Origin of the sequence: Vibrio sp. 10N.222.47.A9, assembly GCF_963872585.1 — a bacterium.
GTDB lineage: Bacteria > Pseudomonadota > Gammaproteobacteria > Enterobacterales > Vibrionaceae > Vibrio > Vibrio splendidus.
The window spans coordinates 57,672-115,342 of the sequence record NZ_CAWNBB010000033.1; the positions used below are offsets into that span (position 1 = coordinate 57,672).

57 protein-coding genes, 1 pseudogene and 1 riboswitch (2 of these 59 cut by a window edge) are annotated in these 57,671 nt (G+C 43.5%); of the genes and pseudogenes, 26 read left to right on the top strand and 32 right to left on the bottom strand.

The features are described from left to right. A protein-coding gene (locus AACT19_RS09730) for a nucleotide sugar dehydrogenase (RefSeq protein WP_076646098.1) crosses the window boundary here: on the bottom strand, nt 1-350 show its 5' portion. It extends 814 nt beyond the left edge of the window; the window shows 350 of its 1,164 coding nt (coding positions 1-350); its start codon is at nt 348-350; its stop codon lies beyond the left edge, outside the window. A 152-nt stretch (nt 351-502) separates the two neighbouring features. On the opposite strand from AACT19_RS09730, the gene rfaD reads away from it, so the two are divergent. The 6 genes from rfaD to AACT19_RS09760 all read left to right on the top strand — a co-directional run bounded on the left by rfaD (nt 503) and on the right by AACT19_RS09760 (nt 7,171). Then, on the top strand, nt 503-1,444 hold the full coding sequence (rfaD, locus tag AACT19_RS09735) for an ADP-glyceromanno-heptose 6-epimerase (RefSeq protein WP_004733223.1): 942 nt from the start codon (nt 503-505) through the stop codon (nt 1,442-1,444). Nucleotides 1,445-1,617: 173 nt separating this feature from the next. Next, nucleotides 1,618-2,640: a lauroyl-Kdo(2)-lipid IV(A) myristoyltransferase gene (gene lpxM / locus AACT19_RS09740; RefSeq protein ID WP_004733221.1), complete on the top strand. Its 1,023-nt coding sequence runs from the start codon at nt 1,618-1,620 to the stop codon at nt 2,638-2,640. Then, nucleotides 2,637-3,872, top strand: coding sequence for an O-antigen ligase family protein (locus AACT19_RS09745; protein WP_004733220.1), 1,236 nt, complete (start codon nt 2,637-2,639; stop codon nt 3,870-3,872). Before lpxM ends, AACT19_RS09745 begins: the two co-directional genes overlap by 4 nt. Continuing rightward, nucleotides 3,869-4,924, top strand: a complete 1,056-nt coding sequence (waaF, locus tag AACT19_RS09750) for a lipopolysaccharide heptosyltransferase II (protein WP_083717877.1) — start codon at nt 3,869-3,871, stop codon at nt 4,922-4,924. The genes AACT19_RS09745 and waaF overlap by 4 nt, the downstream gene beginning before the upstream one ends. Then, on the top strand, nt 4,918-6,183 hold the full coding sequence (gene waaA, locus AACT19_RS09755) for a lipid IV(A) 3-deoxy-D-manno-octulosonic acid transferase (protein ID WP_076646100.1): 1,266 nt from the start codon (nt 4,918-4,920) through the stop codon (nt 6,181-6,183). Before waaF ends, waaA begins: the two co-directional genes overlap by 7 nt. Nucleotide 6,184: 1 nt before the next feature. Then, the gene (locus AACT19_RS09760; RefSeq protein WP_004733215.1) at nt 6,185-7,171 is read left to right on the top strand and encodes a glycosyltransferase family 52; all 987 of its coding nucleotides are present in this window, start codon (nt 6,185-6,187) and stop codon (nt 7,169-7,171) included. Here the strand turns inward: AACT19_RS09760 and AACT19_RS09765 are convergent. From AACT19_RS09765 to AACT19_RS09805, 9 genes are all read right to left on the bottom strand, one after another. Continuing rightward, entirely contained in the window at nt 7,164-7,856 is a 693-nt protein-coding gene (locus AACT19_RS09765) for an acylneuraminate cytidylyltransferase family protein (protein WP_004733212.1), read from the bottom strand. The two genes, AACT19_RS09760 and AACT19_RS09765, sit on opposite strands and share 8 nt — an antisense overlap. Before the next feature lie 2 nt (nt 7,857-7,858). Beyond that, the gene (locus AACT19_RS09770; RefSeq protein WP_004733210.1) at nt 7,859-8,917 is read right to left on the bottom strand and encodes a nucleotidyltransferase family protein; all 1,059 of its coding nucleotides are present in this window, start codon (nt 8,915-8,917) and stop codon (nt 7,859-7,861) included. Nucleotides 8,918-8,984: 67 nt separating this feature from the next. After that, nucleotides 8,985-9,971 carry a pyridoxal phosphate-dependent transferase gene (locus tag AACT19_RS09775; RefSeq protein WP_017093634.1) on the bottom strand — a complete coding sequence of 329 codons (987 nt, stop codon included), beginning with the start codon at nt 9,969-9,971 and terminating at the stop codon, nt 8,985-8,987. Continuing rightward, nucleotides 9,955-11,118 carry a UDP-N-acetylglucosamine 2-epimerase gene (neuC, locus tag AACT19_RS09780; protein ID WP_004733206.1) on the bottom strand — a complete coding sequence of 388 codons (1,164 nt, stop codon included), beginning with the start codon at nt 11,116-11,118 and terminating at the stop codon, nt 9,955-9,957. Before neuC ends, AACT19_RS09775 begins: the two co-directional genes overlap by 17 nt. Continuing rightward, nucleotides 11,118-12,119: an N-acetylneuraminate synthase gene (gene neuB / locus AACT19_RS09785; protein ID WP_004733204.1), complete on the bottom strand. Its 1,002-nt coding sequence runs from the start codon at nt 12,117-12,119 to the stop codon at nt 11,118-11,120. The genes neuC and neuB overlap by 1 nt, the downstream gene beginning before the upstream one ends. An 8-nt stretch (nt 12,120-12,127) precedes the next feature. Continuing rightward, nucleotides 12,128-13,120 (bottom strand): GNAT family N-acetyltransferase, encoded by a 993-nt coding sequence (locus AACT19_RS09790; protein WP_017093633.1) that lies wholly within the window; start codon nt 13,118-13,120, stop codon nt 12,128-12,130. Further along, complete coding sequence (locus AACT19_RS09795) at nt 13,120-14,271, bottom strand: LegC family aminotransferase (RefSeq protein WP_017093632.1); 1,152 nt, start codon at nt 14,269-14,271, stop codon at nt 13,120-13,122. Before AACT19_RS09795 ends, AACT19_RS09790 begins: the two co-directional genes overlap by 1 nt. A gap of 12 nt (nt 14,272-14,283) precedes the next feature. Continuing rightward, on the bottom strand, nt 14,284-15,474 hold the full coding sequence (locus AACT19_RS09800) for a UDP-N-acetylglucosamine 4,6-dehydratase (protein ID WP_017093631.1): 1,191 nt from the start codon (nt 15,472-15,474) through the stop codon (nt 14,284-14,286). Nucleotides 15,475-15,533: 59 nt separating this feature from the next. Beyond that, complete coding sequence (locus AACT19_RS09805; RefSeq protein ID WP_004733197.1) at nt 15,534-16,247, bottom strand: 3-deoxy-D-manno-octulosonic acid kinase; 714 nt, start codon at nt 16,245-16,247, stop codon at nt 15,534-15,536. Between the two features lie 92 nt (nt 16,248-16,339). Between AACT19_RS09805 and AACT19_RS09810 the strand changes: the two genes are divergently transcribed. The 5 genes from AACT19_RS09810 (at nt 16,340) to AACT19_RS09830 (ending at nt 20,452) form a co-directional block, all read left to right on the top strand. Further along, nucleotides 16,340-17,392: a glycosyltransferase family 9 protein gene (locus AACT19_RS09810; protein ID WP_004733195.1), complete on the top strand. Its 1,053-nt coding sequence runs from the start codon at nt 16,340-16,342 to the stop codon at nt 17,390-17,392. Nucleotides 17,393-17,484: 92 nt separating this feature from the next. Further along, the gene (locus AACT19_RS09815; RefSeq protein ID WP_004733194.1) at nt 17,485-18,261 is read left to right on the top strand and encodes a glycosyltransferase family 2 protein; all 777 of its coding nucleotides are present in this window, start codon (nt 17,485-17,487) and stop codon (nt 18,259-18,261) included. Further along, nucleotides 18,251-19,051: a glycosyltransferase family 2 protein gene (locus tag AACT19_RS09820; RefSeq protein WP_004733192.1), complete on the top strand. Its 801-nt coding sequence runs from the start codon at nt 18,251-18,253 to the stop codon at nt 19,049-19,051. The genes AACT19_RS09815 and AACT19_RS09820 overlap by 11 nt, the downstream gene beginning before the upstream one ends. Then, nucleotides 19,044-19,526, top strand: coding sequence for a pantetheine-phosphate adenylyltransferase (gene coaD, locus AACT19_RS09825; protein ID WP_004733190.1), 483 nt, complete (start codon nt 19,044-19,046; stop codon nt 19,524-19,526). The genes AACT19_RS09820 and coaD overlap by 8 nt, the downstream gene beginning before the upstream one ends. Beyond that, entirely contained in the window at nt 19,523-20,452 is a 930-nt protein-coding gene (locus tag AACT19_RS09830) for a glycosyl transferase family 90 (RefSeq protein ID WP_004733188.1), read from the top strand. The genes coaD and AACT19_RS09830 overlap by 4 nt, the downstream gene beginning before the upstream one ends. Before the next feature lie 24 nt (nt 20,453-20,476). On the opposite strand, the gene mutM is transcribed toward AACT19_RS09830, so the two are convergent. From mutM to radC, 5 genes are all read right to left on the bottom strand, one after another. After that, entirely contained in the window at nt 20,477-21,286 is an 810-nt protein-coding gene (gene mutM / locus AACT19_RS09835; RefSeq protein WP_004733186.1) for a bifunctional DNA-formamidopyrimidine glycosylase/DNA-(apurinic or apyrimidinic site) lyase, read from the bottom strand. 2 nt (nt 21,287-21,288) lie between these two features. Further along, nucleotides 21,289-21,837: a hypothetical protein gene (locus AACT19_RS09840; RefSeq protein ID WP_076646101.1), complete on the bottom strand. Its 549-nt coding sequence runs from the start codon at nt 21,835-21,837 to the stop codon at nt 21,289-21,291. Between the two features lie 327 nt (nt 21,838-22,164). After that, nucleotides 22,165-22,332, bottom strand: a complete 168-nt coding sequence (rpmG, locus tag AACT19_RS09845; protein WP_002535344.1) for a 50S ribosomal protein L33 — start codon at nt 22,330-22,332, stop codon at nt 22,165-22,167. Nucleotides 22,333-22,345: 13 nt separating this feature from the next. Continuing rightward, on the bottom strand, nt 22,346-22,582 hold the full coding sequence (rpmB, locus tag AACT19_RS09850) for a 50S ribosomal protein L28 (protein ID WP_004728407.1): 237 nt from the start codon (nt 22,580-22,582) through the stop codon (nt 22,346-22,348). Nucleotides 22,583-22,874: 292 nt separating this feature from the next. Continuing rightward, nucleotides 22,875-23,549 (bottom strand): RadC family protein, encoded by a 675-nt coding sequence (gene radC, locus AACT19_RS09855; protein WP_026012282.1) that lies wholly within the window; start codon nt 23,547-23,549, stop codon nt 22,875-22,877. 223 nt (nt 23,550-23,772) lie between these two features. Between radC and coaBC the strand changes: the two genes are divergently transcribed. The 3 genes from coaBC to lpxL all read left to right on the top strand — a co-directional run bounded on the left by coaBC (nt 23,773) and on the right by lpxL (nt 26,764). Next, a complete protein-coding gene (gene coaBC / locus AACT19_RS09860) occupies nt 23,773-25,014 on the top strand; it encodes a bifunctional phosphopantothenoylcysteine decarboxylase/phosphopantothenate--cysteine ligase CoaBC (RefSeq protein WP_076646102.1) in 1,242 nt (413 codons plus the stop codon). Between the two features lie 139 nt (nt 25,015-25,153). After that, entirely contained in the window at nt 25,154-25,744 is a 591-nt protein-coding gene (slmA, locus tag AACT19_RS09865) for a nucleoid occlusion factor SlmA (protein WP_016768952.1), read from the top strand. 39 nt (nt 25,745-25,783) lie between these two features. Beyond that, nucleotides 25,784-26,764 carry an LpxL/LpxP family Kdo(2)-lipid IV(A) lauroyl/palmitoleoyl acyltransferase gene (gene lpxL, locus AACT19_RS09870; RefSeq protein ID WP_029222631.1) on the top strand — a complete coding sequence of 327 codons (981 nt, stop codon included), beginning with the start codon at nt 25,784-25,786 and terminating at the stop codon, nt 26,762-26,764. Between the two features lie 129 nt (nt 26,765-26,893). Here the strand turns inward: lpxL and pyrE are convergent, their stop codons facing one another. Together pyrE and rph are read right to left on the bottom strand one after the other, a co-directional pair. Beyond that, entirely contained in the window at nt 26,894-27,535 is a 642-nt protein-coding gene (gene pyrE, locus AACT19_RS09875; protein ID WP_004735727.1) for an orotate phosphoribosyltransferase, read from the bottom strand. Between the two features lie 214 nt (nt 27,536-27,749). Beyond that, nucleotides 27,750-28,466 carry a ribonuclease PH gene (rph, locus tag AACT19_RS09880; protein WP_004735726.1) on the bottom strand — a complete coding sequence of 239 codons (717 nt, stop codon included), beginning with the start codon at nt 28,464-28,466 and terminating at the stop codon, nt 27,750-27,752. A 283-nt stretch (nt 28,467-28,749) separates the two neighbouring features. On the opposite strand from rph, the gene AACT19_RS09885 reads away from it, so the two are divergent. Further along, nucleotides 28,750-29,616, top strand: coding sequence for a YicC/YloC family endoribonuclease (locus tag AACT19_RS09885; protein WP_004735725.1), 867 nt, complete (start codon nt 28,750-28,752; stop codon nt 29,614-29,616). 331 nt (nt 29,617-29,947) lie between these two features. Here AACT19_RS09885 and cspE read toward each other — a convergent pair whose 3' ends face one another. The 5 genes from cspE to AACT19_RS09910 all read right to left on the bottom strand — a co-directional run bounded on the left by cspE (nt 29,948) and on the right by AACT19_RS09910 (nt 33,616). Next, the gene (gene cspE / locus AACT19_RS09890) at nt 29,948-30,160 is read right to left on the bottom strand and encodes a transcription antiterminator/RNA stability regulator CspE (protein ID WP_004735656.1); all 213 of its coding nucleotides are present in this window, start codon (nt 30,158-30,160) and stop codon (nt 29,948-29,950) included. 470 nt (nt 30,161-30,630) lie between these two features. After that, nucleotides 30,631-31,263, bottom strand: a complete 633-nt coding sequence (locus tag AACT19_RS09895) for an alternative oxidase (RefSeq protein ID WP_076646103.1) — start codon at nt 31,261-31,263, stop codon at nt 30,631-30,633. 212 nt (nt 31,264-31,475) lie between these two features. Next, nucleotides 31,476-31,901, bottom strand: a complete 426-nt coding sequence (locus AACT19_RS09900; protein WP_076646104.1) for a phosphate-starvation-inducible protein PsiE — start codon at nt 31,899-31,901, stop codon at nt 31,476-31,478. Nucleotides 31,902-32,306: 405 nt separating this feature from the next. Continuing rightward, nucleotides 32,307-32,801 carry a hypothetical protein gene (locus AACT19_RS09905; protein WP_076646105.1) on the bottom strand — a complete coding sequence of 165 codons (495 nt, stop codon included), beginning with the start codon at nt 32,799-32,801 and terminating at the stop codon, nt 32,307-32,309. Further along, nucleotides 32,792-33,616, bottom strand: coding sequence for a winged helix-turn-helix domain-containing protein (locus AACT19_RS09910; protein WP_076646106.1), 825 nt, complete (start codon nt 33,614-33,616; stop codon nt 32,792-32,794). The genes AACT19_RS09905 and AACT19_RS09910 overlap by 10 nt, the downstream gene beginning before the upstream one ends. 309 nt (nt 33,617-33,925) lie before the next feature. Between AACT19_RS09910 and AACT19_RS09915 the strand changes: the two are divergent. After that, a pseudogene (locus AACT19_RS09915) lies at nt 33,926-34,410 on the top strand (outer membrane beta-barrel protein). Between the two features lie 225 nt (nt 34,411-34,635). Here the strand turns inward: AACT19_RS09915 and AACT19_RS09920 are convergent. Continuing rightward, the gene (locus AACT19_RS09920) at nt 34,636-36,006 is read right to left on the bottom strand and encodes an NCS2 family permease (protein ID WP_076646107.1); all 1,371 of its coding nucleotides are present in this window, start codon (nt 36,004-36,006) and stop codon (nt 34,636-34,638) included. A gap of 58 nt (nt 36,007-36,064) precedes the next feature. Further along, nucleotides 36,065-36,164, bottom strand: a riboswitch (purine riboswitch). A gap of 346 nt (nt 36,165-36,510) precedes the next feature. Here AACT19_RS09920 and gmk point away from each other — a divergent pair. The 4 genes from gmk to recG all read left to right on the top strand — a co-directional run bounded on the left by gmk (nt 36,511) and on the right by recG (nt 42,323). Continuing rightward, nucleotides 36,511-37,134: a guanylate kinase gene (gmk, locus tag AACT19_RS09925; protein ID WP_004735650.1), complete on the top strand. Its 624-nt coding sequence runs from the start codon at nt 36,511-36,513 to the stop codon at nt 37,132-37,134. A gap of 292 nt (nt 37,135-37,426) precedes the next feature. Beyond that, nucleotides 37,427-37,699: a DNA-directed RNA polymerase subunit omega gene (gene rpoZ, locus AACT19_RS09930; RefSeq protein ID WP_004735648.1), complete on the top strand. Its 273-nt coding sequence runs from the start codon at nt 37,427-37,429 to the stop codon at nt 37,697-37,699. A 45-nt stretch (nt 37,700-37,744) separates the two neighbouring features. After that, complete coding sequence (gene spoT / locus AACT19_RS09935; protein WP_004735646.1) at nt 37,745-39,871, top strand: bifunctional GTP diphosphokinase/guanosine-3',5'-bis pyrophosphate 3'-pyrophosphohydrolase; 2,127 nt, start codon at nt 37,745-37,747, stop codon at nt 39,869-39,871. 373 nt (nt 39,872-40,244) lie between these two features. Then, complete coding sequence (recG, locus tag AACT19_RS09940; RefSeq protein WP_076646108.1) at nt 40,245-42,323, top strand: ATP-dependent DNA helicase RecG; 2,079 nt, start codon at nt 40,245-40,247, stop codon at nt 42,321-42,323. 257 nt (nt 42,324-42,580) lie between these two features. Here the strand turns inward: recG and envZ are convergent, their stop codons facing one another. Beyond that, the gene (gene envZ, locus AACT19_RS09945; RefSeq protein WP_017080818.1) at nt 42,581-43,876 is read right to left on the bottom strand and encodes a two-component system sensor histidine kinase EnvZ; all 1,296 of its coding nucleotides are present in this window, start codon (nt 43,874-43,876) and stop codon (nt 42,581-42,583) included. A 157-nt stretch (nt 43,877-44,033) separates the two neighbouring features. Next, the gene (gene ompR / locus AACT19_RS09950) at nt 44,034-44,753 is read right to left on the bottom strand and encodes an osmolarity response regulator transcription factor OmpR (protein ID WP_004735642.1); all 720 of its coding nucleotides are present in this window, start codon (nt 44,751-44,753) and stop codon (nt 44,034-44,036) included. 178 nt (nt 44,754-44,931) lie between these two features. Here ompR and greB point away from each other — a divergent pair, with 178 nt between their 5' ends. After that, entirely contained in the window at nt 44,932-45,414 is a 483-nt protein-coding gene (greB, locus tag AACT19_RS09955; RefSeq protein ID WP_017079316.1) for a transcription elongation factor GreB, read from the top strand. Between the two features lie 702 nt (nt 45,415-46,116). Then, nucleotides 46,117-48,447 (top strand): Tex family protein, encoded by a 2,331-nt coding sequence (locus AACT19_RS09960; RefSeq protein ID WP_076646109.1) that lies wholly within the window; start codon nt 46,117-46,119, stop codon nt 48,445-48,447. Between the two features lie 154 nt (nt 48,448-48,601). On the opposite strand, the gene AACT19_RS09965 is transcribed toward AACT19_RS09960, so the two are convergent. Both AACT19_RS09965 and bioH read right to left on the bottom strand, forming a co-directional pair. Further along, a complete protein-coding gene (locus AACT19_RS09965; protein WP_004735616.1) occupies nt 48,602-49,075 on the bottom strand; it encodes a hypothetical protein in 474 nt (157 codons plus the stop codon). 347 nt (nt 49,076-49,422) lie between these two features. Further along, entirely contained in the window at nt 49,423-50,205 is a 783-nt protein-coding gene (gene bioH / locus AACT19_RS09970; RefSeq protein ID WP_076646110.1) for a pimeloyl-ACP methyl ester esterase BioH, read from the bottom strand. A 93-nt stretch (nt 50,206-50,298) separates the two neighbouring features. On the opposite strand from bioH, the gene AACT19_RS09975 reads away from it, so the two are divergent. From AACT19_RS09975 to cysQ, 4 genes are all read left to right on the top strand, one after another. Continuing rightward, a complete protein-coding gene (locus AACT19_RS09975) occupies nt 50,299-51,012 on the top strand; it encodes a ComF family protein (RefSeq protein ID WP_004735613.1) in 714 nt (237 codons plus the stop codon). A 109-nt stretch (nt 51,013-51,121) separates the two neighbouring features. Continuing rightward, nucleotides 51,122-51,706 carry a Fe-S biogenesis protein NfuA gene (nfuA, locus tag AACT19_RS09980; RefSeq protein WP_004735612.1) on the top strand — a complete coding sequence of 195 codons (585 nt, stop codon included), beginning with the start codon at nt 51,122-51,124 and terminating at the stop codon, nt 51,704-51,706. Nucleotides 51,707-52,019: 313 nt separating this feature from the next. Next, the gene (gene nudE / locus AACT19_RS09985; RefSeq protein ID WP_017094150.1) at nt 52,020-52,571 is read left to right on the top strand and encodes an ADP compounds hydrolase NudE; all 552 of its coding nucleotides are present in this window, start codon (nt 52,020-52,022) and stop codon (nt 52,569-52,571) included. Nucleotides 52,572-52,607: 36 nt separating this feature from the next. Next, nucleotides 52,608-53,435: a 3'(2'),5'-bisphosphate nucleotidase CysQ gene (cysQ, locus tag AACT19_RS09990; RefSeq protein ID WP_004735610.1), complete on the top strand. Its 828-nt coding sequence runs from the start codon at nt 52,608-52,610 to the stop codon at nt 53,433-53,435. 150 nt (nt 53,436-53,585) lie between these two features. On the opposite strand, the gene AACT19_RS09995 is transcribed toward cysQ, so the two are convergent. The 5 genes in view from AACT19_RS09995 to gspJ are tightly spaced (at most 20 nt apart) and all read right to left on the bottom strand, a layout consistent with a single transcriptional unit that may run on beyond the window. After that, nucleotides 53,586-54,365 (bottom strand): type II secretion system protein N, encoded by a 780-nt coding sequence (locus AACT19_RS09995; protein ID WP_076646111.1) that lies wholly within the window; start codon nt 54,363-54,365, stop codon nt 53,586-53,588. 1 nt (nt 54,366) lies between these two features. Beyond that, on the bottom strand, nt 54,367-54,855 hold the full coding sequence (locus AACT19_RS10000; protein WP_076646112.1) for a type II secretion system protein M: 489 nt from the start codon (nt 54,853-54,855) through the stop codon (nt 54,367-54,369). A gap of 20 nt (nt 54,856-54,875) precedes the next feature. Continuing rightward, nucleotides 54,876-56,123 (bottom strand): type II secretion system protein GspL, encoded by a 1,248-nt coding sequence (gspL, locus tag AACT19_RS10005; RefSeq protein WP_076646113.1) that lies wholly within the window; start codon nt 56,121-56,123, stop codon nt 54,876-54,878. Next, entirely contained in the window at nt 56,092-57,141 is a 1,050-nt protein-coding gene (gspK, locus tag AACT19_RS10010) for a type II secretion system minor pseudopilin GspK (protein WP_076646114.1), read from the bottom strand. The genes gspL and gspK overlap by 32 nt, the downstream gene beginning before the upstream one ends. Continuing rightward, nucleotides 57,125-57,671: the 3' portion of a type II secretion system minor pseudopilin GspJ gene (gene gspJ / locus AACT19_RS10015; RefSeq protein ID WP_076646115.1), read on the bottom strand. 221 nt of this gene lie beyond the right edge of the window; only the last 547 of its 768 coding nucleotides appear in the window; the start codon falls outside the window, past its right edge; it ends in the stop codon at nt 57,125-57,127. The genes gspK and gspJ overlap by 17 nt, the downstream gene beginning before the upstream one ends.

Sequence of the window (57,671 nt, forward strand, 5' to 3'; positions counted from 1 at the left end):
GTTGATTTTATGACCATCACAGCACCTGGGTTTATGCTCATAACATCTTTAATAACAGACTCAACAGAGGATGTATTAAAATAGTTACTTTTGGGGTCATAATCGGTAGGCGTTGCTATGATAACAAATTCAGCATTTTTATATGCTGCCTTGTCTGTTGTTGCTCTAAAGTTCAGCTGTTTATTCGATAAAAAATGTTCGATTTCGCCATCAACAATCGGTGATTGCTTCTTATTAAGCATAGTCACTTTTTCTTCAATGATATCGACAGCTACCACTTCGTGGTTTTGTGCTAATAACATCGCATTTGATAAGCCGACATATCCTGTCCCAGCTACTGCAATTTTCATACTAATACCTATAGCTTTGAGTTATTTACTCAATTTAATTCATAATTTAGCTGGTCATATCATACTCTGGTTGGAGAATTATTCCACTAGCCCGCCTTATCCATTCCTTGCTATACTCACCAAAGTTTTATATTCAAAAGAGTAGGGAAAATATGATTATCGTAACTGGTGGTGCTGGCATGATCGGCAGCAATATTGTGAAAGCACTCAATGACGCAGGCCACAACGATATTCTAGTTGTCGACAACCTCAAGAACGGTAAAAAGTTCAAGAACCTTGTAGACCTAGACATCACTGACTACATGGATCGCGACGACTTCCTAACTCAAGTTATGGCTGGCGATGATTTCGGCCCTATTGAAGCTATTTTCCATGAAGGTGCTTGTTCGGCAACGACCGAGTGGGATGGTAAATACATGATGCTCAACAACTATGAGTACTCAAAAGAGTTACTGCATTACTGTGTTGAGCGTGAAATCCCCTTCCTATATGCCTCTTCAGCTGCAACTTACGGTGAGACAGAGACTTTCATCGAAGAAAAAGAGTATGAAGGCGCATTAAATGTCTACGGTTACTCTAAACAACAATTTGATAACTACGTTCGTCGCCTAGCCGCGGATGCTGTTGCGCATAATGAGACGTTACCTCAAATTACTGGTTTCCGTTACTTCAATGTTTACGGTCCCCGCGAAGATCACAAAGGCAGCATGGCCTCTGTTGCTTTCCACCTAAACAACCAAATGAACGCCGGTGAGAATCCTAAACTGTTCGCAGGTAGCGAAACATTCCAGCGTGATTTTGTGTATGTCGGTGATGTGGCAGCAGTAAACCTGTGGTTTTTAGAAAATGGTGTTTCTGGCATATTTAACTTAGGCACCGGCAATGCTGAGTCTTTTGACGAAGTTGCCAAAGCGGTAATTAAACACCACGGTAAAGGTGAAATCGAAACGATTCCTTTCCCTGAACATTTAAAAGGCGCTTACCAAGAGTTTACTCAAGCTGACCTTACGAAACTTCGAGCAGCAGGCTGTGACATTGCATTTAAAACGGTAGCGCAAGGCGTTGCCCAATACATGCAAATTATAAACAAGTAGCATCACGTGTAAACTTAGGGGGTAAAATACTCCCCCTACACCTCTTAGCTTCTAAATCCAGCGACAAAAAAGTAAATTTGTGCTGTGCGCAAATACTCTATATACCCTCGAATACAATAAAAAAGTAAAGTGATATAGAAAAGCTAAGTAACTTTTAAGGTTAATGATTTTAAATGACAGAGCAACGCGATGACTTTGATCCAAAAGCTTACAACCCTAGTTTTGGGCGGGCTTTCCTCGCACCTAAGTTATGGGGAACATGGTTAGCTGTAATATTAGCACTCCCAGTAGCCTTACTTCCATTGTGTTTTCATCAATGGTTAGCGCGCATTATTGCTTTAAAGCTATCTAAATCGAAAAAAGGTCCAGCTCACAGAGCCCGGGTAAATTTTGAGCTATGCTTTCCGAAGCTCAGTTTTCAAGAGCGCGAGCAATTAATTTATAAAACACTATACACAGCTAGCGTCTTTGTACTGCGCTTTAGCTTACTTACCTTAAAATCAAAATCCTGGTTACAAGAACAATGTGAATTCTCTGGAAAAGAAAACCTGACTAAACATACCGACAACGGTGAAAACGTCATATTATTAGTCCCGCACTCATGGGCAATTGATATTCCTGCAATAATGCTTGCTTCTATGGGACTCCCAGTTTCAGCGATGGCAAAAAAACAAAAGAACCCAGTGTTTGATTGGCTTATGCATCGTCAAAGAATTCAGTATGGCGGCCGTGTGTATGAACGTTCTGGAGGAATAAAACCATTTATCAAATCAATTAAAGATGGATACTTGGGGTATTACTTACCAGATCAAGACCATGGTGCAGAACTCAGTGAGTTCGTCAGCTTTTTTGATACAACCAAAGCTACCCTACCAGGGCTAAGTAAATTGGCTAAGTTATCTAGAGCTAAGATAGTTCCGCTTTTCGCATCAATCGACCCTGAAACAGGAAAGTACGCCTTAGAGGTACTGCCCGCCCTTGAATTTCAGAGTGAAGATCAGGCAGATGCTCGAGCTATGAACCAAGCTATTGAAACGTTTGTTGAGCCAAAGCCAGAACAATACATGTGGATTCTACAGCTTCTCTATACACAGAAAAATGAAACAAACTTCTACAATTTATTTAAGTCCCGTTACAATCTTGATTGGAAGATTATTACAGACAATCACACGAATAAAGAAAATAAGAAAAAATGACCATACTCACTAATAATCGTTACCTTGTCAGTTCAATTGTTTCTGGCTTCTTTTTTTCATTTTTACTATTAACTGGGGATAGCTATAAGTTTTCAACTCTCCCATTGGTGTTAGTTGCTTTATTTACTCTGCCATGGACATTTAAAAATAGTAACGGCATCTATATTAAGTATACAACTGGTGCAATGTTAGGTTATTTTTTAGTTACCCTATTGTCATTAACAATTAATGGTGGTGATTTAGGTCAACTAGATATGCCTAGCAGAGTTATTTTTGCAGTGGTTGTTATGCTATATATTGCCAATAGCCCTCCATCGATCAAATTTATATTTTATTCTATTTGTCTGGGTGCCAGTATCGCAGGCACACTGGCCATATATCATTATGTAACAACAGGAGAGCGAGCCTTTTACGAAAATGGCTATATGGTGATTCAAGCTGGAGGCATAGCTTCATCACTTGCTTTATTATCAATAGTAGCTCTAATTTATGCGAAACAAACCAAAGAATTGTTGTTAATCACGATATCTAGCGTCAGTATAATTCTAGGTTTATCAGCCACTTTACTTGCAGGTTCGAGAGGAGCCTGGATACTACCACCTTTTATTATTATTTATCTATTTTATATTTATAAAGATAGCTTTTCTTTTCGTTCTAAAGTTATTGCGATACTATCGATAACTGCGACTATTATTTTCATATCCCCAACAATCAAACCCAGAATTGATGCGATGCTTTCAGATATTCATAGATATCAAAATAGTTATTCAAAAACATCTTCCGGGGCTCGTTTAGAAATGTGGAAGTCAGCTACATATTCTGCCTTAGATAAGCCGATATTCGGCCAAGGCTTTGATGGTGTCAAACGAGCAAAGAAGGCACAAATCGAAAAAGGGTTGGTTGACAAACAAGTGTTGAAATCAAAACGTGCACACAATCAATTTTTTGAAGAGCTTCAAACAAAAGGGCTCATAGGATTGTTTACTATGTTTGCCTTCTTCGGAGTTCCACTCTATCTATTATGGAAAAAAATTAGCACATCACGATCTAGAAATAATCAGTATTTTTTTGCGGTAGCGGGAATTGTTCATATAACCTCCGTAATTGGTTTTAGCTTAACTCAACACTATCTCGCTCACCATTCAGGCATCCTTTTTTATTCGATAGGTACCGCTATATTCTTTGGTGCGGCATATTCAAAACATAACGAGCAAGAAACGATAGCATCATGAAAATCCTCATAATAGGACCGTCTTGGGTCGGTGACATGGTGATGTCACAATCTCTATACACAACGCTAAAACAACAATATCCAGGCGCGATTATAGATGTTATCGCTCCAAACTGGTGTAAACCGATTTTGGACCGCATGCCAGAAATCAACCATGCAATCGATATGCCTATTGGCCATGGGGAGTTCAATTTTTTGGGTCGTCGTGCTTTAGGTAAAACACTACGAGCAACTCAATACGACCAAGCTTTCATTTGTCCCAATTCAGCAAAGTCGGCTCTCATCCCTTGGTTTGCTAATATCCCAAAACGAACGGGATGGAAGGGGGAAATGCGCTATGGACTATTGAACGACCTTCGACCAAATAAAAAGTCGTTTCAATATATGGTCGAACGCTATGTCGCGTTAGCACACCCTAAAGAAAGTATGCTTGATTCTAGCTCACTTGGTGGACTCGAAAATTTACCTCGACCAGCTTTAACCATTAACAAGAAAGAGCAACTCGAAACAGCTAGAAAGTTCAACCTAGCTTTAGATGGCGGTATCATCGGCCTTTGTCCTGGGGCGGAATTTGGCCCCGCAAAAAAATGGCCAGAGGCGCACTACGCAGAAGTTGCAACGGCAATGAGTAAAGTGAACAAACAAGTCTGGCTATTTGGTTCGCAAAAAGATCTCGAAACCTGTAATAGTATTAAGAATCTAGTTCCAGAAGGGCTACGCCAAAACATTCATGTATTGGCAGGTCAAACAAGCCTTATTGAAGCTGTAGACTTGCTTGGAGCATGTCAAACTGTAGTCGCGAATGATTCTGGCTTAATGCATGTTGCTGCCGCGGTTGGTTGTAAAGTCGTAGCAGTTTATGGGTCCACATCACCCAAATACACGCCACCTTTAGCAAAGAAAGTTGAAATCGTACATACCGATATTGCCTGTCGACCTTGTTTTAAGCGTGAGTGTCAATTTAACCATCTCAAGTGCTTGAGTGAGCTATCACCAGCACAAGTACTCTCAAGTATTCAAAGACTTGAAGCGATTACGGTTAGTTCATGTTAATTCGCACGCTTTACACTCTATTTCTCACTTTAGTTTCCCCTGTACTATTATTTGGGCTCTATAGAAGCAAGCCAAACAAGCCAAAATTTGGAAATCGTTGGAAAGAACATTTTGGGATAATCCAGAAACTAAAATCAAATGATCGCCCGATCTGGATTCACGCAGTATCAGTAGGTGAGTGCATCGCCGCTACCCCATTAATTAAAGCATTGAAAAATGAAAATCCGACACAACCTATTTTAGTTACAACAACAACAAGTACCGGCGCGGAACAAATTTCAAAGCTTGGTTCTTTGGTCGAACATCGCTACATGCCGATAGATTTTAGGTTTGCAGTTAAGTCTTTTCTAAAAATAATTCAGCCCCGCAAGATGCTAATAATAGAGACCGAACTCTGGCCAAATACTCTCAATGAAGTACACCAATTTGGTGTACCGATAATTATCGTAAATGCTAGGCTTTCTAAAAAATCGTACAATAATTACGCTAAACTTCAGCCAATCTTCAACCTCATTACGCCATGTTTAACTCAAGTATTATGTCAAAATAAAATAGATGCCGATTATTTCCATTCTTTAGGCATCCCCCACGCTAAATTGAAAATCACTGGTTCAATTAAATTCGATATTGAGATATCAACCACAGCTAAAAAATTGGCCAAAGATCTACGACAAAACATTGGGGGTGCTCGCCCCATTTGGATAGCTGCGAGCACTCATAAAGGTGAGGATATTCACATACTGAATGCTCACAAGCAGGTTTTAAAAGAAATACCTAATGCTTTACTTATATTGGTTCCAAGACACCCAGAAAGGTTTAATGATGTTTTTGAGCTGTGTGCACAACAAAACTTTGAGTCAGTTAGACGAACATCAAAGAGACAGGTGAGTAAAACCACTCAGGTATATCTAGGTGACACAGTGGGTGAGATGCTAACGTTTATAGGAGCTAGCGATACTTGCTTCATGGGTGGGAGCTTATTAGGAACGGAGGTCGGGGGGCACAACGTCCTCGAGCCAGCAGCTTTAGGTGTCCCAATTATCACAGGGCCAAGCTACTATAATTTTTCATTTATTGTCGAGAGCCTAATCAACATAGGGGCTATCCAAATATCAACGTCCATAAATTTGGGAAGCACTGTCTCAGACTTACTTTTAGAACATAATCAGCGCGATGAGCAATCAAATAAGCTCCTTGATTTTGTTAAAAAAAATAGCGGCTCTCTAAAGAAAACACTTACCTTAGTTAACGAGTATTAGAATGAATCTTTTTTTAGTTACATCACCATTACAGTATATCTGTGCTGTTGAAGCTCGAGAACACTTACGCTGCAAAAATAACATTCTAGTTCTCATGAATCAAAATGGCACTCACGGGCTAACTCAACAACGAAAAATCGTAAACCTGAAAGATTGGGATTATGTCATTGAAATCGAGCGAGGAAACAGAAGCTTTGTATTTCCTAAAGTAATTAGAGAAGTTAAAAAGCTCCTTAATACGAAAAGGCTGTCTCACTTTTTTTATGCTGAGTATAACGCTTGGTGGACGAAGCTACTTATTCGGAACCTTCCCATCGACAAAGAAATCTATTTTGATGACGGTACATTAACACTTCTTGAGTATCAAAAGTTCATCCTTACAGAGAATGAATTCTATCGACCTCGCCTAATTCAAGATTTTGTCGTTCGTTGTAATGGCAGTAAGCCAATAGGTCGGTTAGCTCAATCTGAAAACCTAGAAATATTTACTATGTTTGATTTAAAACCCAGTAAGTTCACCGTACATAAAAACTCTCTGAAAAGCCTAAAAGGCAAATATGGACATCCCACACTGTATGATGAAAATGCTCCAATAGGTTTTATTGGTCAAGGAGCGATTGGTGACAAAAACCACAAATCCATCGACGAGTATTTGTCAGAAATATTAAAAATTTCACATAATGCACAAAGGGATATCCTTTACTTCCCCCATAGAACAGAAAAAAAACCAGTTCGTGATGCATTAATAAAATCAGGCAAAGTAAAGTATCACTGTAGTGAGTACCCGTTAGAAATAGAGTTAATCGACAAAAAAATCAAACTATCATCACTTATCGGAACATTCTCAACCGTGATGTTTTCATGTCGACTGCTCTACCCTGAAATGCCAATATACTCAATATCGAGTAGCAATCTTGATAAATCCTTTGAACGAGAATTAAAGCAACAGATGCTAAGTAACAACATAAAGGAATTTATTGCTAAGTAGCTCTTTCCATAAAAAACTGAGCCAAGTCAAAATCGATTTCAGTATCAATATCAAATGAGACATCATTATCCATCACGTAAGCATAGGTCTCTGATGTATAACGTATTTCATTATATTCACGGAGCTTTTTTACATCAAAGATGTAAATAGCGCCATTGAGTCGATAATATTGACTTATATCCTGAGATCTTGATAGAGCCTCAGGCCTAATGAAGTCGCCCATAGAGTTATCTTTAGGCAAAGTATTAGACCAAAGAGGGGGGTGTTCACAAGGCGTAACAGATACAACCGAAAATGCTTTCTGTTTGATGAATAGATCTAGAGCTTCATCAATATGTTCTGCTGTTCGCAGAGGAGATGTAGGTTGAAGTAAAACAACAATATCAACATCAGGAGCAAATTTTTCTAGACTATATAATAAAACATCTTCTGTTTTTGCTGTATCTGAAGCTAATTCAGCAGGCCTCAACTCAGGCAATTCAACATCCAATTGACAAGCAACGTCTGCTATCTCTTTATCATCAGTACTGACAAATACACGATCTATATATTGACTCTTTTTTCCTGCCTCTATACTCCAGTTGATTAGTGGCTTACCGGATAAGGGAAGTACATTCTTTCTAGGTAAACGTTTACTCCCACCTCTAGCAGGAATAAATGCCATGATCTTCTTATTACTTAACATCTCTATATCCCTAATGCATGAATATCGGCTTGAGCTCGATTAAAGTCATCCATACGGCCTATATCTAGCCAGTACTCATGAATAGGGAACATTAGCACTTTCTCTCTCTCTTTCATGTGCTGCTCCAACAAAGTCGGCATATCAATATTATAATTTTGGGGAACTGAATTTATAACTCTTGGGGATACTACGTAAATACCAGCATTAACAAAAAATCGTTGAACAGGCTTTTCAACCATACTCGTAATTTTATTCCCTTCTCCATTGATGACACCATAAGGGATTTGATAGTCATACTCTCTAACGCACATGGTTGCATCAGCATCATTTTCTAAATGAAAATCGAGTAAACGTTTAAAGTCCACTTTGGTCAACACGTCTCCATTAATCATGATGATTGGCAACTCTTTAGGAAGATCGTCTGGTAGTAACCCCAAAGCTCCTCCGGTACCTAAGGGTTGCTCCTCATGAACGTATTGAATGGAGACGCCATATTCTTCGCCATTACCAAAGTGATCTTGAATTTGTTCTGGCATGTAGTGTGTTGAAATGTAGAAGTTCACAAAGCCAGCTTTGATGAAACTTCGTATCACAGTTTCAAGAATAGGCTTATCGCCAATTTTAAGCATCGGCTTAGGGCAATTATCCGTCAAAGGACGTAAACGAGTTCCAAAACCACCGGCCATAATAAAGACAGGGTTTTTCACTAAAGGGTGACTTAATATATCCTGCAGCGTCTCTAACCCAACGACAACCCCACTCTCACTCACTAACGGAATTGACAAAATACCTTTTAGTTCCATCAATTCAATAAGCTGTTCTCTTGAGGTTCCAAGAGTTGCAGTTATTGGGGATGTATTCATAACCGTCGATATTTCATCGTTTAATGAAAGTTTATTCAATAAACCTCTACGAATATCTCCATCAGTCACAACTCCGATGAGGCAACCTTTATCATTGATGACCAGAACAACACGTAATGCTTCTTTATCAAGAATATCCAGCGCATCTAGAATTGTTGATGATGGTACTAGCTGCACATTTTTCCACTCATGACTCATAGGCAATCACCATTCCACTTTACACATTTATTTATTTTTATCGGTTCGATTTCTAATTTGTCTTGATTCATTTATCTAATTTCTTTATCAAATCACATATCCGCTTGATGTCTTCCGCCGTATAGCGACTATCTAACGGTAATGACAGAATAGTGTCACACAGTAAACTCGGCGCTTGCCTGATTTTGGGCCAATGAACAGCTAAAAAGATAGAATGCCCCATTAATGCCTTTCGAACTCTATCGCGATTCATTAATAATAACGGCAAGAAAGATGGGAAGTTTGCATTAATGTCTATGAACTGCTCTGAATCGAGCGTTGCTTTAGCAACTCCCAAGTTCTCAACTCGGGCTTTCTGCTCATTTCGGTAATTAAGGGAAAACTGACAAGCTAAGAATACACTTCTGTCTTCTGGCTCATACACTCCAGAACATTCATCAAGTAAGCTCTCTGCATTGGAAAAGAGTGGTAGGTAATCACTCTCTTTCCCTACTGAAGCATTAAGGTATTGAGATTTAGCAGATTTCGCTTTGTACTTAAGAGTAGAAAAGTTAGGTAGTCGTTCTTTGCGTAGTTCTTTTAACGGTGTACTCGACACTAACTGGCTAAAGTCAGCTACAGCTGTAATTTTTCTTAAACTATTGAAGTAACACCATGGTACTTCAGCAGGAATTTTAGGCGCTTCAATACCAAATACGTCATCGATAATGAGTGGTGTATCTGTGTTTTTAATTAGCTTGTCGAAGGAGTGACTCTCGTGGCCAAAATATTTCACGAGATATATGGCACTGATGCTTCCTAGTTCATTGGGCAGCTCAAATTCAAAGTCTTCTCGAACTTGATAAAATTGAACTTCAATATCAAATTCAAGTAAGACATCAACAACTATCTGACACACGAAGTCCGGAACAAGAACCTTCTTTCGTTGAAGAGACATAGAGCGAATTGCCCACCTTAGTGATGAACGTCCACTATTGGTTACACCATAGAAAAGACCTTCATTCTCAAGTTCTTGCTCTCCGCCGACCATTTTAGTCTCAGTACTTAACATCATAAAATTGCTTTGTTTTTAAACTGCTTAGTTCAACGGTTTTAAGAGTTTGCACAACTTTCTCAGAGCTGTTACCACGCCCGTAAGGATTCACGATATGCTTTAAAGATGCCATAAATTCCGGAGCATAAACCTCAGCTAATGCCGAAGTGAGATCAGCCTTGTTTACACTCACATCGATTGTGCTATTCGCCCTCACACGCCCTTTTTGACGGTTACCAATATTAATAGTTGCGAGTTTGAACGACGGCGCCTCCACAATACCACTTGAAGAGTTTCCTACTACAGCATCCATATACTGCAACGCTGACAAATAACGAAGTTGTCCTAGAGAGGTAAATGCAATCGCTTTCTCAGTGTTTTCAGCGACATACTTATCTATCATCTTATTTATCAATCGACCACCTACGTCAGCATTCGCCTTAGTGAAGATGACTAACGTATGCTCCAAAGTGTCTAATGCACTAAGGATCTCTCGAAAATCTCTTTCGACTTCTGCGATATCTTGTGTAGTTTCAGGGTGATAAGTGAAAAGTAAATTCCGCTCTTTTAATTTACAAGATATGGAGTTTTCAAACTCATCTTTCGACATCAACTGCATACGAAGTAAGTTATCAAGGCCGACTTCTCCGACGGTGAATACACGCTCTGGTTGCTCACCCATCTGAATAACTCGAGTGGAATACTCATCCATCGCAGTAAAATGTAGCTGGGATAACTTAGTTATAGCATGACGAATTAACTCATCGATCGCACCTTCGGTAAGCTCTCCACCACTCAAGTGCGCAACGGGAATGCGGGCAATATTTGCCGCAGAAACGATAGGGATCAGTTCATAACGATCCCCTAATACGACAACAATATCGGGCTTTAACTCATCAAACACCTCTGAAAAGCTGATTTGCGCAAGGCCCATGCTCTTACTAACTCCAACCGGAGTATCCGAGGAAAGAAGGATTTCTACTGTCTTATTCACGACAAATCCATCATCAAGAATTTGCTGATTCGTTAAACCAAACTCTGGAGATAAATGACTACCTGTTGATATAACTTGAAGCTCAAGCGCTGAATCGCTTTGAATGTCTTCAAGTAAGCACTTTAACAATCCGTATTCAGCTCGTGTCGCTGTGACTACACATATTTTGCGCATCAGATTAGCTCTCCAACTTGATAGTCTCTCTTCGCGATTGAATCAACGACTTCATCCCATCGAGTTGGAGAAATACCGTTACCAGGGCGCTTGATTTCAAGCATATCTGCTGAGATAACTTGTCCGGCCGAAATCGCCTTACCTGCAATAATGCTCTTTCTTACAATATCGCGGTTCGCTTTTTCCGTTTTGGTTGGTATTTTCCAACCAGAACCCATCGCTTTTTCTATGTTGCGAATAGCGGTTACCATATCTGACAGTTCATTAGGTTCTAGACTTGCCTTGTGGTCAGGGCCTTCCATTTGGTTGTCTAGAGTAAAATGTTTTTCGATAACTTTAGCCCCAATAGCCACTGCGGCAATTGGAATTTCAATACCTAACGTATGATCTGAGTACCCAACGGCAATACCCGGGAAGGCTTTTTGTATCGTTAACATCGCTGTTAAGTTTACGTCTCCTGGCGATGTCGGATAGTCTGTCGTCGCGTGCAGAACTGTAATCTCTTCAAGTGACAAGCCCGCGTCAACAAGCGTAGCTATAGCATGTTCAACTTCGAATAAGTAGCCCATCCCAGTAGAGATAATAACGGGCTTTTTAAAACCAGCAATATGACGTAGGAAAGGTGTATTCGTTAACTCCCCTGAGCCTATTTTGAAGACGTCTTGTAGATCATCAAGGAACGTTGCGCTCTGTTCTTCATCAGGTGTCGACATAAAAGTGATCGCTTTCGCGTCACAGTATGCTTTTAAGTCGGCAAAATCATCGTAGGTCAATTCAAGACGTTTGAGCATTTCAAACTGAGTTTCTTCTCGCTGAGTGTTCTCCACTTGATACTCAGCCATTTGAGCATCTTCAGTGACGAGTAACTCCGTTTTCCAAGTTTGGAACTTTACAGCATCAACCCCAGCCTCTACCGCCGCGTCAATCAATTTCTTAGCTAGACCAATGTCACCATTATGGTTAACACCTGCTTCTGCGATAATAAAAGTCTTGTTTGTCATAGTTACCTCTAAGCTCGGTATAACTGGAATAGTTTCGGAGTAGTAGAATCTTTACTTTGGTCAATCCATATTCGATTCAACATCTGGCGTTTTTCGGGCAAAAAATCCAGCCCTGCAATATAAAATGGCATCGTTAAAGGAGAGAATTTCGACTTAAACTTGAATAAACTGTCGTCAGGAGAAGAGGTTCGACCTCCACCTAGCATCATGTAGCGACAACCTTGGGTTTTAGCATGCTCAAAAGCGGCATCAAGTAGCAAATAATTGCCATTTTCCTTAGCGATATCCTGATTATTAGCAGACAAGTGATAGTGCGCGAGTTCTTTACCGCACATGAAAAAGCCCACTGAAGCATATGTACTTTCTTTCTTTGTGGCGAGTAAAGACACACCATCTAAAGCATTCAAATCATTGAAGTAGCTTTCTTGGAAGTAAAAAAAGTCACTGGCTGAGTTTTTCTTCATTGTTTCATAGTACATCTCCATAAAATCAGAGAGTTGTACTGATGTTGTATCGACAGATAAGTTTTTCTCAGCTCTCTTAACGATGTTTCTTGTTGTTTTTGAGTATGATTTTCGGCGCTCTTCTGTGTTCTTTTCTAGATCAACAATAACGACTTGGCGCTCAGGGAAATGCATGTCAAATAACGACGGCATTTCACCGACAGTATTAAAAGGGTGAAAACGGATGAACTCGCACACAATGTTCTGAGCTTTGCAATGCTCTCTGTAGGCACTAAATGCACGCTGCAAAAATAACGTATCTGAAGAGTTAGAAATTGGACCTCCGTAACCGTAAGGTGTTTCTAAATCATACAACTCTTCAGTGATATCTTGCCCAGCAACACTTCGGATTGGACGTTTTAAAGCACTAAACCGAACATAAGAGCTATCCTCATCATACTGAAATTCAAAATGTTCACCATCGCCTTCATATAGCGCAGAGTATTCTCGCTGGTAGTATATGTCTGACGGCAAATCTGTAATGGTAATATTCGTCATCATTCAGCTCTAAGAATTGGAGTACTAGGTAAATTAACCAAATGCGCTTCAATAAACTCAGATTGAGTTAGATCGCCACACATGGCATTTTCAAACATGGGTAAACGATGCATTAACTTCCAGATTGGGCGAGTCATGACACCAGCAGCATTCGTCTCCTGCAGTATATGTTCACGAAGTTCAACATCAGGACAAATAATGGCATTCAACCAATAGTTGGATTTAGCGTACTTGGGTTCGACAACAAACTTAATGTCAGTCCCTTCAAACAGACTTATGTATTGATTAGCAAGACTGCGTTTTTGAATAAGGTATTGCTCAATCACTTCCATCTGTGCACAACCAAGCGCTGCATTCAGATTTGGCATGCGGTAGTTAAAACCTGGCTCATCATGGAAAAATTCATAAGGATGAGGCACTTTCGCTGTCGTAGTGACATGCTTGGTTCGTGCTCCTAGTTCTTGAGTTTTACATAGAACCATACCGCCACCACCAGTGGTAATGATTTTGTTGCCATTGAAGCTGACTGCACTCACATCACCAATAGTACCGGTGTGCTTACCTTTATAGAAAGAACCTAGGCTTTCTGCTGCATCTTCTACTAAAACAAGATTCCATTTCAGGCAAACTGCAACCAGCTCATCAAGCTCTACAGGGTGGCCAAAGGTATGCATAGGGACAACCGCTTTAATTCGTTTGCCTGTATTCTTGTGAATACACCCCGTCTTGGTTACTTCAGCATGCTCACTTAAGAATGCATCTACAGCTTTAGGGCATAGGCCTAAGCTCACAGGAGAAACATCCACAAAAATAGGCTCTGCACCCATATGATAAAGAGCGTTGCAAGTTGCAACGAAAGTCAGAGCTTGTGTAATAACAAGGTCTCCTCGTTGAACATCAGCCATGTACAAGGCCGCATGTAGTGCTGCAGTACCATTGACTGTCGCTACCGCTTTAGCCGCACCTGTATACGCTTCAATCTTTCGCTCAAAGTCATCAACAAATTTACCAACGCTAGAAACAAAAGTACTTTCAATCGTTTCCATAACATAGGCTTTTTCGTTGCCATTAAACGTTGGTGCGTGCAACGGAATGAATTCATTAGTTCTATAAGTATCTCTAACAAATTCAACAATAGATGTCGCTTTCATTACTTACTCCGCTTACATCTTACTATCGAGGTATTTACCCGTTTCTTTGTGCCCGAAATCAGGGATCATGGTAAAGAATAGTTTTACAATTTGACCCTTAGTCCAAGCTCTCTCGCCTTTCATCGCTAAAATGCTGTCTTCGAATAGGGTTAGTAATTCTTGGTCATAAAGTGGATCGTTTTTAATGATTCCAAGATTTGCAAATCGAGACATGTCCAACTCTTCTTTATCCGTGAAAAACTCTTCAAAGTCTTTCTCACCCGTTGTATCGCTAGCTGTGAACAAACATGGCCACTTTCCTTGTTCAGGAAGTGTATGAGCCAATTGTCGAGCTTCTTCTTCTGTTTCACACAAGTGAGGCTCATAGCCGAGTTGCTCTAAATATTTCACGGCAATATCAGCAAACGAAATAAGATGAAGTGCTTCACTCAACTTAGGAAAGAAAATGTCACGGTTTTCACCAAAGATACAAGACATTAGACATAGCTCACCTGACTCTTGAGGTGTCACGAAGTAACGCTTGATATCGTTTGGAGCCACGATAGGTTGGCGTTTTTGAATACGCTGATTGAAACCATGCAACAATGAACCATCTGAGAACGCAACATTGGCAAAGCGCGCTGTTGAGATAGCCATTTGTTCACTCTTACGCATTAGGAACATCTCCATGATACGCTTTGATGCGCCCATCATATTGACTGGGTTTGCCGCTTTATCAGTAGAAACGCAGAAGTACTTTTTAGCACCCGCATCAATAGACTGTTGAATGGTTTTATCTGTATTAAATACGTTTACATCGATCATTCGCATCAATGTATAGGGATCTTTCTCGCTTCTAACATGCTTAAGTGCTGATAGGTTCAACACATAATCAAACTTGCCATCAGCTTTGATAAACGCGTCATACTCTAGAGAACCAATATCTAACGCAAATGTTTGAAAATCACCATCGATGTAACCAAATGAGCTACGAATATCACGAACCAGTTCAACCATGTTGTTTTCGCTAATATCAACGACATGCAACTTCTTCGGGTTACGTTTGAAGATTTCTTTGGTTACAGCTTGGCCAATTGAGCCTGCACCGCCAAGCACTAGGAAGCGAGATTCCGAAACAATGCGCGATAACTCAGATTCATTACTAGAAATATCTTGAGGGAAAAGGGACTCGGTACGACCGATAAGGGGGAGAATGGCATTCATATTAATATCTATACTCTAATAATTTATAATCTAAGTCATGCGCACAGGCAAAAGCGTAACTAATCATCTACATTGACCTTGTCGTTAGTAATCTGACTAAACTCGGTACTGGTCCAAAAAATGTCATTTTTCAAACGCTCTTTTTCAAAAGATCTTTTTAATCTTGACCAGTTACCTTGCTTCCAAGTATCGCCTTGTTGTTGATAGCACTTATCAAAATCTATAATCCATACCTTGTCAGCACCGTCAATCAGAATATTATGGATATTCAAGTCAGTATGATTTACTTGTGCGGCATGCATTTTACGAATCTCGTTACCGATTTTCTGATACATAGTTTTAGTTAATGGTTTCTCTTTAAGGATAGCAACAAGATCTCGAGCATCTGCCACTTTTTCACTTAACAAATCCGCTCTATAAGTAAATCCGCTTTTTACAACACGTGCAGCAATTGGCCGTGGTACGTGGACATTAGACTCCCGAAGGTAATTAAGAAGCGTCAACTCTTGGAAACTTCTAGTGTTTTCTTCCCCATTAAACCAATAACTATCTTCAATTAGTTTACTAAACAATCCACCGCGTCGGTAGTGGCGTAATGCAGCTTGTGCCGAATCTAATTGAACAAACCAAGTTGTTCCTCGCCCGAATGCACTGCCGACAATGCAACTTTTCTCTCGCCAATAGTCAGCATCAAACGCAAACTGCACTTGCTTTTCATCAATCACTGTTTGATCAAACCAAATTATCTGATTGTCGAGTCTAAGTGTTTGCATACAAGGATACCTGTCTTAATAGATCGTTTTATTTTACATTCCTAGGTCTCAACTGCATAATTCTTATTAATCATATCGATAGAGTTTGCTATATGTCTTTGTTCAAGTCCGCTCCAAAATCCCTTTGTGTCTTGCGCCTTTCTGCTATTGGCGATGTATGTAACACCATTGCCGCGATTCAGTCGATTCAGCGATACTGGCCCGAAACAAAGATAACTTGGATAACAGGCAAACTTGAATCTCAACTCCTTCAATCTATAGACAACGTAGAAGTCATAGTATTCGATAAAAAAGCGGGAATAAAAGGCTATATTCAGCTCTGGAAATCTTTGAAGGGTCGACAGTTTGATGCTCTCTTGCACATGCAATACGCCCTAAGAGCTAGCGTTGCGACTCTAGGCATCAACGCCAAATATAAGTTGGGGTTTGATGCTTTACGTAGCCAAGACTTTCAGACTTTGTTCACCAATATAAAGGTTCCCTCCCCGACCACAATGCACGTTCTCGATGGTTTAATGGCTTTTACTCACACTTTAGGTGTGCCAAAAGCACGACCAACTTGGGCGTTAAGCTATAGCAAAGCAGACAAATTATGGGCACAAGAACAACTCTCCAGCTCAAACAAAAAACTAGTTATTGTTCCTGCTGCGAGCAAAGGTTATAAGAATTGGACAGTGCAAGGTTACGTTGATGTCATTATCCATGCACGGCAATCAGGGTGGCATGTCACGTTAGCAGGAAGCCCTGCTAAAATTGAAGTCGAATTAGCTCAAGATATTCAAAAAAAATTAGGCGCACCTTGTCTAAACCTCGTTGGCAAAAGCAGCATACTTGAAATGTTAGCTCTCATTGACAACGCTACAATGGTAATAGCACCAGATACTGGACCGACTCATATGGCTAATGCTATGAGCACCCCAGTTATTGGTTTATATGCACACCATAACCCTGATAGAACTGGCCCATACAACTATCAACAGTATGTTGTTTCAGCGTATGAAGAAGCAATCCAAGCTGAGCACAATAAACCGTCAGATCAATTGGATTGGCGAACTCGTGTAAAAGATCCTCTTGCAATGCAGAGGATACCCAGTAAAAAAGTCATTGATATGTTTGAATCAGTGGCTAAAGATCTTCGTTTGTAATTGAAGCAAGCGAACCATAATTCCCATGGCTAAATATGGTGTGGTCCATATTTCTGTATAATTCGATATTTAACTAAATTTAGGTAATTACAGTGGCGAAACCAACCCTTGCAGTTGCACTTATTGTAAAAAATGAAACCAAGCACCTTCGAGATTGCTTAGAGACGGTTCACGGCTGGGTTGATGAAATTATCATTCTGGACTCAGGAAGCACGGACGATACTAAAGGTATAGCTCTTGAATATACTGACAAGTTCTTTGTAAATAAAGACTGGAAAGGGTTTGGTCGACAGCGTCAATTAGCTCAACAACACGTGTCCTCTGACTTTGTACTTTGGTTAGATGCAGATGAACGGGTCACTCCAGAGCTAAAAAAAGAAATCATAGATGTTATAGAAAAAGCCCTACCAAAGACTGCCTACAAAATAAATCGACTAAGCGATGCATTTGGTAAAGTAATTCACCATTCCGGTTGGTCACCTGACTGGGTAGTTAGGCTCTATAATATAAAGGATGGCAGATACAATAGTGCACTCGTGCACGAGAAAGTGATTATTGATAACGACATTACAGTTCAAAAACTCAATGGTCGATTACTCCACTTCACTTATGACAACCTGCATCACTATATCAATAAAACGACTGGTTACTTGAAAGCTTGGACAGACGAACGTGAAGGAAAGAAAAAAGCAGGCCTATCTACAGCTTTAATCCATGCGTTAGGTTGTTTCGTAAAAATGTATATCATTAAGCGAGGCTTTCTCGACGGGAAACATGGGTTTATTCTTGCTTGGTTAGCAACTCATTCAACTTTTATCAAATACATCGATTTGTATCTACGATCAGAGCAGAAAAAAAATGAAATGTAGTTTAATTATAACGACTTACAACTGGAAGGAAGCATTAAGTGCCGTTCTTGATAGTGTCACCATACAAAGCACACTACCAGATGAAGTCATAATTGCCGATGATGGTTCAAAAAAAGACACCGCAGAGTTAGTTAAACAATATCAAGGTTCTTTCCCGGTACCTCTTATTCATTCGTGGCACGAAGATAATGGCTTCCGTTTGTCCATGAGTCGAAATAGAGCAATAGCAAAAGCTTGCGGCGATTATATAATCATGATCGACGGCGATATTCTTCTTTCCCCAACATTTATTGAGTCACATGTTCGAGCGGCTAAAAAGCAACAATTTGTCCAAGGCGGTAGAGCTCTACTCGGTGAAGAAATCAGCGAAAGACTGATGCGAACAAAATCAATGCCGACACTATTTTCCGAAGATATTCGTAATCGTAAAAACTGCATATCAAACCCTTTTCTTGCGAGAATATTTTCCTATATCCGAAACAGTGATAAAGCAACTCGCGGATGTAACATGGCTTTCTGGAAATCAGATGTCATTGATGTAAATGGTTTTAATCAAGATTTTGTTGGTTGGGGAAGAGAAGACAGTGAATTTGTACACCGCATGCTCAATAAGGGTACTAATAGACTATATTTGAAATTTGCTGGGGTTGGTTATCACCTTTACCACCCAGAAAATTCGCGAGGTTCTCTGCCCGAAAACGATGCTATTCTTGATAATACAGTCAATCAAAAACTTACTTTCTGTCAAAATGGAATCAACCAATTTATAAGTGAGAAAGGCTGTGACTAAAAAGGTTATCTACCCTGGAACATTCGACCCTATCACTAACGGTCACTTAGACATCATTGAGCGTGCTGCAAAAATGTTCGATGAAGTGCTAATTGGTGTGGCTGCTAGTCCTTCAAAAAAAACTATGTTCAGTTTACCTGAGCGAGTAGAGTTAATAGAACAGGCAACTTCGCATATAAACAATACTTCTGTTGCCGGCTTTAGCGGTTTATTGGTGGACTTTGCTAAAGAGCAAGATGCAAATATCTTGATTAGAGGCTTAAGAACAACAGTAGACTTTGAATATGAATTTGGTTTAACCAGTATGTATAGAAAGCTATTGCCCGGCATTGAAAGTGTATTTTTAACACCATCTGAAGAATATGCCTTTCTATCATCAACTATAGTTCGAGAAGTCGCCATTCATGGTGGAGACATCAGTGGCTTTGTCCCGAATACAGTCAACACAGCTATAATCGACAAGGTTACGAAATGAGCCTGACAAAGTTTAAGTACTATGTAACTCATGGGCTGATATCAATCCTCCCTCCAGCGGTTTTTCGTTATAGAGCTAAAAAATTGCTCACCGATATTGAACAGAAAAGGCGTGAGGAAGTAATGAGTCGCGTTGACTATTACAACAAACTTACTCAACCCTTTGAACTAAATAACGAAGTACAAACTGTAAAAAACTTCAAGAAAACGGGGGGAAATACTTACTACTTCGATTTATTAAAAGTAATTAAAGGTTTTGACCCTGAAAATCGATTTTCGGTTTTAAACGGTGATATTAGGCACATACCCGAACAGCCAAGCTTTTTAAAAAGCCGGCCAATTACAGGTGAAAATCAGAACTGTGTTGTTTTGAAATTGAATGCAATTCGTCACTTCCAATTTGTTGATGACAAATTAAGCTTTAGAGATAAAAAGGATATGGTGGCATGGAGAGGCGTCGGATTTCAGCCTCACAGACAAGTAGTGATCAAACAATTTTACAATCACCCAATGTGTAATTTAGGCCAAACTCGCCCCCATGAAGGCCAACCTTGGGAAAAAGGTTTTATGTCTATTGAAGAACAACTTCAATACAAGTTTCTTTTGGCGATAGAAGGAAACGATGTAGCTACTAACCTAAAATGGTCGATGTCGTCAAACTCGCTAGTATTAATGTCTAAGCCAAAATATGAAACTTGGTTCATGGAAGGTCAACTCCTTGCTGGGCATCACTACGTAGAACTAAAAAACGACTATTCAGATCTTCCTGACAAAGTTGGGTACTTCATTGACCATCCAGAAGAAGCAGAGGCCATAATCCGAAACGCAAACAAATGGGTCGAACAATTTAAAGATACAAAGCAAGAGCGACTCATATCCTTACTTGTTGCTCAGAAGTACTTTGAAAAATCAGGACAATCGCTCTAAAAAATTGCAGGGCCACCAAAATTCTTAGCTCTGGCACTCTTCACAAAAGAACGTGTTCCGCTGCCCTATTTTTAACTCTTGGATTAGAGCTTCACAGTTAGGGCACTTTTCACCGGCTTTCCCATAAACTTGCAGTTCTTGAGCGAAATACCCCGGCTTGCCATCTGCTTGTGCGAAGTCTTTTAGCGTGGTGCCACCTTGTTTAATCGCGGTGGCGAGCACTTGTTTGATTTCTTCAGTTAACAAGGTCCACTCGGCTTGAGTTATCTTATTAGCAGGGCGAAGTGGATGAATTCGTGAAGAAAATAGTGCTTCATTGGCATAGATGTTTCCCACGCCCACCACCACTTTATTGTCCATGATGAACTGTTTAACGGCCACTTTACGTTTTGCGGCTTTTTCAGAGATGTAGTCAGCATTGAAATCGTCAGTTAGTGGCTCAGGACCAGAACCCAGTAATACAGTATGTATCTCATCAGGCGCCGACCACAGCCAAGCGCCAAAGCGGCGCGGATCGTTGTAGCGCAATACTTTGCCATTGGTGAGCTTAAGATCCACGTGATCGTGTTTTGCTGGCGGAAAATCGGCATCTAACACGCGCAGTGAGCCAGACATACCGAGGTGAACTATAGCTGTGCCCATATCGGTTTCAATCAATAGGTACTTTGCGCGACGCGAGATTGAACGAATCACCTGCCCTTCTAATCGCTTAAGTTCTTGAGGGATATCCCAGCGCAGCTTAGGCGTGCGAAAAGTCAGGGATTTAATCTTCTCACCGACTAAATGAGGCGAGATCCCCATACGGCTTACTTCAACTTCGGGTAATTCAGGCATAGTTAGTCGTCCGATTTAGGTGGTTTGTCTGATATAGATAGCTTGTCTGACTTAAATGACTGGTCTGATTTAAAGGACTGGTCTGAGCCAAAACTTGGAAACAAGTAGCTCTCTTCAATAGACACCGCCAACCACTGATCATTCCAGTTTTTTAGCAGCCAGAACTGAGGCAGTTGATAATAGGTAATGCGTTGTGGTTCTTCTTGATCTTGATACCACACCTCGATGGTGTGCGGGGTATTCAGTTGTGGTGAGAGGTCGGTATAGGTTTGAGAATCGACTTCGGTGCCCACAAGCTCTTTCCATCGCTGCGACAACTCTTGCGCATTGGTAGTTTGAGGAAGTGCTGTATCTTTAAATTGATAAACCCAATGATCGTCTTCTAGCACAACTGACCAATTAGCAAAGTGCAAAGCTTGAAGCTCAGCTGCTGGATTTAAAAGAGAAGGATAAGGACTGCTGACCGTAACTTCAGGTTCGGGCTCGATCAAATAAGCTTTGATCAATGTTGGAAGGTTTAACACCCCAATAAAAGCAATCACACTGAACATGAGTATGTTGTTCCATCGGCGTCCACGATATCTCATCTGATTCTGCTCATCTAACCTATTGAGTGTTCAGTATATCGTGAAAAAGGCGATACTTTCTATGTTGCGCTATTTTCTATCACATAAGCCCATCGGCAAGTGTAACGTCTGTGCGGTAGGTGCCAAATTGAGCCAATGAAACTTACGTCTATCAAAAACACTTAGTCTTCTCGAAAAACCTTAGACCTCTCAAACAATGGGGCTTCCCAAATTTTGGGCATAAAAAAACCCAGCTATAAGCTGGGTTTTTAATTTATTCTTCTATAAAAGAAGAGACAAAGGGGCTATCAATTACTTGATTTTAGCTTCTTTGTACATAACGTGCTGGCGAACTACTGGATCAAACTTTTTGATCTCAAATTTGCCTGGCATGTTACGCTTGTTCTTGTCAGTTGTGTAGAAGTGACCAGTTCCAGCAGAAGATACTAGACGGATTTTCTCACGAATGCCTTTAGCCATTGCTTAATTCCTCTTAAACGTTTTCGCCACGTGCACGGATATCAACAAGAACAGCATCGATGCCTTTCTTATCAATAATACGCATGCCTTTAGCAGTTAGACGTAGTTTAACAAAACGTTTTTCGCTCTCTACCCAGAAACGGTGAGTTTGTAGGTTCGGCAGAAAACGACGCTTGGTAGCATTGCGTGCGTGTGAACGGTTATTACCCGTTACTGGACGCTTACCAGTTACTTGACATACTCGGGACATGAATGTCTCTCCAAATCGTTTCAGCTCGATATCAACCTTGGTGGCCGAACCTCTCTATCAATTCTGAAAATAGAGGTAAAAACCATAATGGAAAATCCATTCAAGGCTATCAAAGGTCGCGTATTATACTAACTTGACATGCATTGCTCAAGACCCGAACAGATCCTTTTTAAGGATTTCGTGATCTTTTTTTGAACAGGGCAGCTATTTGAGTAATCAGAGCTGATTTAAGGTTCTAAAATGTGGGCGGAATGATAGCAGATTTAACGCAACTAACAACCTAAAATGTGATTCAAATCCATCCGCGTTCTGCAAAAGAGATAACTTCGCCATCTCCAACCACAAAATGGTCGAGAATTCGGATGTCCACCAGCGCCAATGCGTCGGTTAATCTGCGTGTAATTCGCCTATCTGCTTGGCTTGGCTCCGCAACACCAGAAGGATGGTTGTGCGCTAGGATTAATGCTGCTGCATTATGATGAAGTGCCCGTTTCACTACTTCTCTAGGGTAAACTGATGCGGCATCGATGGTTCCTTCAAACATCACTTCATCCTTTATTACCCTGTTTTGATTATCTAGGAACAAGATATAGAAGGCTTCTCGCTGGCGATCGCGCAATATACTCGAAAGATACAACTTGGTATGGCTTGGGCTAGTGAGTGCATCGCCTCGAGATAAAGTTTCGGCCAAATAACGTTGCGTCATCTCTAAAACGGCCTGCAACTGGACATATTTCGCCTGCCCCATCCCTTTATGAGCACAAAACTCAGTCTCGGTTGCAGAAAAAAGTTGGCGCAACGAACCAAAATCTTTGATCAACTTGTCAGATAGCTCTAAAACGTTCATTCCTTGCGTGCCCGTTCGAAGAAATATCGCTAACAACTCCGCATCACTTAAAGAATCTGGCCCTCTACTCAGTAACTTTTCTCTTGGCATCGACTCAACAGGCATCTTACTTATAGGCATATAAAGGCTATTTAGGGTCATGAATACAACCCGTCAGCTTAATGAGCTTGCAACCAGAGATCCTTTGATAAAGAAAAAAGGAAACGAGTCGCTAGCAAAACCGTGTAATTGATAAGTTTGATAACACCAATTTGATGAGCATCAAGTCTGTTCGAATTCTGCTTCTAGGCACTAATCCTTTGTTCTGATATCGTAAGTCCCAGAGAAATTAAGGAACAGAATCATGCAAACATTGGTTAATCAACTGGATAACGCTGACCAACAAGGCCTAGCTGGAAAAAAAATCCTCCTTGGCATTAGTGGTGGTATTGCTGCGTATAAATGTGCCGAACTGACTCGACGCTTAATTGAACGTGGGGCGCAAGTACAAGTCGTGATGACGAATGCAGCCAAGGAGTTCATCACTCCTCTCACCATGCAAGCCGTCTCTGGAAGGCCAGTATCTGATAGTTTGCTTGATCCTGCTGCTGAGGCTTCCATGGGGCACATCGAGCTCGCGAAATGGGCTGACCTCGTGTTATTAGCGCCAGCAACCGCAGATCTTATTGCTCGCATGACGGCAGGTATGGGCAACGACCTGCTGACCACGCTGCTTTTAGCAACCGATGCGCCAGTTGCGGTATCTCCGGCAATGAACCAGCAGATGTACAGCCACCCAGCAACTCAAGAGAACATCGCGACGCTAAAACGTCGTGGCTGTGAAATCTGGGGCCCTGCCGCAGGCGAACAAGCGTGTGGTGATGTCGGCATGGGTCGCATGCTAGAACCAATGCAGCTCGTGCACCGTTGCGAAGACTTCTTCCAACCTAAACCGCTTGCTGGCCGTTCGGTGTTAATTACGGCGGGTCCAACTCGTGAAGCCATCGACCCGGTGCGTTACATTACCAACCATAGCTCAGGCAAGATGGGCTATGCACTGGCTGAAGCGGCCGCTAAACAAGGTGCAACAGTGACTCTAATCAGTGGCCCTGTTTCACTTGCGACGCCAAACAAGGTCAATCGCATTGATGTCGACAGCGCACAACAGATGTTTGATGCCGTTACTGCCAACGCAGATCAACACGATATTTTCATCAGCTGCGCCGCGGTGGCCGATTACCGCCCTGAGACCATTGCAGACCAAAAGCTTAAAAAGGTCGATGGTAAAGACGACATGACCATTCAAATGGTTAAGAACCCAGACATCGTCGCTTCTGTCGCCTCAATGTCCGAAGGGCGTCCATTTACTGTTGGCTTCGCTGCAGAAACTCAAGATGTTGAGAAGTACGCGCGCGGTAAACTGGAAAGAAAGAACCTCGATATGATTTGTGCTAATGATGTCTCTGTCGAAGGGCAAGGCTTCAATAGCAGCAGTAATGAATTGCACCTTTATTGGAAAGACGGTGATAAATCTCTGCCACTGGATAGCAAAGACACACTTGGTTTCCAGATCCTCGATCAGATCCAACAGCTTATTGGTGCATAAACGCACAAATTTGCTCTGACAATCTGCTGACACCTCTCGATTCTGTTGACCTAGGGCTCACAAAACTAGGAAACAGAATTGAATGGTGTTTATAATCCTGCTTCACTCAATCCTCATCTTTAGGAAAGGAAGTAAATAGATGGCTGGTACTCGAAAATCAAACCGTCGTGAAGAAATCCTACAAGCTCTCGCACAAATGTTGGAATCGACCGAAGGTGCTTCTCGTATCACAACGGTAAAGTTGGCCAAGCAAGTCGGCGTATCTGAAGCTGCGCTCTACCGCCACTTCCCAAGCAAAGCTCGCATGTTTGAAGGCCTAATAGAGTTCATTGAAGAAGCGTTGATGTCTCGAATCAACCGTATTCTCGATGAAGAAAAAGACACTCTTGAGCGTATCCGCCTCGTGATGCAACTTATCTTAGTCTTTTCTGAGCGCAACCCTGGTTTGACTCGTATTTTGTCGGGCCATGCCCTAATGTTTGAGAATGAGCGCCTGCGTGAACGCATCAATCAGCTTTTTGAGCGTATTGAGACTCAACTTCGCCAGATCTTGCGTGAAAGGAAACTTCGTGAAGGGAAATCGTTCCCTGTTGATGAGAAGATCTTAGCGGCTCAACTGCTCGGTCAGGTTGAAGGCAGCTTGAATCGATTTGTACGTTCTGACTTCAAATATCAACCGACAGAAAACTTTGATGCTTATTGGGCACTGCTGAGCGCTCAGATTAAGTAGCAATCAAATTAAGTAGCAATCAAATCTTAAGTGATGGTTATGACGACGAAAACTTCTCCGACAAACAGTACGGCACAACACGTTATTACTAAGCCACCTTTTACTCTGGCACTACTCCACCCTAAATACTGGGGAGTGTGGTTCGGTTTTGGGCTATTGGCGCTTATCGTTAATGTTCTCCCTTACCGTATATTATTACTGCTAGGTCGTTCATTGGGCTCTCTTGGGGCTCGCTATGGTAAAAAGCGCGTAGCGGTCGCAACACGTAACTTGGAACTCGCCTTCCCAGATAAGCCTGCTGATGAAGTCGCGGCTATGGTCAGTGAAAACTTTAAAAATACCGGCATGGCACTGATCGAAACCGGTATTACCTGGTTTTGGCCGACGTGGCGTTTCAAAAGAATCCTAGTGGATAAAGACACCCAAACACTGCGCACTCACAAAGCCAACGGTAAAGGTGTTTTGTTGTGCTGTGTACATGCCTTGAATCTAGAGATCACTGCGCGAGCAATGGCCGTTCTTGGTATTTCTGGTTTAGGTGTTTATCGCCCGCATAACAACCCAGCTTACGAGTTCATTCAATACCGTGGTCGTACTCAGAACGGCAACCGTCTTATCCACCGTAAAGATGTGAAGCGTATGATTCGAATCCTGCGTCAAGGTGAGATCCTTTTCTATCTACCTGATCATGACTACGGCCGTAACAAGTCTGTGTTTGTGCCTTTCTTCGCTGTAGAAGATGCATGTACCACAACAGGCACCAGTATTCTGGCTTACACCAGCCGATGCGCACTTGTTCCGGGTTCTGGTTTTAGAAATACCGATGGCAAATATGAGATCATGGCCGATGAATCGATCGAAGATAACTATCCTCAAAAAGATGAGAAAGCCGCGGCCGCTTATCTAAACCGTTATCTTGAGAAAATTATCTTACGAGCGCCAGAGCAATGGATGTGGCTGCACAAGCGCTTCAAAACCATGGAAGACCCAGAAATTGAGCGCGGCATTCGTTATAAATAGATAAGAAAGCTGCTCATCTCAATAGAAAAGTAAAAGGCCCGAAAGAGTTATCTCTCTCGGGCCTTTTTACTTTTTCGATTCTTAACCTAGAGCGCTAAACCATCAGATTCAACTTCTTCAGTTTACGAATTAGATACCATATTGAGCGCGGTACGCTTTTACAGATTCAAGATGTGCTGCGTCGGTACCTTTCTCTTCAAGGAAAGTCACCAAATCAGTCAGGCTAACGATTGAGATAATTGCACAACCGAAGTCACGCTCTACTTCTTGAATCGCAGACAATTCGCCTTTGCCTTTCTCTTGACGGTCGATAGCAACAAGCACACCCGCTAAGTCAGCACCGTTTGCTTGGATGATTTCCATCGACTCACGGATCGCTGTACCAGCAGTGATCACGTCATCCACTAACATGATACGACCTTCAAGTTCGCTACCCACTAGGTTGCCACCTTCACCGTGGTTCTTCGCTTCTTTACGGTTGAAACAGTAAGGCGTGTCCACATCGTGGTGATCAGCGAGTGCAACCGCTGTTGTCGTTGCAATTGGGATACCTTTGTACGCAGGGCCAAATAGTACGTCGAACTCAATGCCTGAGTCTGCCAATGCTGCTGCGTAGAAGCGACCTAAACGTGCTAGGTCACGACCTGTATTAAACAATCCAGCATTGAAGAAGTAAGGGCTCTTACGGCCAGACTTTAAAGTAAACTCACCAAACTTAAGTACTTCTTTCTCTAGTGCAAATTCAATAAATTCACGTTGATATGCTTTCATGTTTTTCCTCTACGTTTATTCAATAAAACTTAATTAACTTAAACTCTTCTTAGTATCTTCTAAGTAGTCGTATTTTCCGCTAGGCAACAAGCTTACGAAACCCGTGAGCTTACGAGTAGTAAGTGATTCGGGTGGTAAGCGCAGTTAACAACGCGGAGGGCGCGAATACGAAGAAGATAAAAAAATAGCCCCCAATGTGGGAGCTATCTAGAAACTAGTCGGCCAACGCAGCTTTCTGCGCTTCGACGATATCGGTAATGCCCTTATTAGCCAGGGCTAAAAGCTGCATCAGCTCTTCGTGGCTGAACGGTTCGCCTTCTGCGGTGCCTTGAATCTCAATCATCTTACCGTCTTCCGTCATTACAACGTTCATGTCGGTATCAGCTGCTGAGTCTTCAACGTACTCAAGGTCACACAGTGCTTGTGCACCAACGATGCCCACTGAAACTGCCGCTACGTGGCCTTTCATTGGGTTCTTTTTCAGTTTGCCGCTTGCTAGTAGGCTGTTGATAGCATCAGCCATTGCAACGCTTGCACCTGAGATAGAAGCAGTACGTGTACCGCCGTCTGCTTGGATAACATCACAATCGACAGTGATCATGATTTCACCCATTACTTTCAGGTCAACAACAGCACGTAGGCTACGCGCGATCAGACGTTGGATTTCCATCGTACGACCACCTTGCTTACCGCTCGCCGCTTCACGACGGTTACGAGTGTGCGTTGCACGTGGCAGCATGCCGTATTCAGCGGTTACCCAACCCTTTCCTTGGCCTTTTAACCAACGCGGTACGTTTTCTTCTACCGTCGCATTACATAGAACTTTAGTGTTGCCGAACTCAACTAATACAGAACCTTCAGCATAAGCTGTGTAGTTACGAGTAATTTTAATTGGACGAATTTGATCTACAGCGCGGTCATTTGGACGCATTGGTATCTACCTTATTAACAGTCTGAAGTGATTTACTATCGAAAGAGTGCATCACCTAAGAAAGGGGTGAGACAGTTTTGATTGGGGCAAGATTATATAGCAGTTTATCTTTCAAATCTATTTACCATTCAAAGCAACTTACGACTTAAAGCGACTTACGACTCAAAGATACTTACCGTGAAAGGCTATTTATCGCGGAAAAGCGACAGGCTTCGGGTGCACCCCGTATCGTGATACTATGCGTGCGCGTTATTTTCAGAATGATAAAAGACAGGAAAATTCGATGATTTATAGTATGACCGCGTACGCACGCAAAGAAGTAAAAGGCGATTGGGGTACAGCAGTATGGGAAATCCGTAGTGTAAACCAACGCTACCTTGAAACTTACTTCCGTATGCCTGAACAGTTCCGTGGTTTAGAGCCGATCTTGCGTGAGCGTTTCCGTAAGCGTCTAGCGCGCGGCAAGGTTGAATGTAACCTACGTTTTGAAGCAAACCCTGCTGCAAAGGGCGAGCTAAGCATTAACGAAGGTTTGGCTCAGCAAGTAATCAATGCGGCGAACCAAGTAATGACGATGACTGGCGAAGACAGCCGTTTGAACCCATTCCAAGTCATGAATTGGCCTGGTGTGATGGAAACGCCAGAGCAAGACATGGATGCCATCAACAAAGACCTGCTAGAAGCATTCAACGATGCTATCGCAGAGTTCATTGATGCTCGTGCTCGTGAAGGTGAGAACATGAAGGCGCTAATCGTACAGCGCTTAGATGCAATCACTGAAGAAGTAGTGAAAGTTCGTGCACGTATGCCTGAGATCCTAGAGTGGCAACGTGAGCGTCTTCTTACCAAATTTGAAGATGCTAAAATTGAACTTGAAGGTTCTCGTGTTGAGCAAGAACTTATCCTACTTGCGCAGAAGTCAGACGTAGCAGAAGAGCTAGACCGTTTAGACTCTCACGTGAAAGAAGCAAATGTAGTACTGAAGAAAGGTGGCGCTTGTGGCCGTAAGCTAGACTTCATGATGCAAGAGTTCAACCGTGAGTCAAACACACTAGCGTCTAAGTCTATCAGCACAGACATAACAGCATCAGGCGTAGAGCTTAAAGTTCTTATCGAACAGATGCGTGAGCAGATCCAGAACATTGAATAACAGTTTGTCAGTAACACGCTGTGAATAGCCATTAGCTGAATCAGTGTTGATTAACTAACAGTGTTGATTAGATCAAGATAAGCTCCTAGTTTTAGGGGCTTTTTTTATGGATACAATAATGACAATCAGGATGAGTAAGTTGAGCAGGTTGTTACGCAGGAGATTTGTTTGGAGCAAGAGATAGATACAGCTATAGATAAAACAGAGAAGCGGATGTAACAAAGGATTTTAGAATATTTTGAGGGGGATATTACAGGTGGAACTAGAGGGGAAAAGATTTAAAAGAGAAAGTGACGCAAGTTGCTAATGCAACTTGCGCCGACTTAAAATCTTATAGAGCTACAACGTTTGCAGCTTGAAGACCTTTTTGGCCTTGCTCTACTTCGAAAGACACTTGTTGGCCTTCTTTAAGAGTCTTGAAACCTTCAGAAGCGATAGCACGGAAGTGAACGAATACGTCAGCGCCGCCGTTGTCTTGAGTTAGGAAACCGAAACCTTTCTCTTCGTTAAACCATTTTACTACGCCGTTTGTTTTGTTAGACATGATGTGTCCCTTATATAAAAATAAAAAATTAATCGCCAAAAGTGCGATGCGCTGAAAGCTTGAATTATTTAATGTATCTATGAAGCCAAGGGAAACACTGAGAATAACAATGAAGCAATACTAAGGGTTTTACTTTACAACTGATGTTTCATTTAATAACTCTGAAAACAGAGCGAGGCCATTCTTGGTGATCTGGGTCGGGTTGTAAAGCTTTATTTGAAAATAATTGATGTTTTTTTGTTCGGTTGACTCAGATTACAGCCCTACTACGCCATTAAGCTCATTTATAACGCTTTGATCTTAAGAAATTTACTCATAGTACGACTCTCTAAGCACTCCCCCTCAGGTAAGTCCGTATTTCTAGTATGCATAGAAAAGCTCAACCCCATCCCAGGTTTGAACCAGTAATTAAGACGACCTTATTTTCTGGTTGTTGAGCTTTATTTGTCATAATTATGTCTTTTTGATGATTAGCACTGATGATCGGGTAAGTCTTGGGTTTTATAGAGATCGGCAATGTCGTGATTCTTATCTCTATGTTTAGCTTCATCTTCCCTTATGCAGCAAAGCACATCCAAAAACGTAGCATTCTCGGGTAAGCGATAATATTTAATCGCAATTTCAGGAGCGGGATGATTGGGCAACGTACCATCTTGAATTTTCGAGATATATTCGGAGTAACTATTACAAGCTTCCTCTTCAAAATACCCAACGATCCTATGCGCCGTTTTAGATGAGACTAAGTAGATCACGCCATAGATGAGTAGAAAGATGAACTGTAATAGCATCACTAAGATGCGTTCTATAATGGACGGGTTGGTAACGGTAAGGAAAATCATCAAATGCATCCGTTCATTATCCGCTTCGTCCAGTAGCTCTTTGATCCAACCACCATCGTCTTTCATGCGGCGCAGAGCTTTGAGGTGATTGAACACTCCCGCCACCATGCCCGGCACCGCCGCTATGGTTTCCAACAACATAGCTCGTTTGGCTAAGTGTTTTCCATAAAACATGTTAAGTGTCTTTTTGAGAAGTCGAGTAACAAGAAGGGCAACCTTTTCGGAGAATATTTCAGGTTTATAATGAGTGCTTTCAAAATGCATAGCGTGTTCCTTATATGAGTCTAATACTTACTAATCAACATTCATGCCAAGACACAAAGCCTTGTACATCTAGGTAAAAACAACAATTAGAGTCTTATTGACAACACAATAAACATAACAAAAGAGACATCTTTATGTCTTTTAGACACATCAAGAGCAATAAAAAACCCAGCAACATGGCTGGGCTCTTATTAGCTTATAACCTGATTGATTTACTCATCCGGCTGCTTGGTTCTTAAATCGACATATGGCCAGTAATGGTGCCCAACACGAATCAAGAGTGTTGCTGCGGCCAAGATAAATGCCGCTAAAGATAACCAAACGATCAATACCGCATCGAGTTCTTTCATGCCTAAAGTGATGTAACGAGCAATTGCCATCATCGCAATGTAAATGGGGTATCGCACTGGGATCTTACCGTTCATCACAAACTGCTGAACCATCGCCAACACTTCTAAATAGATAAACATCAGCAGAATGTCGGTCAATTGCACTCGGCGTTCAGCGAAGACATGCATGAACTCTTCGACCATCGCAAACAAGGTCGCCAGTGTGATCGCCACCAGCAATACCGCTTCCATAATGTGGAATACTTTTAAAAACGGCTCACTAAAAGATTTAGGTAAGTTAGAAGGCATAGTCACTCTTCAAAAAATAATTAATCCAGTCTCTACAATAGCATGCATCAATATAAGTCGCGTACTGTCAAAGCATCGACTTGGGGATAACGCCATCAATTCATCGGTAACCACCAGGAAGAAGCAAAGGTAAGAAACAACAGATACAAAAATGGCCCCACAGTCACTGCAGAGCCATCTATTTATCTTTTACTTAACGACTGCTACTTAACAAACGTTATTTCGCCATTAGGCTTATAGCAGTATTAGGTAAGTTAAGAACACCACACACAGGCCGTAGATAAGCGGGTGTACTTCTTTATACAAACCAAAACAACTAAAAATAACTCAATTAAGTTAAGTACCTAAGTTTGAAAGTGTCATAATAGTACACGCTGATGTCGGAGTGACTATGATTCAAAATCGTCATTTGGAATAGCAGATATGATTCCTCTCTTCTGCATGCCCTTTACTGAACAAAAACAACTGGTCACCTTTCACTTTATACATCAGTTCAATTTTAGCTCTTACCAGAGCATCCATGTCGCGAACAAAGATCTCATTGTCAGTTGGCTTTAGGTTCCAGTCGATATGTTGATAGGCAACCGATAGGAGACCATTCTCAGCAATGTAATTTGCTTCATAATAGACTTCGTAGGGCTTGGTTTCTCCGACAAGTGTCTGAACATAACCTTTCTGGAAAATCAGCAAACTGTCATTTGAGGTAAACTCTAAAATAGAGCGATCAGCGATCTCTTGATAGTGACGATACCCTTGCGAAACAAACCCCTCATCAAGCTGAGCACATGCCCAACGACTACCCGCTAACTGTTGTTGCTCAAACTTCCACTGATACAACGCCACACCGATGACACAGATAGCAAGCGCAATATTGAAAACGATGATCGATTTTATCCGCATATTGCTCGAGCCCTCCTAATTGCTTTCACCACCGTCTCTGATATTTCATCAATACTCACCGAATGATTCACGTAACTTGCGTTCTTGCTGCCGTGTTTCGCAAATGCAAAAGTTTTAATCATATAAACGTCGTCGTCATAAGCAGACTCTGCGATTCGCAGATACATATCCGCATGACAAGTTGGAAACGATTGAGTCGCTAACTCATATGCGAGCAGTCGACCGTCACTTATTAAATAAGCACTGTCATAAAGATAAAAATCGGTCACGCCAATCTGAAAATGTTGATACTCACTAGGCTGGAGAAACTGTGGCTTTCGGATAAAAGGCTTAGTAAAAAAAACGAACACCAAACAGGCTAGCAGCAATACCGTTACAAACCCATGCCAAGAATACATGTTCATTTTCAAGGTAGGGGCAAGCTTAAGGCTCACCTCTTCTAAGACGATTTCTTGCTCTTGGCTAACCCGAATTGCTCGGTTTCCTATTTTCTTAATCGGCTCTTTGCCACTGTGGATGTTCAGAACGTAGCCAATTTTGCTGACTGTTTTCAAGGTGACATCGCGCGCGCCCAACTGCTCGAAGTTTTTCCTTAAACCTGAAATGACATTAGTGATCGCTTGGTCAGTGACTAATGCGCCCCCCCAACACGTTTCAAATAGTCGTTCACGAGTAACGTGAGCACCCTGGTTTTCAAGTAACAAGCTCAACACTGCATATGGAAGCGGGCGTAATTGAATACATTCACCATCGACATTCGATAAGGTTAGAGTCGTTGGATCGAGAATCAAATTGGAAAAACAGACTCTATGCATACACTCACTATTACCGAAATTAGGGCTCACGTAACCAAAAAAACACACGCGTGAAGAACTGGATCCTACCATTACCAAGTCAACTGCGTAAGCATTGAGTACAATCCATCTACCTTAAGCAAAAGTTCCTACAGAAAAAATACAACATCAAATATATCAATGAATTACATAATAAAGATAAAAACATATAAAAGGAAAACCATCAATAAACCGACAACTCATGAAGTTTATATGAATTCCATCTTTAGTTTTATATTGCCATTGAACACATAATGCACACCACTTTTTATCCCCGATGAGATGAATCTAATGAAAAAAGCAGTGATCCTTCTGGCAGCATTTTCTGCCTTTGCCGGTGCCCAAGAGCAAGCAGTTGAGAAAGACGTATCTGGCTTTTACCTAGGTGGTGGTTTTGGTACCACAACTTACGATGACGATGCCGCGTTCTCTACACTAGAAACAAAATACTCAACGCTTAAGTTGATTGGTGGCTATCAATTTAACCGCATTGTTGGCGTTGAAACACAATTCACCAAATACAGTAATATAACAGCACCAGGCTTGTCAGGTTATGCTATCGAGACAGCAGGCATATCTATTGCTGCAAACCTTGGCTACACCTTTGATAGCGGTTGGGTGCAGGTGTAGAATACACACCAGCAAGCCTTGAGAACCTAAACTTCCGTGTGGCTTACGAAGTTGATACCTTCAACGTTGATACTGGCAACTGGTTATACAATGATGTGACCGTCCAGCTTGGTAGCTTCTACGCTGGCGCAACGTACAAATTCTGATAACGAACACTTCGTTGGCTAGTAAACGTAAAGAGGCGACCACGGTCGCCCTTTTTAGATGAACATCAGCAGAATGGCGGTAAGTTGAACTCAACGTTCAGCAAAAACGAGCATAAATTTAAGAAATAACAGATACAAAAATGGCCCCACATTTACTGCAGAGCAATCTGTTTGTCTTTTACTTAGCGACTTTTATAGTGGCTAATTGGTAGTGGTTAATTAGCCTTAAAGCAGAATCAGGTAAGTTAAGAACACCACACACAGGCCGTAGATAAGCGGGTGTACTTCTTTGCGCTTACCTGCCACAACCATCGTGAATGCGTAACTGATGAAGCCCATCGCCATGCCGTTTGCTGGTGAGAAGCTTAGAACGGTGAACATGATGGTGAAGAAAGCTGCAATGCGTGACTCTTTCTTTTCCCAGTTTATCTGACCAAGGCGACCCACCATGTAGATGCCTACCACTACCATCGCAGGCGCGACCATTGCCGCTGAGAAGATAGAGAAGATTGGATATAGGAATAGAGAAACAAGAAATAAACCTGCAACCATCACCGCTGCTAAACCCGTCTTAGCTCCTTGAGAGGAAGCAATACCCGATTCAGAGAAAGCGGTAATCGATGTAGTACCTAAAATCGAACCAATCACCGTACCGCCCGCATCAGCAACCAAAGCCGATTTCGCATTAGGTACCTTACCGTCTTTGTCGATGATACCCGCATCACGACCAACACCCACAATCGTGCTTAAGCCATCGAAGAAATCGACAATCAGGAAGATAAGTACGATGAACAATAGATCGAACATTTTCTCGGACGTGAAGGCTGAGAAATCAAAGATAGCGCCAAAGCTGCCCGCCATACTTGGTGGCATAGAAAAAAATTGGTCTGGGATTGGTGCGTTTGATGTGCCCATGAATACATCAGCAAGAATGGTCAGCGCGATAGCAGAAACGAACGAGATGAAGGTTGCTAGTTTAATGTCACGAACCATACAACCCAATGCGATGAAGATACTCACGTAAGCGATGATCACTTTCGGATCTGAGATGTCACCTAAGCCAACCAGTACAAACGGGTTAGAAACAATGATGCCTGCATTCTTAAGGCCTAAGAAAGCAATGAACAAACCGAGAGATACGGTAATCGCCAGCTTTAAATCTTCAGGAATAGATTCAATCATCGACTTACGGATATTGGTCAACGAGAAAGCGAGATAAAGGATACCGGATAGGAAGATACCAAATAGCGCTTCATTCCAAAGTACCGCCACAGAACCGCTTAACAGTAGACCTTTGAAGAATCCGTTCATACTCATGCCCGGAGCCAGCATGACTGGGTAGTTACCCCAAATACCCATGATAAGCGTTGCGATAGCAGCAGAAAGAGCGGTAGCCGTAAAGACTGCCCCTTTGTCCATCCCCGGGATGCCCCCCAGAATTGCTGGGTTAACTGCCAAGATATAACTCATCGCTAAGAAGGTAATAAAACCTGCGTAGAGCTCAGTGCTGATCGTGGTCTTTCTCTCTGAGAGTTTGAACAGGGTGTCAAGCGAGCCAGACGTTTTCTGGGCTTTCAGGGTGGAGTCGGTATTCACAACAAAACCTATGTAATAAATTAAGAAATTTGAGATTCAAATGCTGTGAGAATAGAGGGGTCTCTACACTAAAAACTGTAGTCACCAAGGTAGGCTCGGTAGTAGAAACATCTAGTCCATATCACTAGACATATACAGCATTTAATCGTTTGCGCGGATTGTAAGGATTGAGATTAAAACTTCAACAAATTTTGTCGAGATCACATAAAAAAGTGAAGATAACGAGTCATTGCAGTTATACAAAGATCCTTGAAAAGATCATTCGCTGATAAATAACGATCAAGCCAGTTGTTCTCAATCATCTAAATATGCTACTCTTCGCCTCCATTTTTCTGACCTAATTTTCACCAACTGTCTCTATTAGTTTCACTCGTTATCTCTTTAGATGTAACCACCAGAACAATTAGTAGATGCACCACCGGAACAAAAATTAAGGTCAGTGCTATCTTTTATAGTGTCGGTTTATCGCCTTCACTCAATCCAACCAACAGTGGAAATATACAGATGGGCATAGGTACTCTTTACATCGTATCTGCACCTAGTGGCGCAGGTAAATCGAGCTTGATCTCAGCAATGCTGGAAACCAATCCAACCTACGCAATGAAGGTATCTGTTTCACACACCACTCGCGGTATGCGCCCTGGTGAAGAGAATGGTGTTCACTACCACTTCGTAGAGAAACATCACTTTGAAGACCTGATTAAGAAAGGTGAGTTTCTAGAGTACGCTGAAGTGTTCGGCAACTACTACGGCACTTCACGTGTTTGGATTGAAGAAAACCTAAACCGCGGTATCGATGTATTCCTAGATATCGACTGGCAAGGTGCTCGTCAGATCCGTGAACAAATGCCTCAAGCGAAGAGTGTCTTCATTCTTCCACCATCAAATGGTGAGCTAGAGCGTCGTTTGAATGTTCGCGGTCAAGATAGCGACGAAGTTATTGCGAAACGCATGAGCGAAGCAAAATCTGAGATTTCTCACTATGCAGAATACGATTATGTGATCGTAAATGATGACTTTGATGCAGCCTTAATGGACTTCAGAGCAATCATTCGTGCGGAGCGCTTAAAAGAAGATAAGCAAGCAGCTAAATACAGCGGCATGCTTACAGCACTACTAGCGGAATAATCTCTGATACCAATCGTAGTAAACAACTGGTCATTCTAGCTTGCTAAAAAGCCTGATAACGTCGTTATAATTTTTGATTGTAGGGTCACTACTTATCGAAACTCTTTGTCGATTAGAGCTGCCTTGTTCTCAAGCCTTTTTCCGGCGCTTTTTATGATCACTTATTTACTGTGATTGGTATAACTGGATTTTCCATTGAGATAAGTATACGGTGAGCTAGAAAGTCTCTAGTTAAACTTGTATACTTTCTCGTCATATAAAATTTATTAGTTAATTACTATTTGGAGTCCTCATGGCACGCGTAACTGTTCAAGACGCTGTTGAAAAAGTTGGCAACCGTTTCGACCTAGTTCTTATTTCGGCTCGCCGCGCACGTCAAATGCAAACTGGCGGCAAAGATTCACTAGTGCCTGAAGAAAACGATAAGCCGACGGTTATCGCTCTTCGCGAAATCGAAGAAGGTCTTATCACTAAAGACGTACTAGATGCTCGTGAGCGTCAAGAGCAACAAGAGCAAGAAGCGGCTGAACTTGCAGCAGTAAGCAGCATCGCTCACACTCGCTGATAGAATCAACGTCATTCGAACTAATTAACCTTCCGGGCCTTTAATTTGTATCTATTCGATAGCCTCAAAGACGTTGCCCAAGAATACCTAACAGAGCCTCAAATTGAGGCTCTGCGTCAATCTTATGTGGTAGCGAGAAATGCCCATGAAGGGCAAACCCGTTCAACGGGTGAACCATACATAATCCATCCTGTTGCTGTTTCAAGAATCCTGGCAGAAATGCGTCTGGATATCGAAACTCTGCAAGCCGCCCTACTCCACGATGTAATTGAAGATACTGAAGTTACAAAAGAGGAGCTAGAAGCTCAATTCGGCAATACCGTTGCTGAACTGGTTGATGGTGTATCTAAGCTGGATAAGCTTAAATTTCGTGATCGCAAAGAAGCGCAAGCAGAGAACTTCCGCAAGATGGTTCTCGCCATGGTGCAAGACATCCGCGTTATCTTGATCAAATTAGCTGACCGTACTCACAACATGCGTACGCTTGGGGCACTTCGTCCTGACAAAAAGCGTCGTATTGCCCGTGAAACTTTAGAGATCTATTCTCCGCTAGCTCACCGTCTTGGTATTCATAACATCAAGACCGAACTAGAAGAGTTGGGCTTCGAAGCCCTCTACCCTAACCGTTATCGCGTACTCAGAAATGTAGTGAAAGCTGCGCGTGGTAACCGTAAGGAAATGATCCAACGTATCCATAGCGAAATTGAAGGCCGTCTTGAAGAAGTCGGTTTGTCTGCTCGCGTCGTAGGTCGTGAAAAGAACTTGTTCTCAATCTATAACAAGATGAAAACCAAAGAACAGCGCTTTCACACCATTATGGATATCTACGCTTTCCGCGTAGTGGTTGATACCCCAGACACTTGTTATCGCGCACTTGGCCAGGCTCACAGCTTGTACAAGCCACGTCCGGGCCGCATGAAAGATTACATTGCGGTACCAAAAGCCAACGGCTACCAATCTCTTCATACGTCAATGATCGGTCCTCACGGGGTACCTGTAGAGGTTCAGATCCGTACCGAAGATATGGAGCAAATGGCCGATAAAGGCGTCGCGGCGCACTGGTCTTACAAAGGCAGTGGCTCACGCAGTAGCAATGGGACAACCGCACAGGTTAAAGCACAGCGTTGGATGCAGAGCTTACTTGAGCTTCAACAAAGCGCAGGTAACTCATTCGAATTCATTGAAAACGTTAAATCTGATCTGTTCCCAGATGAGATCTTCGTGTTCACGCCGAAAGGTCGCATCGTCGAACTTCCTGCGGGTGCAACAGCGGTCGATTTTGCTTACGCGGTACATACCGATGTGGGCAACATGTGTGTAGGGGCTCGTGTCGACATGAACCCTTACCCACTCAGCAAATCGCTGAAGAACGGTCAAACCATTGAGATCATCAGTGCTCCGGGCGCACGTCCAAATGCAGCATGGCTCAACTACGTGGTGACCTCACGCGCTCGAACTAAGATCCGTCAGGTTCTGAAGACCATGCGCCGTGAAGAGTCGATTACGCTAGGCCGTCGTCTACTGAATCACGCACTTGGTGAACACTCTATTGCCGATATCGGCCAAGAGAACCTCGAGCATGTATTGTCTGACTTACGCCTAGAAAGCGTTGAAGACTTGCTAGCATCGATTGGTCTTGGCGAGCTGATGAGTATCGTCATTGCTCGGCGCCTACTGGGTGATGCTGACGAACTGACTGAAGTGAAAAACAACAGCGATGCGCCTAGGAAGAAACTAGCTATCCGCGGAGCTGAAGGTCTACTACTGACTTTTGCAAATTGTTGTCACCCGATCCCAGGCGATCACATCATTGCTCATGTATCTCCAGGTCGTGGCCTTGTTGTTCACCGCGAAACGTGTCCAAACGTTCGTGGCTACCAAAAAGAACCAGACAAATACATGGCGGTGGAATGGTCTGACGATTACGATCAAGAGTTCACAGCGGAACTTCAGATCGACATCCAGAACCACCAAGGTGCACTAGCAGAGTTAACGAACGTTATCTCGAAAACAGGCTCAAACATTCACGGTATTTCAACCGAAGAACGTGATGGACGCCTGTACACAGTGACTATCTTGCTGACGACCAAAGATCGTGTTCATCTTGCAAGTATTATGAAAAAGCTACGTGTGATGCCACACGCGCTGAAAGTAAAACGTCGTAAGAACTGATCTAAAAGCAGATAAATAAAGCAGATGAGAGATACGAGTCTCGAGATGCGAAGAGCAAAAGCTTTTCACCACCTCAACTCTTCGTATTTCGAGTCTGCTTTAATTTTTTGTACTGCCCTGTTTTCTATATCCCCCCTTTAGTACCCAGTTTACTCGTACCTCGTCTCTGCCCTTGATCCTTCGCATCTCGTTCACCCGTATCCCGAATCTGCTCTAATCTTTTCGCATATCGTTTACCCAAATCCCGTATCCGCTCTTAATCTCTTCGTATCTCGTTTACTCGCATCCCTCATCTGCTTCTAAGCTTTACCCTGTACAAAAATCCAGTAAAATGCTTGAATAGATTATCTCTCTTACGTTTATGAGCCTTGTTATGTCACAGCTTTTATCTGCTATCCCTCTCAACTCTTTATCTGGAGTCGGCGCTAAAGTCGCAGAGAAACTAGAGAAGGTTGGGCTTAACAATGTACAAGACCTGCTATTTCACCTGCCTTTGCGCTATGAAGATCGAACGCGTATCTATCCCATCGTAAAACTGCATGCTGGTTTATGGGCAGCAGTGCAAGGCAAGGTAATGCACGTCGATACCATTTTCGGTAAACGTAAGATGCTCGCAGTAAAGATCAGTGATGGTAATGGCACTATTACCCTACGTTTTTTCAACTTCACTGCAGGCATGAAGAATAACTTTGCTGAAGGCAAACAAGTGCATGCTTATGGTGAGATCAAGCGCGGTAATATGGGGCTTGAGATCGTCCATCCTGATTACAAATTCTTTGCGCCGAGGCAACAGCCAGACGTTGAAGCCAACCTAACTCCGGTGTACCCAACCACCGAAGGGCTAAGACAAGTCACGCTGCGTAATCTTACCGATCAAGCTTTAGAGTTAATCGACAAGGCCGCAGTTAATGAGTTGCTTCCATCCGGTTTATACGACCACCAAATAACACTCGCGCAAGCACTGCATACCATTCACAGGCCTCCTCCAGGCATTGACCTAGAGCTGTTTGATGAAGGTAAACACCCTGCGCAGCTACGCCTGATTATGGAAGAGCTACTGGCGCAAAACCTATCGATGCTGTCTGTTCGTAGTAAGGGGCAGCAAGACAAAGCGATGCCTTTCCCTCAGGTAAACACCCTCAAAGATAAGTTGCTAGCTCAACTTCCGTTTTCACCAACCAATGCTCAAGTAAGGGTGACTAAAGAGATCGAAGCCGACCTTGAAAAGCCACACCCTATGATGCGTTTAGTACAGGGTGATGTAGGTTCAGGTAAAACCTTAGTCGCCGCACTGGCAGCCGTTCGCGCACTCGAACATGGTCAGCAAGTGGCACTGATGGCACCAACCGAGCTATTGGCAGAACAGCACGCGATTAACTTTGCTAACTGGTTTGAGGCGATGGGCATTCAAGTCGGTTGGCTGGCCGGTAAACTCAAAGGTAAGGCTCGTGAAACGGAACTAACACGTATTGCTAGCGGCGAAGCGCAAATGGTGGTTGGTACTCATGCGCTGTTCCAAGAGCATGTCGAGTTCAAAAACCTTGGTTTAGTGATCATTGATGAGCAACACCGATTTGGCGTCCACCAACGATTAGAGCTACGTGAGAAAGGAGCAAAGCAAGGCTACTACCCCCATCAGTTGGTCATGACCGCCACCCCAATCCCACGAACGTTAGCAATGACGGCCTATGCCGACCTCGAAACTTCGATTATTGATGAACTGCCACCGGGACGAACCCCAATTCAAACCGTAGCGATTCCTGATACCAAGCGCGATGACATTGTTGAACGTGTGAAAAATGCGTGTCTCAATGAAGGCAAGCAAGCCTACTGGGTGTGTACGCTGATTGATGAATCGGAAGTACTGGAAGCTCAAGCTGCAGCTGATACGGCAGAAGAGCTGCAACGCAAACTGCCTGACGTAAAAATTGGTTTAGTCCATGGCCGTATGAAACCCGCCGAGAAACAAGCGGTGATGCGAGAGTTCAAAGAGAACAAGCTGCATCTATTGGTTGCGACAACCGTGATTGAAGTCGGTGTGGATGTACCGAATTCGAGCTTAATGATCATAGAGAACCCAGAACGTCTTGGCCTAGCGCAACTACACCAACTGCGTGGCCGTGTTGGCCGAGGTTCGGTCGCAAGCCATTGTGTACTGTTGTATCACTCACCGCTATCTAAAACCGCTCAGAAACGCTTAGGTGTGCTGCGTGAAAGTAACGATGGCTTTGTGATTGCACAGCGCGACTTAGAAATCCGTGGCCCCGGTGAATTGCTCGGTACCAAACAAACTGGCTTGGCTGATTTCAAGATCGCCGATCTAATTCGTGACCAACGTTTAATCCCAGAAGTGCAACGTATTGCTCGTCATATTCACGATAGCTACCCAGACAATGCCAAGGCGATCATCAACCGTTGGTTGGGTGAACGCGATGTTTACTCTAAAGCTTAATTAACCAAGTTACCATCGCCCAGAACGTAGAAAGGCTTCCCTTAAGGAAGCCTTTTTAGTGTGCGTTACTTTCATCAAGCAAGAGCGAGATTCCCTATTCGCTCGTTCCTCATAGGGAATGACGATCAAAGTAAACTTTCATCATCAAAGTCCATGGTTAGCAATTCGTCATCCCCGAGAGGGAAGAATGACCGAGTCGGGGATCTCTTAACAGTTCCCCGAACCGAACTTATCGTCATCACACGGACCGATGATAACTAGGGCTTCACAGGGAAACTGATCTGCGCTTTTAAGCCACCTTCACTACGATTATTAACCACTACCGCGCCTTGGTGCTGACTGACAATACGTTTCACAATCGCCAAGCCTAAACCGGTACCTTCACTGCCACGAGCGGTGTCACCACGCGTGAACGGTTCAAACAATTTACCGACTTGGTCTTGCGGGATCCCAGGGCCATTATCTTCAACGGTCACCCAAGCCAATTTATTATCAGCCGTCATGCCAGTCGATACCTTGACCCAACCATTGCCATAGCGCAGCGCATTCACCACCAAGTTACTCACAGCACGCTTCATCGCGATCGGGTTACCTAGCGCAGGCTTCATCGATTCTGGAATATCGGTTTCAATTTGTACCTCGTAGCCACCTTCCGAGCTAGAAACTTCTCGGGCAATATCATCGACAAATACCTCTTGGAATGAATCTCGATCAACGGGCTTTAGGTAATCCATAAACTGGCTGATGATCTCATTACACTCTTCGGTATCACTGATGATCCCTTCCGCTAAATAGCTATCTTCTGGCGACATCATCTCGGTCGCTAAGCGAATACGCGTTAACGGAGTACGTAAATCATGACTGATACCTGCCATCAACAAAGCGCGATCTTCTTCGAGTTCTTGGATACCTTTCGACATCTGATTAAAGGCTCGAGTTACCGAGCGGATCTCTTGCGCACCTTGCACTGGCAATGGTGGTGGAATATCGCCACGCCCCACACCTTGGGCGGCTTTCTCTAGCGCTATCAAAGGCCGGTTTTGCAAGCGAATGAACAGCCAGCCACCTGCGACAATCAACATCGCCATGATCAGGCTGTTACGGAACAGAGGCGCAAAGTCTTCTTCTTGCAGCTCAGACAGAGGAATACGAATCAAGGAGTTAGGCAGCTGCGCGATGTCCATCCACAACACGTAGCTCTCTTTGCCTAGAATCAGCCGTACTTCGGTTTCAGAGCCCAACTCTTTGGTCATCTCCTCACTCATCAGATCGATTGCTACTGCATGGTAATACTCACCCGCAGCTTCGCTGTCCTTGGCGTGAACCGTCACTCCTAGCTGCTCAAGCACACGTTGACGCAGTGGCGCATCAATCTCGATATCACTGCCTTGATCCAAGACGAGGTTTAGCTCGTGAGCCAGAATCTTATTAAACTGCTGCAAACTCGGCATCAATGCATAGTTAAACACCGCGTAATAAGAAAAGATTTGGCTAGCAACCAACAAGGTTAAAAAGAGCACTATCGACTGAGTAAAGGAGCTACGTATGCGCATAGAAGACCTAAAGTGAGGGGTGATAAAATGTTTTATATGGCTATGACTATAACCCTAAACCCTTGTGCTGAATACAAAACGGGCCATCGCATATTAATGAGATGACCCGTAAGATTCACAGAATCGGTAAAGCAGCTATAGAGCTTATAAAGCTGGATTACACAGCTTTGCCATCTGGAACGAATACATAACCCAAGCCCCACACCGTTTGGATGTAACGAGGTTTACTTGGATCTTCTTCAACTAGACGACGCAGACGTGAAATCTGAACATCGATAGAACGCTCCATCGCTGAATATTCACGGCCACGAGCCATGTTCATCAGCTTATCGCGAGACATTGGCTCACGAGCATTCGTCACTAATGACTTAAGTACCGCAAATTCACCTGAGGTCAGAGGCATTGGCTCTTCACCACGGAACATTTCACGTGTACCTAAGTTCAAGCGGAACTCACCAAAGGCAACCACAGATTCTTCTGTGCTCGGCGCTCCCGGAGCTTCAATCACTTGGCGGCGCATTACCGCTTTAATACGAGCAAGCAGTTCACGCGGGTTAAATGGTTTTGGCAGGTAATCATCAGCACCCACTTCCAAGCCCACAATGCGATCCACTTCATCACCCTTTGCCGTCAACATAAGGATCGGCAGCGAGTTGTTTGCGTTTCGTAGACGACGACAGATCGATAGACCATCTTCGCCCGGCAACATTAAATCCAATACCATCAAGTGAAAATTTTCACGGGTTAACAGGCGGTCCATCTGCTCACTGTTTGCCACGCTACGCACTTGAAAGCCTTGCTCTGACAGATAGCGTTCTAGTAATGCACGTAGACGAGCATCGTCATCGACCACTAAAATTTTGTAGTTTTCTTGCATGTAATGGTTCCACCTATTAAAGCTCAAACCTAAGGTTAAGCATTCTTGGTACATTGTATATTGGTATAAGACATTAAAAATGTAACATTATTGGAGAAAAAGTCGCCTAAATAATTGTTAACGTATGTTGCCTTTCTATATATTCTATCTTAGAACATCATTTCATTAAGTCAGGTTTATGAAAACCAAACTGATCACCCGAGAAGGTTATAACAAGCTCAAAGCAGAACATGACCACTTATGGCACGAGAAACGTCCTGAAATTACTAAGATAGTCACTTGGGCTGCAAGCCTTGGAGATCGTTCAGAAAACGCAGATTACACCTTCAATAAGCGTTTACTTCGTCAGATTGATCGCCGAGTGCGTTTCTTAAGAAAGTTCTTACCTGATGTCACGATCGTGGATTACTCACCGCAACAAGAAGGTAAAGTATTTTTCGGTGCATGGGTCGAAATTGAGAATGATGATGGGGAAATGAAGAAGTTTCGCATTGTAGGACCTGAAGAGATCTACGGCGATGCTAAAGGTTATATCTCTATCGACTCGCCAATGGCTAGAGCGCTGTTGAAGAAGGAAGTGGATGACGAGTTTACGGTAACCACACCGGAAGGCGATAAAGAGTGGTTCATTAACTCGATTCGCTACGCAGACGACGCATAAAGCTTATTGCTTATGCCTTGCCTTATGGCTTATGGCTTATGGCTTAGCGTGATTAACCGGCCATCACAGGTCGAGCAGACAAACCCAAACTCCAGATAAAAGAAAACCCCGCTAGGCTTGCGCCTGGCGGGGTTAAGTCTCTATCGCAGCAATCCGGCTACTGTTTATCTCTTCGAGATAAGGTGCTCCCTGCATCTGTCCTTGATAGTGGCTAAATCCTTTAACCAATTTCCTTTTTGTTCATCGCCATCCTAGCGGTGTCCATTCTAGCCTGTCATCCTGACTGGCGAATCTCATCCAGAGATTATTACTTCCTTGCTGACCACTCATCCTAAGTAATCAAATCTTCATCCTGAAGATACCTAGTCCATTAGGCTTTTTCCTGTTCCTGCCAACTCCCTGTCGACAAGTTAAATATTACGGTATTTGGGCGAATTTCCTAGATAGTCCCAAAAAACATTTCGAGTGAGAAATACGCCCTAAAACACCACATGATTAAAAATCAACAACTTATAGTTAAATTAAGACATATTGATAGGTTTAAGGTGACTTAGGCTTACATCACGTGTGAGAGATCTCGCACAAAGCGGATATCACAAACGGAAATTCGACTTCTGACACGATAATTACACAGCCAAAGCTAGAAAAAGCGTACGCTCACCCCCATGTATTTGTCATGATATTAAATAAGAGATTCATCGGATGAGCCAAGCTATCTGTCGACTGATTGCTGAAGAACTGAATGTTCGTTCAGAGCAAGTCACTGCCGCAGTAAACCTAATTGACGACGGTAATACCGTTCCCTTTATTGCCCGCTACCGTAAAGAAGTCACGGGTGGCTTAGACGATACCCAGCTACGTAACCTTGATAGTCGCCTTTCATACCTTCGCGAGCTCGACGATCGTCGCCAAACGATTCTTAAGTCGATTCAAGACCAAGGCAAGCTCACGCCAGAATTAGAGCGTGACATCACTCAAGCCGACAGCAAGACTCGCCTAGAAGATCTATACCTGCCATACAAACCAAAGCGTCGTACCAAAGGCCAAATCGCAATCGAAGCAGGTTTAGAGCCACTTGCCGATACACTTTGGAATGAACCACAGCACGATCCTGAAACCGAAGCCGCTAACTTCATCAGCAGCGATAAAGGCATTGCTGATACTAAAGCCGCGCTAGATGGGGCACGTGCAATCGTGATGGAGCGTATTGCAGAAGACGCCAACCTACTTGAAAAGATTCGCCAACATCTAACACGCAACTCTGAGCTCGTTTCACGTGTCGTGGCAGGCAAAGAGCAAGCTGGCGAGAAATTCAAAGACTACTTCGAACATAACGAAACGCTAAACAAAGTACCTTCACACCGTGCGTTAGCCATGTTGCGAGGTCGAAATGAAGGCTTCCTAACGTTGGCAATGAATGCTGACCCAGAACAAGAAGAAGGTGTACGCGGTTCTTACTGCGAAAACATCATCTCTGATCACTACGGTATTACCCTGAGCAGCGCACCTGCAGATGCATGGCGTAAGCAAGTGATTAGCTGGGCATGGCGTATCAAGGTTTCTATGCACATGGAAACTGAGCTGATGGGCGCGATGAAAGAACGCGGTGAAATCGAAGCGATTGAAGTGTTCGCAACCAACCTTAAAGACTTGTTGATGGCGGCGCCTGCTGGCCCTCGAGCAACCTTAGGCTTGGACCCAGGTTTACGTACCGGTTCAAAAATCGCCGTTGTAGATTCAACCGGTAAGGTTCTGGCAACAGAGACCATTTACCCTCACCCACCACAGAAGCAATACGACAAATCTGCACACGTGGTTGAGCAGATGGTTCGCCAATACAATGTTGATTTGATTGCGATTGGTAATGGTACGGCTTCACGCGAAACAGACAGCTTTGTTGCTGATGTGATTAAACGCGGCAACCTAACAGCACAAAAAATTATTGTTAGCGAAGCGGGCGCATCGGTTTATTCCGCGTCTGAGTTAGCGGCGAAAGAATTCCCGAACATGGATGTATCGATTCGTGGTGCGGTGTCTATTGCTCGTCGTCTGCAAGATCCATTGGCAGAGCTAGTGAAGATTGACCCTAAATCGATTGGTGTGGGCCAATACCAACACGACGTGAGCCAAACTATGCTCGCTAAGCGCCTAGACGCGATTGTCGAAGACTGTGTAAACGCGGTTGGTGTTGATGTGAATACGGCCTCTGCCGCACTGTTAACTCGTGTAGCCGGCCTTTCTAACACCATCGCCCAGAACATCGTGGACTTCCGTGATGAAAACGGTCGCTTCGAAGCGCGTACAACACTGAAAAAGGTCGCTCGTTTAGGGCCAAAAGCGTTTGAACAGTGTGCGGGTTTCCTAAGAATCATGGATGGTAAGAATCCACTAGACGCATCTTCGGTTCACCCAGAAGCTTACCCATTGGTGAAAGCCATCGCCGAGAAAAACCAGAAAGACATCAAGTCTCTGGTGGGTAATACAGACTTCTTACGTGGTTTACATGCGGTTGATTACACCAATGAGAACTTCGGTGTACCTACGGTAACCGACATCATCAAAGAGCTGGATAAACCGGGTCGAGATCCTCGTCCTGAATTCAAGACAGCAACCTTCGCCGATGGCGTAAATAGCATGTCTGACTTAGAACCCGGCATGATCTTAGAAGGTGTGGTTTCAAACGTAGCTAACTTTGGCGCCTTCGTTGACATTGGCGTTCACCAAGACGGTTTAGTGCATATATCAGCGCTAACCGATCGTTTTGTGTCTGATCCTCATGAAGTCGTGAAAACGGGAGAAATCGTCAAAGTGAAGGTGATGGAAGTGGATGTTCAACGTAAACGTATTGCACTAAGCATGCGTATGAAAGATGAACCCGGCCAAGACAACCGTGCACAACGTTCAAGTGCACCTCGCACGCAAAATCGCCCGAATCAAAATTCGCAAGGTGGACAACGCCGCCGTGAGGAACCGCAACAAAACGCGGCGATGGGTGGTGCTTTTGCCGCTGCTTTTGCTAAAGCGAAGAAATAATAGGTCAATGAAACGACTGCGTGTCGTGAAATAAATAGCCTGTAAAAACAGAAAACCTGCATCCCTTAGGGTATGCAGGTTTTTTTATTATGTGTTCAAAAAAGACATCGAAGCTTAGCTGTATTCTGCGTGTTCTAAACACAACACGATCATGCTACAAAACAACCAACATTCCTGATGGAGCATGAGGCGCAACAGCATGACCATAATGATATTTTATGACCTTACGTCGCTTCTCCATCTGTCCCTCTTGAATCGCCGCATCTAAAACATGCTTTGGCAGGCGGAAACGCATGGTATAGCCCTTTCCTTGATCAGCACTGTATGTTCTCAGTGCCAATAAGCTGAACAACCTATCAAAAGGATCTTGTGGCTCTTCTTGGCTAATCGAATTGGCCTCTGACTCGTTCTCCATTTCATAACCAGGATGGTCTGAAGGATCCCAAGCCGACTGCTGCCTTCGCTTATCGTCCGGTTTTACCTTTCGCTCTGCATTGGTTTTCGCCAATGCTACGGCGGGAGCGACAGGTTCTCGAACTCTATTGTCACGCGCAACTTGCTCTGTTTGCACATTAACGGATGGGGCGATCAGTGGCACACTCACTGCAGTTGCAGGTGACACAATCATCGCGAACTCCTCAAGAATCCCCCATCGTTATTGCTATAACGCTGTTGTACTGTGAGTCAGCACAACAGGCATAGCCCAACTTACCGCAATCAGCTCAGGAGAGAGTTAGGTCTGAGTATCATGCTGTGCATTGGTGTTATACCAATCGTAGTAAATAACTGCTCATCCTAGCTTGCTAAAATGCTCGATAACGGCGTTAGAATTTTTGATTGTAGAATAACTACTTATCAAAACTACTTGTCAAAAAAAAAGCGGCCTTGTTCTCAAGCCTTTTTCCTACGCTATTTTTGAACACTTACTCACTGTGAGTGGTATTAGGTTATATATCGACCAAGCCAGCGATAAATTTAGCGATTATTTTGGGCGAAGCTGACCAGTTCACTGCAAAAGGCATCCGCTTCAGTCATAAATGGCGCATGCGAAGACTGCGTAAAAATATATTGCTCGGTATGAGGTAAGGCTTTGTCCAAATCTTTTGCAACCTTGATTGGCACAAGCCCATCTAATCGACCGTATAAACGCAGCATAGGCACAGAGATCTGCGGCAGTTGTTCACGGAGGTCGACATCAGACAGCATCTTTAAACCAGCCAATAATGAATCAGGATTTGGTAATGGGCGCGACAACACCGCTTGCTTGAGTTGTTTTACATCTTGTCTTGCTGAAGGGCTACCCATGGCCTGCAGTGCCATAAAACGTTCGATGGTGGTTTGGAAATCTTCAACCAGCTGCTCGGTGAATGCGCTTAATACGTTTGGCTGAATGCCTCGCCATAACACCGGTTCTTTTGCAGCGGCGAATTTAGGAGAACTGGCGACAGTCACCAATTTACTGACATAATCTGAGTGATGGAGAGCCATGTGCGTCGCGACTAAGCCACCGAGTGACCAACCCACCCAAATCGCTTGCTTGGGCGCGTCGACCAATAGTTGCTGAGCAATCTCTTCAAGATCTTGAGCGTGGCAGTGCGCGCTGTGCCCATACCCTGGAAGATCGACAACATGCACTCGGAAGTCAGCTTCTAAAGCAGTAACCGTTTGCTGCCATACGGCACCATTCATACCCCAACCGTGAACCAGAACTAAATCAGGCCCTTGCCCAGAAACATGCCAATACAACGCGTCACTCATTCTCAATATTCCCTACTTTTTTCATCGGCGATTATCTGTGCTTTTCAGTATGGTGAGTAAAAGGAACACCATAACCCAAAAGCATCACGAGCTATGTTATCTGATTGGCTACAAAAACACACACCACGTCTGGTCACACCTCAATGCCACCTGTGCAAGCTAGATAAGTCGCACAGCGATGCTCACCCTCGATGGTGTGATTCTTGTCTTAATCTCTTTGAGTCAGTTCCTCGCTGCCAACGATGTGGTTTAAAAACACTGCTCACAGTAGAGCAGTGCGGACAGTGCTTATCTCAACCTCCACCTTGGCATCGTCTCTATTGCGTTGGGGACTACACCTTTCCAACAGCACGTTACATTCAACAAATGAAGTACGCCGATAAGTTTTGGTTTGCACGCGATCTGTCAAAGTTATTGGCTTCACGTATCGAGCACCCTGCTCCGCTGATCACCAGCGTACCTCTGCATTGGCGTCGATATATTCATCGTGGCTTTAATCAAAGTCAGCTGCTTGCTAATTACACAGCTCAAGAACTTGGCGTTAAAGATGAGGTGCTGTTCCGTCGAATTCGCTCAACCGCTTCTCAGCAAGGGCTAACTAAATCCGCACGATTACACAATCTAAAGAGTGCTTTTACGCTTCGAAAACAAGACTTTCAAGGAACTGTCCCTTCTCACGTCGCGATAATTGATGATGTTGTAACCACCGGCAGTACTGTGTATCAATTATGCCAATTACTACTTGAAGTAGGCGTGAAAAGGATTGATATTTACTGCATCTGCCGCACTCCTGAGCCCTCTGGATAAAAGCTGTGAATCGCTACTTGTACAGCAATCCAACAAAAAAGGGCTGAATTACAAATCTGACAGGAGTAGAATGGTGCTAATAACCTACAAATCTACTCAGGTATTCGTCGTGTCAAATATTACTATTACAGAAACAGCTCAAACTCACTTTGCCAATCTGCTGTCACAGCAGCCTGAAGGTACAAACATTCGTGTGTTCGTGGTAAACCCAGGCACACAAAACGCTGAGTGTGGTGTTTCTTACTGCCCAACAGATGCTATCGAAGCGTCTGACACTAAGCTTTCTTTCGACGCTTTCTCTGCTTACGTAGATGAGCTAAGCCTACCATTCCTAGACGAAGCTGAGATTGACTTCGTAACTGACAAAATGGGCTCTCAACTCACACTAAAAGCGCCAAACGCTAAAATGCGTAAAGTATCAGATGACGCGACTCTGATAGAGCGTGTTGAGTATGCAATCCAAACACAAGTGAACCCACAGCTTGCTGGCCACGGCGGTCACGTTAGCCTAGTAGAGATCACTGAAGAAGGCGCAGCTATCGTTGCATTCGGTGGCGGTTGTAACGGTTGTTCTATGGTTGACGTAACGCTTAAAGAAGGCATCGAGAAAGAACTTCTTCAACAATTCGAAGGTGAATTGACGGCCGTTCGTGATGCAACTGAGCACGATCGCGGTGAGCACTCTTACTACTAATCATTTTACGACTAAGCATTCATGCAGTCTTAGCCGGTAGAAAGTTAAAGATTCAATCAAAAGGTTGATGCGCAAGCATCAACCTTTTTTTGTGTTTAAAACAGCAAAGCACTTTCGAACCGTCTATTTCTCGTTCAATGCCCATAATGACGGGCGCGTTACCATTTGGAGTAAGGTATTCAAGTGATCGCAATCGGTTCCTGATCCAATAATTCTAGGATATGAAAACTCGGATCTAGGAACTCAACTCTATTTCCCCTATATTAGAATGACTTTATAAGAAAGAATTCCAATGAGCTAAGGAGCGAGCGCAATGACAAAAAGGACCAAGCCAGAAATTTTGGCTCAACAAACTGTCGCTCAATCAAAACTATTCTCTATCGAGTCTCTCGATTTACGCTTTTCAAACGGTGAAGAGCGCACTTACGAACGTATGAAGCCCAGCGGCCGCAACGCAGTAATGATGGTTCCGATTACTGAACAAGGCGATATTCTGTTAGTGCGTGAATACGCAGCAGGCACAGAGCGCTATGAACTCGGCTTCCCAAAAGGGCTAATTGATCCAGGTGAGCAGCCTAATCAAGCCGCCGTTCGTGAACTAAAAGAAGAGATTGGCTTTGGTGCCAACAAGCTTACTCCCCTAAAAGAAGTGATCCTTGCACCCTCTTATTTCTCTAGCAAAATGACGCTGTTTATCGCAGAAGAACTCTACCCAGAGAAACTAGAAGGTGACGAACCAGAACCACTCGACATTGTGCGCTGGCCACTTGCTCAAGCCGAAGAACTGTTAACGCATCTCGACTTCTGTGAGGCTCGCAGTATTACAGCCCTACTATTAGCCCTTCGTGTATTAAACAATAATTAGAACATTCAGGCTCGCTCGAAGAGTAAGAGAATATTTATGCCAATAACAAAAGATTTGTCTCACCTCCTACCCTCTATCATTGAGATTGCTCGCTCTGCAGGCCAACTCATCTTAGAGATTTACGAGAAAAAGGATTACGAAGAGTTCACTAAGAGTGATGACACTCCAGTAACCAGTGCCGATCTTGCAGCACATAAGCTGATATTAAAAAAACTCAGTGAATTGACGCCTGATATTCCCGTATTATCCGAAGAAGACGCCGACATCAGCCTAGAGCAACGCTCTCAATGGGATCGCTACTGGTTGGTTGACCCACTCGATGGCACGCAAGAGTTCATCGCAAGAAGTGGCGACTTTGCAACAATCATCGCCTTAATTGAGCATAACAAGCCGGTAATGGGCGTCGTGTACGCGCCTGTTTCAGGTGTGAGCTATTACGCTTACAGTGGCAAAGGCGCTTGGAAGATCCCAGACCTCAATGACAGTGTAAAAATCAAAACGCATCGTCACGAGCTGCCAAACCAATCGATCGCGATGGCAATCAGCCGTCGCCAAGACATCAATCGCATCACTAACCGTATGAGCTCTGCTTGGAACTATGATTTGGTTCCTTTAGGCTCTGCTGCGCTGAAGGCATGCTTGGTTGCCGAAGGCGCTGTCGATTGTTATCTACGTATTGGACCAACCGGAGAGTGGGATACCGCGGCAACCCAGTGCATTGTTGAAGAAGCGGGAGGCCGAATCCTAAGCACTCAATTAGAGCCACTCTCGTACAATGAAAGAGAGACGCTTGAGAACCCGAACTTCATTGTTCTTGGTGATGCAGATTTACCTTGGGCAGAGATCTTACAAGGTAAAGACTAGGCGAGTTCGCTCCCTTTAACCGTCAGATACCCTCTAGATTCTCAGAACAAACAAAACGGGCACCTCAGTGAGGTGCCCGTTTTTTATAGTTCGCGATTTGATCGCCTAATTTACTAACCAACAGATACTAGCTCTGAAGTAGATACCGGGCTAAAAGCGACCTTGATAAGTAAACTGGTATTTACCTTGGCTATCAGGATTGCCCAACCACTTAAGCTGACTCTGCATCGCAGGCGGGAATTCAGCGCCCGGCTTAAACCATGCCGCCGAGGTGTAGCTTTGATTCGGCGTTACGCTCGCCGAGAACTCACTGTCCACTTGCTCGCTCTTCTGAGCGCCTTTGGCTGCAATTGTGTTGTCTTCACAGGTAATATCCGCAATCACAGGGCCAAGGTCTAATGAACCCACTGGCGAGTCGACCGCTGCACCAGACCAAGCAAGCGTACCTTCACCTGATTGACACCAAGGTTGAGCATGAACCGCATGTTTGATCGTCAGTTCAACTTGTCCTGCAATAGACACTGGCACTGGGATAGCAGGCGCATATTTCATCACGTTGCGGGCTGGCATTGATGCCACTAAGTTTTCCGCGTAAGCACCGCTCATGCTATACCCGACACGTCCTTTACCTGATAAGTTCATGTCGCTGTTGCGGCCAAAGCGAACCGCAAGTTCTGCTTTGGCTTGGAATAGTTTCGAGAACTGGAAATCCCACTGCACTGAGCCGTAATTGACACGCTGCCACGCGATATTGTTAGCGCGACCTTGCCAAACTGTGCCCTCAACGCCTTCAATGCTTAAACCACGCACGACGGGTGCATGCTTGAGAGCAAAAGCGGCAGGCAAATGCAGCAACAAGCTTACCGAGAAAAAAACGATAAAAATGACGCTGAATAACAGGCCATATTTGAAAGATAAACCGCGTTTCACATTAACCTCGTTTAAACTGTAGTCGGTTGATCTCAATAACCCCAGGGCTATCAGAGCGATCAATATCCATAAACTCAACCTCAACACCCTGCTTTTCTTTCAGGTATGTCAGCCAGTCAACGAACTTATTAAATGGCACAGGCTTAATCCAAACTTGCAGCATCTCACCGCGTGGTTGCACGCGTATCAGCTCGATGTTAAAACGGCGCATAGAAGCAGGCACAGATTGGTTCAAAGGCTGACTGGCACTGATGCCGCCGCTGCCTCGTAGTTCAACCACTTGATTGGCTTTGTCGGTTACCCAAGCAAGAAGTTGCTTCTCACTTTGAATGCGGCTTTGTGCAAGTTCAGTTCGCTGACTGAGTGGCTGTAATAACCCCCAATAAACGACACCCAACACCAATAAAACTAAGCAACCAACAACTAATCGTTGTTCCCGCTGACTTATTGAAGTCCACCACGCTTGGAGTGGTTCAATCATATTTCTCATCACTGATCTCCTTACGCAGGTTATTGATGGGGTTTAAGAGTAAAACTGCCAAATACGGCATCGCCATTACGGTTCAATGGCCCTTGCTCAACGACAAACTTCTCTTCGAGCTTCACCCTTGCGGTCTCAAAGTGTTGGAAGTCAGAACTTTTAGCCTGCAGTCGAACCTCAGAACGGTTGCCATCGTAGCGAATGCTTTCAACTTCGATCGTCTTCACTTGCCCTAAGGTTTCAGGCAGCAAAGCTAACCAACCAAGTAAAGAATCACCTTCGCCTGAACCACCGTATTTCTTAGCTTCATCATTCATCTGACGCTTAAGGTAGCTTACTGTCGGAATTCGTTGCTTACCTGGCAGCACAGCTCTAAAAATACGTTCACTCTCAGCTCTGTAAGCTTCGGCTTGCGCTTCATACTGCTGAACCTTCAACACTTGTTGAGTCACAATCACAGCCACCAGCAAACAAGCAGCAATCGCGACTTTCTGCCATACGCGCCAATATTTACTGAATGAAGATTTGGTTTTAAAGGTGCCAGTCAGTAAATTTACGCCGCTTGTGATCGCTTGTTGGCTCAACAAAGACATCACCAATTCCGCAGGCTTTGCTTGCCACTCGAGACCGCTTTGCTGTTGAACGTCGTCGTTCGGCATCGCGGTATAGCTAAAGATAGTCGTCGCTTGCTCTTCGTCATCAGCAACAACCCAATCACTTTGCAAAAACATCGGTAACCATGCTTCGCTGATTGATACGGCTTGATAGTTACCTTGACGTTGAGAGTGACCTTGGCGTAATAACCAATGTTGGTCGATCTGTAATGCACTGATGCCTTGATCTTCCAAAGGCACGGCTAGTGTATCTGGTAGCACCTTACGGAAGATTATATTGGCTTCGCGAAACAGGTCTAAAGCTTGTTTTAACCATTCACGATCCACACCACACACGGTAGCGTGAGTGGCATCTTTATCTAAAATGGTCAGGTGTAAGTCTTCGATATCTTGTGCGACTTCGTCTTCTAATAAGAACGGCAGCATAGAATCAAACTGGCGAGCAGCACCTTTCGGGATCTCAACACGCTTAATTAAGCATTCACTTCCCGGCAATAAAGCGATACAGCTGCGCTTTTCAGCGTAAGGCGTTAACTCGTCAAGCTGATCCCAGCTAGACAGTTCACCGCTTGCTATCACTTCTTGTTGGCTTGTCGACCAAACTAACCACCGCACAGGGCTTTGTGGTTCGCTACTCAGTCGAACGGTCAGAAACTCGCTCACTGATTCCTCCAAAACGACGGCGTACTACCGTCACTGTTTCTCGATTACTACTATAGAAAAGCGTCCGTATACGTACACGTGACTGCTCAACTAATACCTCTGCATCTAGCTCAAAATAGGCGCTATCTACAGTTAAATATGCTTTCGCTTTTTTACTGACTTCGGCACTCACACCAACAATGGCAGGTTCAGCCATGAATGCGTCGACCGTATCCCAGCCATCAAATGGGCGTTTGTCTATCAGCTGTTTGGCATCCGATTCACTTAAGCCTGGCGCAAACATCGCTTCCAATAAAGGCGCTTGCTTTTCCGTGAGAGTATTCACATTCAAGCGGAAATCATCGGTGGGTAAAGCGCAAACAAATGGGCGAACCTTATTCATCACTTCACCAGTGACTTGATAAACCGCTCGTAGCTCCGATTCATCGGCCATTAAGCCATTTGCCGCCAAATAAGAGGGCTTCATCGCTTCATACGTGCTGTCTTCTACGCCAGACGAAGAGGTGGTTCGTGTATCCGCATCAACAAATTCCCACGTTGAATTTGCGATAACCTCAGCCTGATAAGGCTCAACGTCTTGGTTTTCCAATAAGGTTTGCCAAACCGTGATTAAATAAGGAGTCTGGTTACTTGAAGTGGTCGCCACTCCGGCTAAGGCATTAAGATTAAAACATGCTTGAGCATCAACAATGCGGCCCTTAACTTGGCCATAATCCAATGGGTATACCTGCTCTTCTAAAGCCCATGGTTGGCTTAGGTTCACGGTATCACTGTCTTTGTAACTTTGCCTAATACCGTCTTGCACCAACGCTTCTACACCAATGCTGTACCAGTAAGCCTGTTGGTAATTCAGTTGGTTACCAACACGCTTGAATTGCGTAAACAAACGCTCGGACATGCTGCCAGCAATGGTTGCCATGATCGCCAATAGCATCAAAATAATGATCAGCGCGACACCACGCTGCTTGCGCCCCATGGCAGACCTTGTCAGTGCAAACTTGTTAGTTCGATGAGTCATTATTCCCCTCATTACTACTTGAAGAGTCACTGTTTGAAGAATCATCGGCCTGATCTAGAGTGCCACCTGGAGTGAGATAAACACGCTCTATCTCACCATAGTCTTTTAGTGTCAGCTTAAGCCTCACTGCTTTCGGCAGTGATTTATCGGTTTGCCACTCTTTACCCCAGCGGCTTCCGTCATAAAACTCGAATTCCAAGCTTTCAACATCATCAAGCAGAGGGGTAATCACACCTTCTTGGCCTGAAGGTGTATCGGGATAACGCCACCATACACGCTCAAGTGTTTCTTCTTTAATGCGGTAGCCAACCTTCGTGACTTCACCGCGAGGAAACTGCTGTTGTGGGTTGTGCCAACCTAGGCGAGTAAACATGATGCCTACACTGTCAGAATCCAATAAATACTCTTTCATTAAGATCAGCTTAGATGATACTTCTTCACCGTTAGTACGAAATTTTCGCACCGCCATCTGGCGAAAATCATTATCTAAAATGACTAAACTGCGTTGCAGTTGGTTCAAACGAGCACTG

Coding starts and splice junctions, on each gene's coding strand:
- AACT19_RS09800 (WP_017093631.1), bottom strand. CDS start 15,474: ATGAATGCCATTCTCCCCCTTATCGGTCGTACCGAGTCCCTTTTCCCT.
- AACT19_RS09760 (WP_004733215.1), top strand. CDS start 6,185: ATGAATCTTTTTTTAGTTACATCACCATTACAGTATATCTGTGCTGTT.
- neuB (WP_004733204.1), bottom strand. CDS start 12,119: ATGACAAACAAGACTTTTATTATCGCAGAAGCAGGTGTTAACCATAAT.
- AACT19_RS09775 (WP_017093634.1), bottom strand. CDS start 9,971: ATGATGTTAAGTACTGAGACTAAAATGGTCGGCGGAGAGCAAGAACTT.
- rpmB (WP_004728407.1), bottom strand. CDS start 22,582: ATGTCCCGAGTATGTCAAGTAACTGGTAAGCGTCCAGTAACGGGTAAT.
- gmk (WP_004735650.1), top strand. CDS start 36,511: ATGGGCATAGGTACTCTTTACATCGTATCTGCACCTAGTGGCGCAGGT.
- AACT19_RS09975 (WP_004735613.1), top strand. CDS start 50,299: ATGTTATCTGATTGGCTACAAAAACACACACCACGTCTGGTCACACCT.
- AACT19_RS09805 (WP_004733197.1), bottom strand. CDS start 16,247: ATGCAAACACTTAGACTCGACAATCAGATAATTTGGTTTGATCAAACA.
- lpxL (WP_029222631.1), top strand. CDS start 25,784: ATGACGACGAAAACTTCTCCGACAAACAGTACGGCACAACACGTTATT.
- waaA (WP_076646100.1), top strand. CDS start 4,918: ATGTTAATTCGCACGCTTTACACTCTATTTCTCACTTTAGTTTCCCCT.
- AACT19_RS09820 (WP_004733192.1), top strand. CDS start 18,251: ATGAAATGTAGTTTAATTATAACGACTTACAACTGGAAGGAAGCATTA.
- AACT19_RS09905 (WP_076646105.1), bottom strand. CDS start 32,801: ATGCGGATAAAATCGATCATCGTTTTCAATATTGCGCTTGCTATCTGT.
- AACT19_RS09840 (WP_076646101.1), bottom strand. CDS start 21,837: ATGTTCAGTGTGATTGCTTTTATTGGGGTGTTAAACCTTCCAACATTG.
- rpoZ (WP_004735648.1), top strand. CDS start 37,427: ATGGCACGCGTAACTGTTCAAGACGCTGTTGAAAAAGTTGGCAACCGT.
- mutM (WP_004733186.1), bottom strand. CDS start 21,286: ATGCCTGAATTACCCGAAGTTGAAGTAAGCCGTATGGGGATCTCGCCT.
- rph (WP_004735726.1), bottom strand. CDS start 28,466: ATGCGTCCAAATGACCGCGCTGTAGATCAAATTCGTCCAATTAAAATT.
- waaF (WP_083717877.1), top strand. CDS start 3,869: ATGAAAATCCTCATAATAGGACCGTCTTGGGTCGGTGACATGGTGATG.
- slmA (WP_016768952.1), top strand. CDS start 25,154: ATGGCTGGTACTCGAAAATCAAACCGTCGTGAAGAAATCCTACAAGCT.
- bioH (WP_076646110.1), bottom strand. CDS start 50,205: ATGAGTGACGCGTTGTATTGGCATGTTTCTGGGCAAGGGCCTGATTTA.
- AACT19_RS09770 (WP_004733210.1), bottom strand. CDS start 8,917: ATGAGTCATGAGTGGAAAAATGTGCAGCTAGTACCATCATCAACAATT.
- greB (WP_017079316.1), top strand. CDS start 44,932: ATGAAAACCAAACTGATCACCCGAGAAGGTTATAACAAGCTCAAAGCA.
- AACT19_RS09895 (WP_076646103.1), bottom strand. CDS start 31,263: ATGCATTTTGAAAGCACTCATTATAAACCTGAAATATTCTCCGAAAAG.
- neuC (WP_004733206.1), bottom strand. CDS start 11,118: ATGCGCAAAATATGTGTAGTCACAGCGACACGAGCTGAATACGGATTG.
- gspK (WP_076646114.1), bottom strand. CDS start 57,141: ATGACTCATCGAACTAACAAGTTTGCACTGACAAGGTCTGCCATGGGG.
- AACT19_RS09810 (WP_004733195.1), top strand. CDS start 16,340: ATGTCTTTGTTCAAGTCCGCTCCAAAATCCCTTTGTGTCTTGCGCCTT.
- AACT19_RS09790 (WP_017093633.1), bottom strand. CDS start 13,120: ATGACGAATATTACCATTACAGATTTGCCGTCAGACATATACTACCAG.
- nudE (WP_017094150.1), top strand. CDS start 52,020: ATGACAAAAAGGACCAAGCCAGAAATTTTGGCTCAACAAACTGTCGCT.
- rpmG (WP_002535344.1), bottom strand. CDS start 22,332: ATGGCTAAAGGCATTCGTGAGAAAATCCGTCTAGTATCTTCTGCTGGA.
- AACT19_RS09900 (WP_076646104.1), bottom strand. CDS start 31,901: ATGCCTTCTAACTTACCTAAATCTTTTAGTGAGCCGTTTTTAAAAGTA.
- coaBC (WP_076646102.1), top strand. CDS start 23,773: ATGCAAACATTGGTTAATCAACTGGATAACGCTGACCAACAAGGCCTA.
- AACT19_RS09885 (WP_004735725.1), top strand. CDS start 28,750: ATGATTTATAGTATGACCGCGTACGCACGCAAAGAAGTAAAAGGCGAT.
- cysQ (WP_004735610.1), top strand. CDS start 52,608: ATGCCAATAACAAAAGATTTGTCTCACCTCCTACCCTCTATCATTGAG.
- AACT19_RS09745 (WP_004733220.1), top strand. CDS start 2,637: ATGACCATACTCACTAATAATCGTTACCTTGTCAGTTCAATTGTTTCT.
- rfaD (WP_004733223.1), top strand. CDS start 503: ATGATTATCGTAACTGGTGGTGCTGGCATGATCGGCAGCAATATTGTG.
- AACT19_RS09795 (WP_017093632.1), bottom strand. CDS start 14,271: ATGAAAGCGACATCTATTGTTGAATTTGTTAGAGATACTTATAGAACT.
- pyrE (WP_004735727.1), bottom strand. CDS start 27,535: ATGAAAGCATATCAACGTGAATTTATTGAATTTGCACTAGAGAAAGAA.
- AACT19_RS09965 (WP_004735616.1), bottom strand. CDS start 49,075: ATGATTGTGTCACCTGCAACTGCAGTGAGTGTGCCACTGATCGCCCCA.
- cspE (WP_004735656.1), bottom strand. CDS start 30,160: ATGTCTAACAAAACAAACGGCGTAGTAAAATGGTTTAACGAAGAGAAA.
- radC (WP_026012282.1), bottom strand. CDS start 23,549: ATGCCTATAAGTAAGATGCCTGTTGAGTCGATGCCAAGAGAAAAGTTA.
- AACT19_RS09960 (WP_076646109.1), top strand. CDS start 46,117: ATGAGCCAAGCTATCTGTCGACTGATTGCTGAAGAACTGAATGTTCGT.
- lpxM (WP_004733221.1), top strand. CDS start 1,618: ATGACAGAGCAACGCGATGACTTTGATCCAAAAGCTTACAACCCTAGT.
- AACT19_RS10000 (WP_076646112.1), bottom strand. CDS start 54,855: ATGAGAAATATGATTGAACCACTCCAAGCGTGGTGGACTTCAATAAGT.
- AACT19_RS09830 (WP_004733188.1), top strand. CDS start 19,523: ATGAGCCTGACAAAGTTTAAGTACTATGTAACTCATGGGCTGATATCA.
- ompR (WP_004735642.1), bottom strand. CDS start 44,753: ATGCAAGAAAACTACAAAATTTTAGTGGTCGATGACGATGCTCGTCTA.
- envZ (WP_017080818.1), bottom strand. CDS start 43,876: ATGCGCATACGTAGCTCCTTTACTCAGTCGATAGTGCTCTTTTTAACC.
- recG (WP_076646108.1), top strand. CDS start 40,245: ATGTCACAGCTTTTATCTGCTATCCCTCTCAACTCTTTATCTGGAGTC.
- AACT19_RS09765 (WP_004733212.1), bottom strand. CDS start 7,856: ATGTTAAGTAATAAGAAGATCATGGCATTTATTCCTGCTAGAGGTGGG.
- AACT19_RS09910 (WP_076646106.1), bottom strand. CDS start 33,616: ATGCATAGAGTCTGTTTTTCCAATTTGATTCTCGATCCAACGACTCTA.